At 34.3% G+C, this 57671-nt stretch carries 53 protein-coding genes and 1 riboswitch (1 of these 54 only partly in view); of the genes, 23 read left to right on the plus strand and 30 right to left on the minus strand.

Annotated elements, in window-relative coordinates; genetic code table 11:
- Window positions 1–51: 51 nt before the first annotated feature.
- The 3 genes from K0R77_RS13735 to K0R77_RS13745 all read right to left on the minus strand — a co-directional run bounded on the left by K0R77_RS13735 (window position 52) and on the right by K0R77_RS13745 (window position 2098).
- Window positions 52–441 carry a RidA family protein gene (locus K0R77_RS13735; protein WP_300353429.1) on the minus strand — a complete coding sequence of 130 codons (390 nt, stop codon included), beginning with the start codon at window positions 439–441 and terminating at the stop codon, window positions 52–54.
- A 77-nt stretch (window positions 442–518) separates the two neighbouring features.
- Complete coding sequence (locus K0R77_RS13740) at window positions 519–1088, minus strand: Crp/Fnr family transcriptional regulator (protein ID WP_300353432.1); 570 nt, start codon at window positions 1086–1088, stop codon at window positions 519–521.
- A gap of 101 nt (window positions 1089–1189) precedes the next feature.
- A complete protein-coding gene (locus K0R77_RS13745) occupies window positions 1190–2098 on the minus strand; it encodes an NAD(P)/FAD-dependent oxidoreductase (protein ID WP_300353435.1) in 909 nt (302 codons plus the stop codon).
- Between the two features lie 123 nt (window positions 2099–2221).
- On the opposite strand from K0R77_RS13745, the gene K0R77_RS13750 reads away from it, so the two are divergent.
- Window positions 2222–2596, plus strand: coding sequence for a Fur family transcriptional regulator (locus K0R77_RS13750; protein ID WP_300353438.1), 375 nt, complete (start codon window positions 2222–2224; stop codon window positions 2594–2596).
- A gap of 37 nt (window positions 2597–2633) precedes the next feature.
- Here the strand turns inward: K0R77_RS13750 and K0R77_RS13755 are convergent, their stop codons facing one another.
- The 8 genes from K0R77_RS13755 to K0R77_RS13790 all read right to left on the minus strand — a co-directional run bounded on the left by K0R77_RS13755 (window position 2634) and on the right by K0R77_RS13790 (window position 8929).
- Complete coding sequence (locus K0R77_RS13755; protein ID WP_300353441.1) at window positions 2634–3569, minus strand: RDD family protein; 936 nt, start codon at window positions 3567–3569, stop codon at window positions 2634–2636.
- 293 nt (window positions 3570–3862) lie between these two features.
- Complete coding sequence (locus K0R77_RS13760; RefSeq protein WP_300353444.1) at window positions 3863–4654, minus strand: helix-turn-helix domain-containing protein; 792 nt, start codon at window positions 4652–4654, stop codon at window positions 3863–3865.
- Window positions 4655–4834: 180 nt separating this feature from the next.
- Window positions 4835–5809 (minus strand): aldehyde reductase, encoded by a 975-nt coding sequence (locus tag K0R77_RS13765; protein WP_300353447.1) that lies wholly within the window; start codon window positions 5807–5809, stop codon window positions 4835–4837.
- A 280-nt stretch (window positions 5810–6089) separates the two neighbouring features.
- Complete coding sequence (locus tag K0R77_RS13770) at window positions 6090–6827, minus strand: SDR family oxidoreductase (RefSeq protein WP_300353449.1); 738 nt, start codon at window positions 6825–6827, stop codon at window positions 6090–6092.
- Window positions 6828–6898: 71 nt separating this feature from the next.
- Window positions 6899–7483 (minus strand): TetR/AcrR family transcriptional regulator, encoded by a 585-nt coding sequence (locus K0R77_RS13775; protein WP_300353451.1) that lies wholly within the window; start codon window positions 7481–7483, stop codon window positions 6899–6901.
- A gap of 97 nt (window positions 7484–7580) precedes the next feature.
- Entirely contained in the window at window positions 7581–7706 is a 126-nt protein-coding gene (locus K0R77_RS13780) for a hypothetical protein (RefSeq protein WP_300353453.1), read from the minus strand.
- A 151-nt stretch (window positions 7707–7857) separates the two neighbouring features.
- The gene (locus K0R77_RS13785; RefSeq protein ID WP_300353455.1) at window positions 7858–8091 is read right to left on the minus strand and encodes a hypothetical protein; all 234 of its coding nucleotides are present in this window, start codon (window positions 8089–8091) and stop codon (window positions 7858–7860) included.
- An 82-nt stretch (window positions 8092–8173) separates the two neighbouring features.
- The gene (locus K0R77_RS13790; protein WP_300353458.1) at window positions 8174–8929 is read right to left on the minus strand and encodes a hypothetical protein; all 756 of its coding nucleotides are present in this window, start codon (window positions 8927–8929) and stop codon (window positions 8174–8176) included.
- 117 nt (window positions 8930–9046) lie between these two features.
- Between K0R77_RS13790 and pafA the strand changes: the two genes are divergently transcribed.
- Entirely contained in the window at window positions 9047–10693 is a 1647-nt protein-coding gene (gene pafA / locus K0R77_RS13795) for an alkaline phosphatase PafA (protein WP_300353461.1), read from the plus strand.
- 70 nt (window positions 10694–10763) lie between these two features.
- Here pafA and K0R77_RS13800 read toward each other — a convergent pair whose 3' ends face one another.
- The 4 genes from K0R77_RS13800 to K0R77_RS13815 form a co-directional block, all read right to left on the minus strand.
- Complete coding sequence (locus K0R77_RS13800; RefSeq protein ID WP_300353465.1) at window positions 10764–11066, minus strand: barstar family protein; 303 nt, start codon at window positions 11064–11066, stop codon at window positions 10764–10766.
- Window positions 11067–11099: 33 nt separating this feature from the next.
- On the minus strand, window positions 11100–11573 hold the full coding sequence (locus K0R77_RS13805) for a ribonuclease domain-containing protein (RefSeq protein WP_300353468.1): 474 nt from the start codon (window positions 11571–11573) through the stop codon (window positions 11100–11102).
- A 79-nt stretch (window positions 11574–11652) separates the two neighbouring features.
- On the minus strand, window positions 11653–12444 hold the full coding sequence (gene nadE / locus K0R77_RS13810; protein ID WP_300353470.1) for an NAD(+) synthase: 792 nt from the start codon (window positions 12442–12444) through the stop codon (window positions 11653–11655).
- A 14-nt stretch (window positions 12445–12458) separates the two neighbouring features.
- Window positions 12459–12986: a GNAT family N-acetyltransferase gene (locus tag K0R77_RS13815; RefSeq protein WP_300353473.1), complete on the minus strand. Its 528-nt coding sequence runs from the start codon at window positions 12984–12986 to the stop codon at window positions 12459–12461.
- A 124-nt stretch (window positions 12987–13110) separates the two neighbouring features.
- On the opposite strand from K0R77_RS13815, the gene K0R77_RS13820 reads away from it, so the two are divergent.
- The 7 genes from K0R77_RS13820 (at window position 13111) to K0R77_RS13850 (ending at window position 19009) form a co-directional block, all read left to right on the plus strand.
- Window positions 13111–14097 carry a gliding motility protein GldB gene (locus K0R77_RS13820; protein ID WP_300353476.1) on the plus strand — a complete coding sequence of 329 codons (987 nt, stop codon included), beginning with the start codon at window positions 13111–13113 and terminating at the stop codon, window positions 14095–14097.
- Between the two features lie 22 nt (window positions 14098–14119).
- Window positions 14120–14446, plus strand: coding sequence for a gliding motility protein GldC (gene gldC / locus K0R77_RS13825; protein WP_300353479.1), 327 nt, complete (start codon window positions 14120–14122; stop codon window positions 14444–14446).
- 88 nt (window positions 14447–14534) lie between these two features.
- Window positions 14535–15674, plus strand: coding sequence for a cystathionine gamma-synthase (locus K0R77_RS13830; RefSeq protein WP_300353482.1), 1140 nt, complete (start codon window positions 14535–14537; stop codon window positions 15672–15674).
- A 54-nt stretch (window positions 15675–15728) separates the two neighbouring features.
- Window positions 15729–16175 carry a GNAT family N-acetyltransferase gene (locus K0R77_RS13835; RefSeq protein ID WP_300353485.1) on the plus strand — a complete coding sequence of 149 codons (447 nt, stop codon included), beginning with the start codon at window positions 15729–15731 and terminating at the stop codon, window positions 16173–16175.
- A gap of 66 nt (window positions 16176–16241) precedes the next feature.
- Window positions 16242–16745, plus strand: a complete 504-nt coding sequence (locus K0R77_RS13840) for a DinB family protein (protein ID WP_300353488.1) — start codon at window positions 16242–16244, stop codon at window positions 16743–16745.
- A 122-nt stretch (window positions 16746–16867) separates the two neighbouring features.
- The gene (locus tag K0R77_RS13845) at window positions 16868–17416 is read left to right on the plus strand and encodes an L-threonylcarbamoyladenylate synthase (protein ID WP_300353491.1); all 549 of its coding nucleotides are present in this window, start codon (window positions 16868–16870) and stop codon (window positions 17414–17416) included.
- 174 nt (window positions 17417–17590) lie between these two features.
- Complete coding sequence (locus tag K0R77_RS13850; protein WP_300353494.1) at window positions 17591–19009, plus strand: HD domain-containing protein; 1419 nt, start codon at window positions 17591–17593, stop codon at window positions 19007–19009.
- An 87-nt stretch (window positions 19010–19096) separates the two neighbouring features.
- Here the strand turns inward: K0R77_RS13850 and K0R77_RS13855 are convergent, their stop codons facing one another.
- From K0R77_RS13855 to K0R77_RS13865, 3 genes are all read right to left on the minus strand, one after another.
- On the minus strand, window positions 19097–20140 hold the full coding sequence (locus tag K0R77_RS13855; protein WP_300353497.1) for a DUF5074 domain-containing protein: 1044 nt from the start codon (window positions 20138–20140) through the stop codon (window positions 19097–19099).
- 13 nt (window positions 20141–20153) lie between these two features.
- Window positions 20154–21884 (minus strand): TonB-dependent siderophore receptor, encoded by a 1731-nt coding sequence (locus K0R77_RS13860; RefSeq protein WP_300353500.1) that lies wholly within the window; start codon window positions 21882–21884, stop codon window positions 20154–20156.
- A gap of 136 nt (window positions 21885–22020) precedes the next feature.
- Window positions 22021–22198: riboswitch (cobalamin riboswitch) on the minus strand.
- A gap of 299 nt (window positions 22199–22497) precedes the next feature.
- Entirely contained in the window at window positions 22498–22980 is a 483-nt protein-coding gene (locus K0R77_RS13865; protein ID WP_300353503.1) for a cytidine deaminase, read from the minus strand.
- A gap of 107 nt (window positions 22981–23087) precedes the next feature.
- Between K0R77_RS13865 and namA the strand changes: the two genes are divergently transcribed.
- The 6 genes from namA to polA all read left to right on the plus strand — a co-directional run bounded on the left by namA (window position 23088) and on the right by polA (window position 29043).
- On the plus strand, window positions 23088–24140 hold the full coding sequence (gene namA / locus K0R77_RS13870; RefSeq protein ID WP_300353506.1) for an NADPH dehydrogenase NamA: 1053 nt from the start codon (window positions 23088–23090) through the stop codon (window positions 24138–24140).
- A 29-nt stretch (window positions 24141–24169) separates the two neighbouring features.
- Window positions 24170–24451 (plus strand): DUF2752 domain-containing protein, encoded by a 282-nt coding sequence (locus tag K0R77_RS13875; protein ID WP_300353508.1) that lies wholly within the window; start codon window positions 24170–24172, stop codon window positions 24449–24451.
- A 33-nt stretch (window positions 24452–24484) separates the two neighbouring features.
- Window positions 24485–24814: a CCC motif membrane protein gene (locus K0R77_RS13880; protein ID WP_300353510.1), complete on the plus strand. Its 330-nt coding sequence runs from the start codon at window positions 24485–24487 to the stop codon at window positions 24812–24814.
- Between the two features lie 349 nt (window positions 24815–25163).
- On the plus strand, window positions 25164–25568 hold the full coding sequence (tssD, locus tag K0R77_RS13885) for a type VI secretion system tube protein TssD (protein WP_300353513.1): 405 nt from the start codon (window positions 25164–25166) through the stop codon (window positions 25566–25568).
- 116 nt (window positions 25569–25684) lie between these two features.
- Window positions 25685–26077 carry a hypothetical protein gene (locus tag K0R77_RS13890; protein WP_300353516.1) on the plus strand — a complete coding sequence of 131 codons (393 nt, stop codon included), beginning with the start codon at window positions 25685–25687 and terminating at the stop codon, window positions 26075–26077.
- A 98-nt stretch (window positions 26078–26175) separates the two neighbouring features.
- The gene (polA, locus tag K0R77_RS13895; protein WP_300353519.1) at window positions 26176–29043 is read left to right on the plus strand and encodes a DNA polymerase I; all 2868 of its coding nucleotides are present in this window, start codon (window positions 26176–26178) and stop codon (window positions 29041–29043) included.
- A 45-nt stretch (window positions 29044–29088) separates the two neighbouring features.
- On the opposite strand, the gene K0R77_RS13900 is transcribed toward polA, so the two are convergent.
- From K0R77_RS13900 to K0R77_RS13915, 4 genes are all read right to left on the minus strand, one after another.
- Complete coding sequence (locus tag K0R77_RS13900) at window positions 29089–30042, minus strand: Fic family protein (protein ID WP_300353522.1); 954 nt, start codon at window positions 30040–30042, stop codon at window positions 29089–29091.
- A 51-nt stretch (window positions 30043–30093) separates the two neighbouring features.
- On the minus strand, window positions 30094–30492 hold the full coding sequence (locus K0R77_RS13905) for an immunity 22 family protein (RefSeq protein ID WP_300353525.1): 399 nt from the start codon (window positions 30490–30492) through the stop codon (window positions 30094–30096).
- 231 nt (window positions 30493–30723) lie between these two features.
- Complete coding sequence (locus K0R77_RS13910) at window positions 30724–31287, minus strand: DUF4256 domain-containing protein (protein ID WP_300353528.1); 564 nt, start codon at window positions 31285–31287, stop codon at window positions 30724–30726.
- A 20-nt stretch (window positions 31288–31307) separates the two neighbouring features.
- The gene (locus K0R77_RS13915) at window positions 31308–32018 is read right to left on the minus strand and encodes a hypothetical protein (RefSeq protein WP_300353531.1); all 711 of its coding nucleotides are present in this window, start codon (window positions 32016–32018) and stop codon (window positions 31308–31310) included.
- A gap of 299 nt (window positions 32019–32317) precedes the next feature.
- Between K0R77_RS13915 and K0R77_RS13920 the strand changes: the two genes are divergently transcribed.
- Window positions 32318–35185 (plus strand): insulinase family protein, encoded by a 2868-nt coding sequence (locus K0R77_RS13920; RefSeq protein ID WP_300353905.1) that lies wholly within the window; start codon window positions 32318–32320, stop codon window positions 35183–35185.
- 221 nt (window positions 35186–35406) lie between these two features.
- On the opposite strand, the gene K0R77_RS13925 is transcribed toward K0R77_RS13920, so the two are convergent.
- From K0R77_RS13925 to K0R77_RS13950, 6 genes are all read right to left on the minus strand, one after another.
- The gene (locus K0R77_RS13925) at window positions 35407–36486 is read right to left on the minus strand and encodes a GNAT family N-acetyltransferase (protein WP_300353533.1); all 1080 of its coding nucleotides are present in this window, start codon (window positions 36484–36486) and stop codon (window positions 35407–35409) included.
- The gene (locus K0R77_RS13930; protein ID WP_300353536.1) at window positions 36483–37442 is read right to left on the minus strand and encodes a polysaccharide deacetylase family protein; all 960 of its coding nucleotides are present in this window, start codon (window positions 37440–37442) and stop codon (window positions 36483–36485) included. Before K0R77_RS13930 ends, K0R77_RS13925 begins: the two co-directional genes overlap by 4 nt.
- A 162-nt stretch (window positions 37443–37604) precedes the next feature.
- Window positions 37605–39746 (minus strand): S46 family peptidase, encoded by a 2142-nt coding sequence (locus K0R77_RS13935; protein WP_300353539.1) that lies wholly within the window; start codon window positions 39744–39746, stop codon window positions 37605–37607.
- Between the two features lie 204 nt (window positions 39747–39950).
- Window positions 39951–40532, minus strand: a complete 582-nt coding sequence (locus K0R77_RS13940) for a Crp/Fnr family transcriptional regulator (RefSeq protein WP_300353542.1) — start codon at window positions 40530–40532, stop codon at window positions 39951–39953.
- Between the two features lie 127 nt (window positions 40533–40659).
- Window positions 40660–41304, minus strand: a complete 645-nt coding sequence (locus K0R77_RS13945) for an MgtC/SapB family protein (RefSeq protein ID WP_300353545.1) — start codon at window positions 41302–41304, stop codon at window positions 40660–40662.
- A gap of 80 nt (window positions 41305–41384) precedes the next feature.
- A complete protein-coding gene (locus K0R77_RS13950; protein ID WP_300353547.1) occupies window positions 41385–42140 on the minus strand; it encodes a response regulator transcription factor in 756 nt (251 codons plus the stop codon).
- Window positions 42141–42217: 77 nt separating this feature from the next.
- On the opposite strand from K0R77_RS13950, the gene K0R77_RS13955 reads away from it, so the two are divergent.
- Both K0R77_RS13955 and K0R77_RS13960 read left to right on the plus strand, forming a co-directional pair.
- Window positions 42218–42778: a sugar O-acetyltransferase gene (locus tag K0R77_RS13955; protein WP_300353550.1), complete on the plus strand. Its 561-nt coding sequence runs from the start codon at window positions 42218–42220 to the stop codon at window positions 42776–42778.
- 79 nt (window positions 42779–42857) lie between these two features.
- A complete protein-coding gene (locus K0R77_RS13960; RefSeq protein WP_300353553.1) occupies window positions 42858–43511 on the plus strand; it encodes a DUF1349 domain-containing protein in 654 nt (217 codons plus the stop codon).
- A 77-nt stretch (window positions 43512–43588) separates the two neighbouring features.
- Here the strand turns inward: K0R77_RS13960 and K0R77_RS13965 are convergent, their stop codons facing one another.
- Both K0R77_RS13965 and ligA read right to left on the minus strand, forming a co-directional pair.
- Window positions 43589–45871 carry a T9SS type A sorting domain-containing protein gene (locus tag K0R77_RS13965; protein WP_300353555.1) on the minus strand — a complete coding sequence of 761 codons (2283 nt, stop codon included), beginning with the start codon at window positions 45869–45871 and terminating at the stop codon, window positions 43589–43591.
- A 103-nt stretch (window positions 45872–45974) separates the two neighbouring features.
- On the minus strand, window positions 45975–47975 hold the full coding sequence (gene ligA, locus K0R77_RS13970) for an NAD-dependent DNA ligase LigA (protein WP_300353558.1): 2001 nt from the start codon (window positions 47973–47975) through the stop codon (window positions 45975–45977).
- A 243-nt stretch (window positions 47976–48218) separates the two neighbouring features.
- Here ligA and K0R77_RS13975 point away from each other — a divergent pair, with 243 nt between their 5' ends.
- From K0R77_RS13975 to K0R77_RS13995, 5 genes are all read left to right on the plus strand, one after another.
- Window positions 48219–51308: a TonB-dependent receptor gene (locus tag K0R77_RS13975; RefSeq protein ID WP_300353561.1), complete on the plus strand. Its 3090-nt coding sequence runs from the start codon at window positions 48219–48221 to the stop codon at window positions 51306–51308.
- Between the two features lie 57 nt (window positions 51309–51365).
- Complete coding sequence (locus K0R77_RS13980) at window positions 51366–52112, plus strand: glycerophosphodiester phosphodiesterase family protein (RefSeq protein ID WP_300353563.1); 747 nt, start codon at window positions 51366–51368, stop codon at window positions 52110–52112.
- 274 nt (window positions 52113–52386) lie between these two features.
- Window positions 52387–55365, plus strand: a complete 2979-nt coding sequence (locus K0R77_RS13985; RefSeq protein ID WP_300353566.1) for a SusC/RagA family TonB-linked outer membrane protein — start codon at window positions 52387–52389, stop codon at window positions 55363–55365.
- A gap of 11 nt (window positions 55366–55376) precedes the next feature.
- Entirely contained in the window at window positions 55377–56825 is a 1449-nt protein-coding gene (locus tag K0R77_RS13990) for a SusD/RagB family nutrient-binding outer membrane lipoprotein (protein ID WP_300353569.1), read from the plus strand.
- Window positions 56826–56854: 29 nt separating this feature from the next.
- Window positions 56855–57671 carry the 5' portion of a calcineurin-like phosphoesterase C-terminal domain-containing protein gene (locus tag K0R77_RS13995; RefSeq protein WP_300353572.1) on the plus strand. 767 nt of this gene lie beyond the right edge of the window, so only the first 817 of its 1584 coding nucleotides appear in the window; its start codon is at window positions 56855–56857; the stop codon falls past the right edge of the window.

The following is a 57671-nucleotide window of genomic DNA, read 5'->3' on the forward strand; positions in this document are numbered from 1 at the left end:
TACGCTTCGCTACTCGAACTGACGGAGTATTAGAGTTAGTTTTGAGAGAAATTACTTTACAACGGTCGCTTCCATTTCGACTTTCAAGGTTTCGAATAGTGTTTTTACTTCTATGACCGTACTTGCCTGCTGAATACCGTGTTGGGTAATCCAGTTTTGCCAGAGGTCAAAGTTTTCGAAAAATGCAGGATGATCTGTCGTGTAAACATTAAGACGAACAATATTTTTCAGTTCAAAATCTGCCTTTAAGATTACTTTTTCCAGATTTTCAAAGGTCTTGATGATTTGTGTTCTCATATCTGCATCGTTTGAGATCCCATTATCATCGATAGCAGTCTGTCCGGAAACATACAGTGTGCTCTGTACGTTTTTTACTTCTACTGCCTGTACGTAATTTCTTGTGTCCTGCCATTTCCACGGGTTGATGATTCTTTTTTCCATGCTGAATTTATTTAATTAAACAATGAAACAAAGTTCTCACAGTTGCAGAAATTTGTTGTGTGACCTGTGTCACAATTTTATTTTGAATCTGCAAATAAACGGCTCAGAGTTTCTCGGGAAACACCAAGATATGAAGCCAATACTGTTTTAGGAATTCTCTGTAAAAGAGTGGGATATGATTGAAGAAGCTGCTCGTATCGTTCTTTCGCAGTTAATGTAAGCAAAGACAATATTCTTTTTTGATTGGCAATATGTCCGCCGATGGCTTTTTTTAGAAAGAAATGTTCCATTTTAGGAATCTGACTGCAGAGTTTTTCGTAGTCTTTAAATGATAAGCTAAGAACTTCCGTTTCTTCCAGACACTGTAAAAATTGGGTGGCTTTCGATTGCGTGTAAAACGCCATGTAGTCGGTTTCCCACCAGTCTTCCATTGAAAAAGAAATGATGTGCTCTTTGGCTCCCCTATCATTAATAAAGAGTTTCATTAATCCGGAAATAATAAAGTAAACATCTTCCACAGTATCATTTTCACGAATAACAAATTCTCTTTTTGAAAATTTTTTAGAATGAAAACAAGATTTGATCAGTTCAAATTCTTCGTCTGCGAGCGGGATGATTTTTTCAATGTGGGTTCTGAGGATATTCATTAAAAAATAAATTAGATAATCATTATATGCGAATGATAAATATAATAAAGTTAGTCTTTTAAGAAAATATCAAATATTTTAAATGCTTATATATAATTCACTTAAAAACAATCTGTCACCAATTCCATATTCGTCATTGCTCCGGCTACATTCCCGGTCATCACGGCATTGGAAACTGCGCGCATCATCGAAGAATTGTCACCACAAACGAAAAGTCCCGGAACATTTGTTTTCTGAAACTGATCTGTCTTGATGTGACCAAAGTCGGTCAATCCACAACCGAGCTTTTCCGGAATATCGGAATGCTGTAGAAAAGGAAAAGCTCCGTATACAGCCTCAAAATTTATTTCTTTTCCATCTTCAAAAACAAGACTTTTTACATAACCATTTTCATGTGTGAGTTCTGTGATTTCTATTTCAATGATTTCAATATTGTTGCGAACAAGTTTTTCCAATTGTTCATCTGTAAAACTTGCTTTGCCTCTGGTAAGAATTGTGACATCTTCCGTTAGATTTTTAACAAGTGAAGATAGGTGTATCGCTCTGTCTCCGTTGGCAATAATTCCGGTTTTCTTTCCTCTGTATTCGTAACCGTGACAGTACGGACAGTGAATCAAAGAAATTCCCCAAGATTCTTTAAAACCTTTAATATCAGGAATTTCATCTGTAATTCCTGTTGCAGTGATCAGTTTTTTTGAATTAAATTTTTCACCGTTTTCAGTGATAACTTCAAATCCTGAATCTGTCTTTTTGGCTGAAACTGCTTTCCCATTATAAAATTCAACTGTTTCATATTCTCTGACCTGATTTTTCGCTAAAGTTGAAATTTCTGAGGGCGAACTACCGTCCTGAGTCAGAAAATTATGAGAATGCGGTGTCTGTTGGTTACACGGTTTTCCGTTATCAATGACTAAAGTTTTTCTTAAAGATCTTCCTAAAGACATTGCAGCAGAAAGTCCTGCATAGCTTCCGCCGATGATGATGACGTCAAATAGTGTATTTTCATTCATAATTTTAGAGTTTTGTTGTTTAGAATTGATGTAATAGCAACTTTATCCTATAAAAGTTTTTGTTGAATTACTTGCCAAAGTTAAACAATTATTTTATTATTGCAATATTGTCGCATTAATAAAATGAAAAGAAGAAGTACCCCTACCAAAGAAGCGGTTTTAACTTTGCTTACCAATACCGGAAAAGCAATGAGCCAGGATGCCATTGAAAAAAAAATCCAAATGAATATAGATCGTGCAACGATTTATCGCGTGCTCAACCGTTTTTGCGAAGACGGAATTCTTCACAGGATTGTGGCAGAAGACGGCAAACAGTATTTTGCAGTCTGCATCAGATGTGATGAAAAAAAACTTGCTGATCATCATTTTCATTTTCGATGTACAGCTTGTCAGACCATAGAATGTCTTCCTGTCCCGGTGCAGTTTTCTTTACCACAAGGTTATCATGTGGAAAGCGTGAATTGTATTTTGACGGGTATTTGTAAGGATTGTGCGTAGTCAAAATTTAATCTGAATACTTGCTTTTATAGAAAAATTATTTTTTTAAATCTTTTTTCCATTCGGAGATAGGTTTGTTAAAGCTGAAAGATTGATATTTTGAAGCAATGCCAATATCAAATCCTGAAACGACAACCATATTTAAAATGTCGTTATCAGATTCGTAGGCATTACTGTTGATAAAAGTTTTTGCAGCTTGTAGAAGTTCCGGATTTTTGATGCTTTGATTCTGTGGTGTTCTGTCAACTGAAATATTTACGGTGTAAATATTGCTTTTATCCCTGTTTGTTAGATAATTTATTGAGACACTTGCACGGGAAATATGATCCTGTTTATTTATTTCCTCATACACAGGAATCAATTTCGAAAGTTTCAAATCACTATTATACGTATAAAATGATATTCCTAAAGTAACAACAAATATTCCTGCTGTAATGTAAAATGGCAGTTTTTTTATCTTTGGCATCACTGTAATTTTGTCATTTTTATAGTCTTGAACGACATAAGTTTTTACAGCTAAATCATGAAGAGACTGTCTTGTGGCTTTGTTAAATATGTAAAAAATTATAATACCAAGACCAATTGTGGAAATAACCAATCCCTGAATTACACTTATTGGAGAAAATGTTGATAATCCTTTGATTTTTAAGCCATTTATAAAAAATGGTGTTGTGAGAATCAAAGCTCTAACAAATGATTTTTTTAGATCGATGAAGTCACCATTAATATCGACAACCTTAATATTCAGTATTTTCTTACCAAATGTTTGTCCTTTATATAATTTTGAATTTAAAATTGAGAAGTAAAATAATGAGATGATCCACCCAATTAATTTTGCATTTTCACCAAGGGAAGTAAAAAAATTATAAAAAATTGAACCTAATATAAATCCGAAAATTCCAAGAATAATAGAATCAATAAATAACGCCCAGATTCTTGCCCAAAATTTTGACAACAATAAATTATTTTCCATGTATTAGCTTTATCAAGTTAAGATTTTTATGAATGTCCGTTTTTGATCATAATGCTAAAATAAGCAGTAATTTTGTCATTCCGTAGGAATCTAAACTACTCAATTTTCAGCGTATTGAGATCCTAACGGAATGACAAACAGTCCGCTAAAAACTAAATTATTACTAATTACGGACATTCATTAAGATTTTTTAAAAGTAATGAATTTCAATCTTAATTTTGTATAATATTTCTTTAAATTATCTCAATAATCAACAGTCATTCCTAATTTTAAAACAAATATTTAAATTGATATCAATTTTTTTCATTCACTTCCGAAGGTGCAATTCCAAACTCCTTCTTAAACACAAAAGAAAAATGCGAAAGATCTTCAAAGCCAAGATCTATATAAATATCTGTTGGTTTTTTACGTTCCTTTTCCAGCAAAAAATACGCTTCCTGAAGACGTTTATTCATCAGCCATTTTCCGGGAGTGGTGTTGAAAATTGCTTTGAATTCTCTTTTAAAAGTTGATAAACTTCGTCCCGTCATAAAGGCAAAACGTTCTAAACTAATGTTAAATTTAAAATTATGATTCATAAATAATTCCAGATCAATTTTATGCGGAACATTGAAATTGAAGAAAATATCTTTCAGATCTGGATTGTTTTTCAATAAAATCATCAACAATTCTTCACGCTTAATATCCACAAAAGTATCATCCAACTGTTCGGTTCCGTTGTAATAAGGTTCTAAAGATTGTATGTAATTTTTAATCAATTTATCTTCATTGATAAACAAAAAAGAATCGTCATTATCTGTCGGTTTTACCTGATAAGAATGGCGTTCCAGAAATTTCTTTAAAAACGGTTCATCAAAGGCAATAATTACTTTTTCAAAATCCCCGTCTTCCTTGTATTTTGTATATCGAACGAGATGATTTTTCCTTGCAATACAGTAATCGCCGGGTTTCATCGCATAATGTTTGTAACCGTCATATGAAATCATTGAGCCTTTTAGCAAAAACAAAAAGAAATGTTCCGGAATAAACTGTTCCGGTGAAATTTCGGGTCCCAGATGACAGGATTGTATGTTGTTGAATTTCATTTTAATATTTTTCTTTTGTCTTAAAGTAAATATAAGGATTCGTTTTAAAATTGCCTGTCACACATTTCGTCACTTCGAGTAAGTTTTGAAAAAACTGTATCGAGAAGTTCTCGTGTTTTAGATTCTCGATACAAAATTATTCTTCTAATAATTTTTACTCGAATTGACGAAAAGCACTTGTTATTTTCCCATCAAACTATCTGCGCTTGCCAGCAAAGCGTGTTCACGACTTCTTGGAGTCCAGTTTAAGATGGTTTTTGCTTTTTTGTTGGTCATTTCTTTGTAGAATTCTTTGCCAATTGGTTCTAAATTCTGAATGTTGGAAGCGTATTGAGGTCTTTCTTTTTTGAAAAGTTCGGCAACATCATAAAAGCTCATCACACTGTCTGAAGTTGCGATAAAACGTTCTCCATTAGCTTCGGGATGCAGCATCGCTTTGATATGGATGTCCGCAACATCTCTCACATCGACAACACCCATTGTAAAAGGCGGAGTATGATTCATCGTCCCGTTTAGAATCCCTGAAACTGCAATATCCAACGAAGCTGAAGTAATTCCGCCGATGACAGGACCGAAAATCCCTACAGGATTGATGACAGAAAGTTCCAATCCGTTTCCTTCTTTTTCGATAAATTCCCATGCAGATTTTTCAGCGACAGTTTTTGATTTGATGTAAGCCGGAAGTGGAGTATTGGTGTCTGTCCAGTCGTCTTCTGTGAAAATATGATCTTTTGCATCAATGCTATAACCGACTGCAGCAAAAGAAGAGGTCAAAACCACTCTTTTCACTCCCGCATCACTCGATGCCTTCAAAACGCGCAAAGCTCCGTCTCTTGCAGGAATAATGAGTTCGTTTTCATCTTTCGGATCCTGAGCAGGGAAGGGTGATGCAACATGAAGCACATAATCACAGCCTTTTACGGCTTCGTCCCAATTGTTGTCGCTCGTAAGGTCGGCTTCAATAAATGAAAGGTTTGAAAAATCTGTAATTCCGCCTTCTTCTAATGCTTTTAGAATGTTATCTTTTTTTGTTAATGAACGAAGCGTAGTTTTTACTTCGTATTCCTGTTGTAGTAATTGCAGAACAGTATGAATTCCCAAAAATCCTGTTCCTCCCGTCACCAAAACTGTTTTCTTTGTCTGTACGTTTTCCATTTTGTTTAAATTTTAAAGGACAAAGTTGGGGTTTATTTTGGGTGGGGATTTTGTTGTGGAGTTCAATTTTTGTTTGTTGTGAGGGTCATATTCTAATCTTTACAAATTGCGTAGATTAGGCAGATTTATAACACAAACATCTGTAAAATCCGTTTAATCTGCGAGAAATATAAATTCCAATTAAATATATTGTAGAAAAGCTGACGCAAAAAATACATCAGCTTGTCTATGAAATTTATATATTGAAAACTACCAATAAAATGGCAGTATAATTCTCTCATTATGCATTAAAAGCACCAAATGCACCCTCCGTCCCTGCAAAGAAATTCTGGTACAATAATTCTGTATATCCTACACGAACTTCATAAATATTTTCCTGAAGAGCTTTTACCAAATCATTGGCAACATCTGAAGGCGGAATTCCGTTTTCTTTTCCTCCGATTTCTGCAGAAAAATCAGTATTGACCAATGGTGGCATCAATTCAAAAACCTTAATGTTGCTTTCTTTTGCCAGTTCATATCTTAAAACTTGTGTATAAGAATGCAGTGCCGCTTTTGAATCTGAATAAGTAGGAAGATATGCACCCGGAACCAATCCGACAATCGATGAAACATTGACGATGGCGGCTTCATTGTGTTCTTTTAACAAAGGAAGAAATTTTTCAGTTAACCTGATTGGCGCAAAATAATTGGCTGTAAATTCTGCGAACGCTTTTCCATAGGTGTCAGAATTTTCTGAAAGAGTATAAACAAAAGCACTTCCTGCGTTGTTGATCAGAATATTCAATTCGCCAAAAGTCGTTTTTACTTCTTCGTACAATCTGTTGACATCGCTTTCATTCGTTACATCAGCCTGAATGGTGAAAACATTTTCAAGATCTTTTGCTGCTGCATCCAGCTTTTCTTTGTTTCTTCCAACGATGATAATTTTGTTCGATGGGCTTAATGCTTTTGCGATTGCTAAACCAATTCCTGAACCTCCGCCGGTAATTAAAATTGTGTTGTTTGTAATGTTCATAACGTTTGTTTTTAATGTTGATGTTAATTTTTAATATTGTACTATTTGGTACAAAATATAAGAAAAAAATTTTATTCTATTAATTTTAAATTAATTTCAATGAGGCTTTTAAGAATTTCCGGAGAACTTTCCATGCGTCTTGTAACGTGAATCCCATTCCATAAATTGGTGAGATGCCAAGCAAGGATTTCAGGATTTTCTGTGGTTTTGATCTGATTGTTTTTTTGCGCTTTTTTAATAACTTTGGCAAAAAGCTGTTGTAAGTTTCTCATGATTTTGATAGAAATTTTCTTTGTTTGCGCATCTTTTGCAGATAACTGAACGAGAGAATTTCCTAAATAACAACCTCTCTCTTTTTCGCATTCGGGAGAATTCGCCTGACTTAAGAAAAATTGTTTGATAAATTCAATTCCGTTTTCAGATTTTTCAATTCCTTCCGATAATATTTTATAGAAATTTTCTGAAAACTGTTCGATAGATTTTGCATACAATTCCTGTTTTCCACCTTTGAATGCCAGATAAAAACTTCCCTTTCCGATTCCCATTGCATTCAACAATTCATCTGCAGAAGCTGTATCGTAGCCTTTGTTTCTGAAAACTTCAGTCGCTTTTTCAATCGCCTGATTTTCGTCGAATATTTTGGGTCTTCCTGCCATTTTTTATTTTGATGAGACAAAGGTATGTAATTGTACTGGTTGGTACAAAATTAAATTTCAAATATCTTTTATAGATTTTGTCGATAAAATTTCATGATTATTTAATCAGATCTAAAACTCTTTCAAATTTCGCCAAAGCCAGCAAGCGGTATTCAAGCGGAAGATTTTCTTTTTTTGGAAATGAGTATTTCTTTTCATCACTTACCAGTTTTCCTTCTTTCAAAAGTTCAAAATTGTATCGGTTTTTATAAACGTTTTCAAGTAAATTTTTATTCTCGGAATTTACTTTTCTATTTTTCTGAAACCAGTTAAAATTCTGATTTTTTGTTAAAACGTCTCTTGAAGTTTCTGCAGGAGCGGGAATGGTAAAATTTTTATTTAAATTTTTGCGTTAACTTTCCGATTACAGAATTAAAATCATCTTTTGCGTTAATTCTTTTAATTTTAATTAAAAATAAACTGTCGGCATCAATTTTTCCACCTGCAACATCGGGATGATGATATTTAATGAAATTCCATGTTTTCATGAAATTATAATATTGATCTTTCTGAGCGAAAAGGTTTTGTTGGAATAAAACTACTGAAAATAATAAGATAAGTTTTTTCATTTAGCATTTTAAAAGTTGTGATGTCATAAAATTTATTTAATATTAATTTTATAACATCGTTTTTTAATAAAATGTAAATTTTCTATTCAATCTTAATAGTTGGTAAACCTTGTTGTTTTTCAAAATTCTCCCAAATATATTCCATGTTTGGATAGAAGGCACCATCTTTTTGCAGATGACTATATTCAAGTGGGATTTTACGGATATCAAAAATTTCCAATCCATTTTCCTTCAATATATCTAAAGCTTTAAAAATTTCCTTATCAATCTTATCACTTGTTGTCCAAGGATAATAATTAATGGCAACTTTTAATTTATCAAATGTAAATGCATAGCGTTTGGTTTTTGATGAAAAAAAACTATCATATTTTTTATTTAATTTTCTTAACTTTTCAACATCAATTTTGTCAATATCATTGTCAAAAAGTTGAGGTTTATAAAAGAGATTAATTTCAATATCTCCAAAAGTGAAATTTCCTTCTGCGTACTTATTCCAATTATAAAAAACACGGACGGTTCTACCTTCAATCGTTTTAATTAAGCCTTCATATTTATCAATAGATTCTTTTTGAAAGCCCCTTTGTCTTAATTGGGTAAAAACTTTTCTGTCAAATATTTTAGAATGAACTTTTTTACCTATGGAAGTACTGATCCAAACCAATATAGATACGAAAGCAGTGAAAATGGATGATAAAATAAAACTAGTCCAAAAATTTTTGCTCGAAATAAAAATGGGAATAAAAGTGATCGTAAAAATGATTATAATCATTATAAAAGTTGCATTTCCATCAATAAAATAGCTTCCGTCTTCTTGTTTTTTTATAATTAAAAGTTTCATTAAATCAGATTAAATATTAATAATTGAAAGGGATTTACAAAGGTTTAAATTTAAATAAAATTTCACATTCCAAGACTTTCAAAACCCTTAAATTTGTGATCACAAAAAAGTTATTCAATGCTTAAGAAAATTACGATTGCTGCAGCTTGTTTTATGTCGGTGATTACAATCAATGCACAAAGAAATAAAAACTCTCCGGTAGAGAGACCAAAACTGGTCGTTGGTTTGGTTGTAGACCAAATGCGTTGGGATTATCTTTACCGTTTTTACAGCAAATTTGGAAATAATGGTTTCAAAAGGCTTCTCAATAAGGGATATTCGTTAGATAATGTTCATATAAATTATGTTCCGACGGTTACAGCTTTGGGACATACCTCAATTTATACGGGCTCTGTTCCTGCGATTCACGGTATCGCAGGAAATGACTGGACAGATAAAGAAACAGGTAAAAATGTATACTGTACTACAGACGAAAACGTGCAGCCAGTCGGAACTGCCAATGCAAAAGTGGGAAGCCATTCACCAAAAAATCTATGGTCTACCACGGTAACTGATGAATTGCGATTGGCTACCAACTTTCAGGGAAAGGTTATTGGGGTTTCTCTAAAAGACAGAGCTTCAATTCTTCCTGCCGGTCACACACCAAACGGAGCATTTTGGTTTGATGATTCTTCGGGAAATTTTGTCACGAGTTCTTATTACATGAATGATTTGCCGCAATGGATGAAGTCTTTCAATGCTCAGAATCTTCCGGATCAATTAGTGGCAAATGGATGGAATACTTTACTTCCGATTAATCAGTACACAGAAAGTTCGCCCGACAATTCTTCGTGGGAAGGACTTTTGGGAAGTGCAAAAACACCAACTTTTCCGTACAGCAACTTGCAGGCAGATTATCAGGCTAAAAAAGACAATATTCGTTATACACCTTTCGGAAATACTTTAACATTAAAATTGGCTGAAGCTTCTGTAGAAGGTGAAAATTTGGGTCAGGATAATATCACAGATATTTTGGCGATCAATTTGGCATCAACAGATTATGCAGGACATAAATTTGGTCCTAATTCCATCGAAGTGGAAGATGTTTATTTAAGATTAGATCAGGATCTGGCTCAGTTTTTCAGCTATCTGGATTTAAAAGTCGGGAAAGGTCAATATACTGTTTTTCTTTCTGCCGATCATGGTGGAGCGCATTCTGTTGGCTTTTTGAAGGAGCATAAAATCTCAACAGGATTTTTCGGGGAAGGAATGGAAAAAGATTTAAACGAAAAATTAAAAGATAAATTTGGTGTTGATAAATTAATCAACGGAGTCGATAATTATCAAGTCTATTTCGATAGAAAATTAATCAAAGATAACAAGCTTGAATTAGAAAGTATCAAAGAATTTGCAATTCAGGAGTTGGAGAAAGATCCGACTGTTTTATATGCGGTTTCTACAACAAAAATACAGGAATCTTCAATTCCTGAACCGATTAAGCAAAGAATCATTAACGGGATCAACAGACAGAGAAGTGGTGATATTCAATTAATTTCACACGATTCTATGCTCCCTGCTTACGCTAAAACCGGAACGACACACAGTGTCTGGAATTCTTACGATGCTCATATTCCTTTGATTTTTATGGGGTGGGGAATTAAACACGGTGAGAGCAATAAGCCATATAACATGACTGATATTGCGCCAACAGTTTCTGCATTATTGCACATTCAGTTTCCAAGTGGAAATATAGGAAATCCAATTACTGAAGTTTTAGGTAAATAAAATTATTTATTAAAACATAAAATGCCGCAAAAATAGATTTTTGCGGCATTTATTTTTTTGGATTTAAAAATTATTCTTCTTCGATTTCTTCCTCATCTTCAAACTGCTCCAGAAAATAAGTAAAAGTGAAATCTTCCACTTCATCTTCAGCATCTTCTAAAGTGGTCAGAAGGTCTTCGAAAATCTCAAGCTGATCAACACTCATATTTACGAATTCAAGATGAAGTGGCATTTCAAGTTCACCCGAAATAACATCGGAAAGGGCATCGAGATTATCTCCGAAATGATCCGGAAGTTTGATTTTTTCTTTTAACTGCGCATAAAAATCCTCGTAATCTCCGAGGTTTGTGAAGTCGATGTATATTGTATTCATAGTTTTATAATTTATTTCTTATTAAAAGTAGAGCTACTGCTTTTCAAAACTTTTATAATGGTTTTTGGTTAAATAAACGTCACCATTTTTCGTGAAAATAATTCTGTCTGCATTTCGGTTTCCGCAATTGTAATTTACGTCTGCTTCAAAATATTGCATTCCGATTGGAAGCTGTTTTTCACGATTACTGAAATGATCTCCGCCAATTGCTTTTCCGGGTAAAACTTCACAGAGATTTCCCTGAGAAGGATTCCAACCGTGTTTTTTGGCTTCGTTTTTTGTTAAATAAAAATCCGGAAGCCTGTGATTTGCTTTTACATAATCAATAACTGTTTTTTCAGCTGTCAATTCATCAATAGAATGATTGTTTCCAATCTTTTGACTGACTTTTTTACTTTTGGGCTGTTCTTTTTTTTCCGCAATAAAATTATTGTAGACATACATCACAGACATCCCGAAAAGAAGTCCGAGACAAGCAAAAAATAACGAACGAATTTTACTATTCATAAAAAATATTATAAAAAATTTAATAATGGAAAATTATAAAATTCACCATTAACTATTCACTTGCAAAACAAAATTCCCGTTATTCTCTCCACTCTTCAGGAATATCACAAATCGGAATAGGAACCATTTTATGTTGAGCTGCTTTGTGCATTCTGTCAAAAATCAAAAATACTTCTTTATCTCTTCCTTCATAATCTTCTGCCGATTTTGTACCGTATTCTTTCTGGATTTTTTCCAGTTCCGGATACGTTGCGCCAATTTGATCTTCATCAGTTCTTTCCGCATCCCAAAGTCCATCTGTAGGAATTGCATTTTGGATGCTTTCGATAAGATCTAAATCTTTTGCCAATTGGTAAATTTCAGTTTTATAAAGATCAGCGATCGGCGAAACGTCTACACCGCCATCGCCATATTTTGTATAAAAACCAATCCCGAAATCTTCCACTTTATTTCCTGTTCCACAAACTAAAAGCCCGTGAAGCTGTCCGAAATAATAAAGATTCAACATTCTGAAACGCGATCTTGTATTTGCCAACGCAAGATTATTGCTCCATCTTCCCTCCACATGATCTTGAACCGCATTTTCAAAACTTTCAAAAACAGGAGTCAGATTGATGGTTTTTCCCTGAACATTTGGAAATTTTTTCTTTAAATCTTCAATGTGATCCTGCGCACGGTTGACCTGATCTTCTTTTTGGCGAATCGGCATTTCAAGAAGTAAAACTTCAAGTCCCGTCATTGCACAAAGTGTAGAAACCACTCCAGAATCTACACCCCCGGAAACTCCGATTACATAACCTTTTACATTTGCTTTTACAGCATAATCTTTCAGCCAGTTGACAATATGATCGATCACTTTTTTTGTCTGCATTGTTTATTTCTTTTTTATAATTTAAAATTTTCTTTTTTTAATTCGTACCAAAAACATATTCCGTCCGGTTCGGTAAATTCGCCTGTTTTTTCGAAACCTAATCTGTTTAAAACTTTATTGGAAGCTCCATTTTCAGCATGAGCATATGCATAAATAATTTCCGCATTGAGATCATTGAATCCAAAATTTAATGAAGCTTTTGCGGATTCAAAGGCATAGCCTTTTCCCCAGCTTTCAGGAAGGAATCTGTAGCCTAACTCATAAAAATTTTGGTAATCGTTGATTTTTGCAGTATACAGTTTGAGTCCGCTCCAGCCGATTAAAAGTCCGGTTTCTTTTTCGATAACTGCCAATCTTCCTAATCCGTTATCTTGATATTGCTGTTGAATCATTTGAATGACTTTTTCTGATTCCTCAAGTTTTAAAAGAGGAGAAATGCCAATATACTTCATCACATCAGGATTGGAATCGAGGAGAAACATGCGTTCTGCATCGCTTTTTTCTAACTTTCTGAGAATAAGTCTTTCAGTTTCCAGTTTCATGAGTGATTTTTTAAGCTTTTATTTTAATCTGAAAAACAGGTTTAAAACTACAAAATATTCCTTTTTCAGCGAGAGTTTGTATTTATATCCTTATTTTTGTAAACTTAAATTTCATGTAAAAATAATGAAGATTTTTAGAATTGCAGCACTTTCATGCCTTTTAGTTTTAAGTTTGAATTCTTGTAAAAAAGAACAAGAAACTGAATGGAAAGTCGAAATAAAAAATCCTGCCGAAAAGGTAGAGATGACCGATATATCAAAAGAATTTTACGATCAGAATATTCCTTTGGAGCAGTTTACCGCAAAGTTCCCATGGTTTCAGGGGACTGTTCCTGATGAAGATTTTGGGAAAAGAAGAGCTAATGCACAAGAGATAAAAATCTATAAAGAAGCCATCGGAAAAATTGATCAGAAAAAATTGCAGAATGAACTTCAGGATCTGTTTTCTCACATTAAATTTTATTTTCCAAAGTTTAAAAGCCCAAAAGTTTTCCTTTTTTCATCGGCTTTACAGATGATTCAGGATCCTCTGCTTTATGACGAAGAAACCAATTTTCTGTTCATAGATATTTCAGGATTCATGGGAGATAAAAATGCCAATTACAAAGGGCTGGAAATGTATTTTCAAAAATCGATGAATCCAAGTAATATCGTCCCGAAAGTGTCAAGAATGTTTGCTGAAAATATCGTTCCCTACAAAGGAGACAGCCAGAAATTCATTGATTTAATGGTTTATAATGGTAAAATTATGATTTTGCAGGATGCCTTTTTACCTGAAACTCCTGATTACCTTAAAATGGATTACACAAAAGCACAATACGATTGGTCATCTGCCAATGAAGCCAATATTTATAACTACTTCGTTGAGAATAATCTGATTTTCGGGGATGATCACAGATTAGCAGAGCGTTTTATTGCTCCCGGTCCTTTCTCGAAATTTTATACTGAAATTGATAACAACTCATCCCCAATGGTAGGAATTTTTACCGGATGGCAGATTTGCAGAGAATATTTTAAAAAGAAGCCGGAAACAAAATTATTGGATTTCCTGAAAATGGACGCTACACAAATTTTTAATGAAGCGGGTTACAAACCGAAATTAGAAGAATAATAAAGTTTAGAAAATAGAAAAAATGAGAAAGACTCAAATAACAATAGATGTAGAACTGGATGAAAATCACATCCCGGAACTGATGACCTGGAACGCGGCGGATGGTGGCGTAGAAAAAGAAGAAACCAAAGCAGTAATGATTTCCGTTTGGGACGAAAAAACATCCGAAGCTTTAAGAATTGATCTTTGGACGAAAGATATGCCCGTTGATCAAATGAAAATGTTTATGCATCAGATTTTGGTTTCTATGGGAAATACCTATCAAAGAGCAACAGGAGAAGATGATGTTGCAGCATGGATTGAGCAGGTTGCAGAAGAATTTGCAGTGAAATCTGCGATAAAAATGTAAAAATTGTCGGATGATGGAAGTTGGATGTCGGAAGTTTATAGAAACATCTGTCTTCCGTCATCCAGCTTCCAACTTAAAATATAAAACAATGAATTTTAATACAAAAGTTATACACGGAGGACAGCATCACGAATCTGCAACTGGTTCTGTGAATGTACCTGTTTTTTTAACGTCAACATTTGCACAAAAAAGTCCTGGAGTACATTCAGGATATGAATATTCGAGAGCAGCAAACCCTACGAGACAGGCTTTGGAAGACTCTTTGGCAAGTATCGAAAACGGGGCGAGAGGTCTGGCTTTCGGTTCGGGTTTGGCGGCAATCGATTGTGTTTTAAAATTATTAAATCCCGGTGATGAGGTAGTTGCCGTTGACGATTTATATGGTGGAACGTACAGAATGTTCACCAGACTTTTCGAAAAATATCAGTTGAAATTTACCTTCGTGAATTTTGATGATGCTTCAAAAATTGCTGATGTAATTACAGACAAAACAAAACTGATCTGGATTGAAACACCAACCAATCCTTTAATGAAACTGGTTGACATCAAGGCTGTTGTAGAAATTGCAAAAGGGAAAGACATCCTTGTTGCGGTTGATAATACTTTTGCGACACCTTATCTTCAGAGACCAATTGATTTGGGAGCAGATATCGTAATGCATTCTGCTACAAAATATTTGGGTGGTCATTCTGATGTTATTGCAGGTGCTTTGATCGCAAAAGATGTTGAATTGGGAGAAAAACTTCATTTCATTCAGTTTGCGAGTGGCGGGATTTTAGGTCCACACGATTCTTATTTAGTTTTGAGAGGAATTAAAACATTGGCTTTAAGGGTTCAAAGACATTCGGAAAATGGAATGGCGGTAGCAAAATATCTTGAGTCTCATCCAGCGGTTGCTCAGGTAATTTATCCCGGATTGGAATCTCACCCTCAATATGAATTGGCAAAATCTCAGATGAAAGATTTCGGAGGAATGGTTTCTTTCACTTTTAAATCAGGTAAAAAAGAAGATGCAGTGAAATTTCTAGAAAAAGTAAGAGTATTTACTTTAGCAGAATCTTTGGGTGGAGTAGAATCTCTTGCAAATCATCCTGCTTTGATGACTCACGCTTCAATTCCTGCAGAAAAACGTGCAGAATTAGGAATTACCGATGATTTAGTTCGTTTAAGTGTAGGAATCGAAGATGCGGAAGATCTGATCGCAGATCTGGAAAGAGCATTTTCTTAAAATAATAAATCATAAACATCCGTTTTCAGCGGATGTTTATTTTAGAATTCTACTATGAAAAATATTAGAAAAGCTACAATTGAGGATAAAGAGCAGTTAGCCGAATTATTTGATCAGTACAGAGTTTTTTATCATAAAAATTCTGATATTCCTTCGGCAGAAAATTTTCTTAAAGAAAGAATTGAAAAACAGGATTCTGAAATTTATGTTGCGGAAACAGATGGAATTTTAGTAGGTTTTGTTCAGCTTTATCCTTTGTTTTCTTCGACAAGGATGAAAAAATATTGGTTATTGAATGATCTTTTTGTGAATGAAACTCACAGAGGAAAAGGTTTTTCAAAACAACTGATTGAAGCAGCTAAAGAAGTTTGCAAAAGTTCAGATGCGTGTGGAATCTTATTGGAAACGGGAAAATCAAACGACATCGGAAACAAACTTTATCCAAGTTGTGGATTTGAATTGTACGATGAAGTGAATTTCTACGAATGGACAAATAAATAATTGTCAATCGTTAAATTGTAAATTTTTATAATTACTCATTACCAATCACTTATTACTACTATTAATATGTCAGATTTTCAAAAATACATTCAGAGATATTTAGATTTAATTCCATCTGAAAATTGGTTGGAAGAATTAAAATTTGTTGGTGATAAAACTGTTTCTCTATATTCATATCTCACAGAAGAACAGTCGAAATTCGCTTATGCGGAAGGAAAATGGACTTTGAAAGAGGTTTTGCTTCATTTATCAGATACCGAAAGAGTTTTTCAGTATAGAATTTTAGCTTTTGCAAGAGGTGAAAAATCTGAATTGCCTGGTTTTGATGAAGAAAGTTATGCTGCGAATTCTTTTGCAAAAGAGAGAAGTTTAGAATCTTTGTTGGAGGAATATCAACTCGTAAGACAATCTTCTTATATTTTATTGGAAAATTTAAATCATTCTGTTTTAAAAAATATTGGAAAAGCCAACGGAAACGAAATTTCTGTGGAAACGATTTGTCAATTGATTGTGGGGCACAATATCCATCATTTGAATGTGGTAGAAGAGAGATACTTGCCAATGTTATAGTTAATCAAATTAATAATCAACATAATCTTTGTCATTCCGAAGGAATCTAAATCAGTAATGATTATTTTGTTGAGATTCCTTCAGAATAACAAACAACTATAACTTTAATGTTAAATTGAATTATGGAAAACATCATACAAATATTAAAATCCGGCGGTACCATCCTTTATCCAACAGATACGATCTGGGGAATTGGTTGTGATGCAACCAATATAGATGCCATCAACAAAATTTTTGACATCAAGAAGCGTGAGAAAAATAAATCGATGATCATTTTGGTGGAAACTGAAAAGAGATTGCAGGATTTGGTCGACGTTCCGGAAATAGCTTGGGAAATCATGGATCTGAGCGAAAAACCGGTTACTTTGGTGTATCAAAACCCAAAAGGTTTGCCTAAAGAGTTGCTAGCAGAAGATGGAAGCATCGGAATTCGCCTTGTGAAAAATGATTTCTGCAAGAAACTGATTACAAAACTTAATAAGCCTTTAGTTTCAACTTCGGCCAATTTTAGTGGAGATAAGAGTCCGTTAAAATTCTCAGATATTTCGCCTGAAATTATTGATTTGGTGGATTATGCAGTAGAAGAAAACAGAGATGTAGTTTCAAAATATTCTGGTTCATCGGTTATAAAAATCTGGAGTGACAACAGAATAAAAGTTCTGCGGGAATAAAAGTTTAGAATTAATTATCTTTGCAAAATAATTTAACCATTAAGAAGTCGGAAATTTAGCTTTAAACCTGAAAATCTGGTGTCTTAGTGGTTTTACATTAGATAAAGCTTCACAATTATCAAAAGTGATTGTAAATCTAATATCTAACATCTAATATCTAACATCTTTTAAAAAATGTTCATCAATCTTAATCAAAATAAAAATCTTAAACTTTTCAAAATAATTTCTGAAGTCGCAGCAGCAAATAATCAATCGGTATACATCGTTGGCGGATTTGTGCGGGATCTTCTGATGAAAAGAGAAGCTTCTACAGATATTGATTTTGTGACCGAACAAAGCGGAATCGAACTTGCCCAAAATGTGGGTAAGGAAATCGATCCTAAAATGAAAGTTTCCGTTTTTAAAACCTATGGAACAGCGATGATCAGATATAAAGATCTCGAACTGGAATTTGTAGGCGCCAGAAAAGAAAGCTACACCGAAGACAGCAGAAAACCTGAAGTGGAAGGTGGAACGATTGAAGACGACCAGAAAAGAAGAGATTTTACGATCAATGCGATGGCAATTTCTCTAAATAAAGATAATTTTGGAGAACTGATCGATCCTTTTGACGGAATTGGCGACTTGGAGAAAAGTATTTTAAGAACACCTTTAGAACCTGCACAAACCTATTCCGATGATCCGTTGAGAATGATGAGAGCAGTGCGTTTTGCTTCAACTTTAAATTTTAAAATAGAAGAAAATTCGTTAAATGCAATCAGACAGGAAGTAGAAAGAATTAAAATTGTTTCGATGGAAAGAATCATGGTTGAATTTAATAAAATCATGCTTTCAAAAAAACCTTCTGTCGGTCTTCAACTAATGGAAGAAACGGGTTTAATGAAACTGATTATTCCTGAATTGATCGAGCTGAAAGGCGTAGAAGAGGTGGAAGGACAAACCCATAAAGATAATTTTTACCATACTTTGGAAGTGGTTGACAATATTTCCGAAAATACAGACAATCTTTGGCTGCGTTGGTCTGCACTGCTTCACGATATCGGAAAAGCTCCCACCAAAAAATTTGTTGAAGGAACAGGCTGGACTTTTCATGGACATGAGTTTTTAGGTTCAAAAATGACAAAAAATATTTTTCAGAAATTGAAATTACCTTTGAATTCTGATATGAAATACGTTCAGAAAATGGTAAAACTTTCTTCTCGTCCGATCGCATTGATCACCGATGATGCTTCGGATTCGGCTTTAAGAAGACTATTGTTTGATGCCGGAGAAGATATGGAAGATCTTTTTACACTTTGTAAAGCGGATATTACAACCAAAAACTCAAGAAAACAGGAGAAATTCAAGAAAAATTTTGAATATGTTGCCGTAAAAATAAAAGAGGTTGAGGAAAAGGATCAGGTGAGAAATTTCCAGCCGCCAATTTCAGGAGAAGAGATCATGGAGATGTTTAATCTGAAACCCGGAAGAGAAATCGGAATTTTAAAGGAAAAAGTAAAAGAAGCAATTCTTGAAGGCGAGATTGCCAATGAGAAAGAAGAAGCGAGAAGTTTTGTGATTGCAGAAGCTGAGAAATTGGGATTGACGTTATAATTTTTTTATCTTAAATATTAAAAAGCCTTGGCGGTTTCGAAGAAACCGCCAAGGCTTTTTAATATATGAACTATATCTAATTAAAAATTAGTTTGGATAAACGCTTGTTGATCCCATTCCTGTTTTAAATTTTGTAATCAAAGTTCCTGAAGTTGTATAAACGCTCATTTCACTTGCCTCAGTAAATGATTTAACGTCAGACGTGAAAATTCTTCCGTCTACTACAGAAAATCCGTATAAAGTAAAATATTGTCCTCCATCAACTGCAGTTATGATAGGTGTTGCAGGAACTGCGGTTGCATTCATGTCCATAGAATAAATTTTATTGTATGAGCTGAAAAAGAATCTTCCGTTATCAATCTGAAGGTGTGTTCCGTTTGCAATACCAGTAAGAGTAGTTGTTTTCACTATTGCTCCGGCTGCAGAGATCTGATAAATGTAAGAATCTGTAGTTCCTTCCGCTATTGTATACACATTATTATTGTAAGCAATTGTTTTGTTGATATTTCCGTTTGGCAGAGCTATCGGAGTACCTTCGATTTCGTTTGTAGTTGTGTTGATCTTTGTGATTTTATTTCCGAAGCTGTATGTAGAATTTTGCACAAAAACATTTCCACCGGCAACTACAACTCTTTCAACGGTATCTGTGAAATTAATTTTTTTCACGAAAGATAAATCTGAAGTCCTATAAATATTTACAGATTTTGGACCGTTGTATCTGTCATTAGAAACATACAACATATTATTGGCAACCGCCATGTAACGAGGATTGTCTAGCTGACTTGTAATTTCTCCTGTTTTTTTGAATGTATAACGGTTTACTACCTGAATTTTGTTTGAATTGTTCAGTAAAAGATAAGCCTGATCTCCGCTGTAAGCAATAGTCTGTAGCACATCACCTAAGTTTTCATTTGCATTATTAGCTTTATAGATGTCATTTTGCACAAAATTCAGATCTTTAGTGATAAAACTTACGTCAGCATTAGGTACTCCAAAGTTTCCTTCATTGGTAATCAGATAACCGTTTTCATAAGTTGGGCTTGTTACCATTTCTTCATATTCAGAAGAACACGAGATGTTGAATAATAAAACCAATCCTAAGATAAGCTGTAAAAATCTAGTTATTTTCATAATATATTTAATTTTAAAAATTTATTGTTCCTGTGATACTGTAATTTCTTTTCGGTAAAGGATAATACGCTACTGTTTCATAAATAGTATCTGTAATATTATTGACCTTAAATCCTAAAGTATATTTTTTCAAAATCGTAAAAGAAGATCCGGCATTCATCACGAAGTAGGGCTGTAATGCTTTTGGTCTGCTTTCGTCAGTTGTTGTGTATGTCAAACCGTTGAACATTCCCTGAGCATAAACTTTCAGAAATTTATACTGATAATCTGCATTCATAAAAACTTTATGCAACGGAACGTAGGTCAGTTGCCTTTGAGTTTCCAGATTGGTTGATTTTGTATAAATATATCCTGCGTTAAGTTTGATAAAATGGTTGTTAAACTGTTTTTCATAAGTTAATTGAGATTCCAAACCATAAGATTCTACTTTATTTGTATTAAATGGAGCCCAATAGCCTAATCCTGTATCAAGCCATCGAATCATATCAGTTATTCGCATAAAGTAAGGTGTAATGCTTAGTTTAAAATCTTTCACTATAAACTCATGATTCATATCTGCCTGATAGGAAGTTTCAGGCTTTAAATCAGAATTTCCTCCCGGAGTCCAATAAAGGTCGTTGAATGAAGGAAACCTGAAGTTTTTTGATAGATTTAAATTTAAATTATACCAGTCAGCAACTTTCCCCTTCCCTGAAAAAGAATATAAAACGGGTGAACTGTAACCTTCTACAAAATCTTTTTTTATACCGGCTTCAAAACGAAGGTTTGATGTTGCAAAATATCTCAGTAAACCGGCAATTGAGCCTACATTTCTGCTCACTCTTCCAATTCCGGAATCGCCCTGTCCTTCTCCCTGATTTTGCTGAAATTCTCCAATTGCATTCACATTCCATTTCGGACTGATAAAATAATTGAAGTCGTTTTTTACGATATAGTTTTTATTGATTCCGCCACTTGTACTTGGAGCATTATAAATTCCGAAATATTGAAAATTGTCTTCAGTGTAAGCGGTTTTAAGACTGTTTGCAAATTTATTTTTATTAATATCCCACGATAGCAAACTTCTTACAGTTTGAGCTTCATATTTGCTTCTGTTGCCGTTTTCAGAAAAAATAGGATAGTTCTGCGTCGCATCATAAAACTGACTTTGCCACGATATTTTTTGTCTGTCAGCAATTTTGTAGGAAATTCCGATATTGTATGTAGTATTGTAGAACTTTCCGTTTCTGTTGATATAATTTTGTGCTTCCGGAACTTCATAATCGTTTTCGCTGATCACGTAATTTCCCGAAGCTTTAAAACTAAATTTTTCATTACTATAAGAAGCTTTTAGAAAATTATTAAAAGTTCCGAATGAAGCAACTTCCGAATTAAATGTTCCGTTAAAACCTTGATTGAAGTTCAAATCATTATTTAAATGAATGCTTCCTCCAATCGCACCACTTCCGTAAATAACACTTCCGCCACCTGATTTTACTTCCATATGATCGTACCCGAAAAGTGCAATATTATTCACATCTCCCTGTCCTAAAAACTGAGAATTGATATTAATTCCGTTCCACACAAAAGCTGTTTGTTGCGCTGTAGTTCCTCTGAATGATGGAGAAGAAACCGCACCACGACCGTTTTCTTTAATATAAACTGGTGATTGAAAACGTAAAACCTCGGAAAGATTGGATGAATTTTTTTGAATGTCAGCGGGAGTCAAAGTAGTAATCTTATGAAAAAGTTTAACCTTATTCATTTGATTGTCAAAAATATATACAGTATCAATGCTTTTCTCTTGACCGAAGTATAGAGATAGATTGCATACGGCGAAAACGAAGACTAAAGATCTTTTTATACCCATATTATTTATGCCTTTCCTCCGAAAGCAATGACTAATTTGTTTAAATGTTGGCAGGTCTCCTGACTTTCGTTTTGCTACACCTTCCCGCGTTGGCAGTGGCTTTTTGTAGAAAATGTTGATACGATTTACAGTTGCGGGGACAGTCTGGGATTTTCGCCCAATTCCCTATTAATTCCAATACCTTGGAAACCAAAATTTTTGCAAATATAGGTTTTTAAATCTAGTAAGCAAAACAAGCTAAAAACTCTGGAAAAAGTAATAATATGACTGAAAAGAATGTGATTATCAATACAAAGTTTGTCATATAAAGGAATCTGAACCGCAATATTAAAAACAGTTTAGATTTCTGCGAAATGACAAAACCGCAATCTTTATCAGTTTTTGAAATAAAACTATTTATTAACCACAAAGTTTGTCATTTCGTAGAAATCTCAACAGCAATATGAAAATAGGTTAAATTTCTAGAATGAAAAAGAAATTGAGCTTATAATTAAAATGTTATTTATTTCTATAAAAAAGTCGAATCAAAATAAAAAGGCAGCAAATCTTTAATTGAATTCACCTTAAAAGTTTCCTCATTCAGATTTGAAAAATAAACATCAATATTTTCGTTCTGTTTCGTTTCATATTCCATTAAGCTTTGTCGACAAGCTCCGCAAGGAGGAATAGGCGGAGTTTTTTCTGAAAACTTTCTCGGTCCGCCGATAATAAATATTTTTTTGATCTTCAGGTCCGGAAAATTGGCACCAATCCAGAATAATGCAGTTCTCTCCGCACAAAGCCCGGAAGGAAAAGCCGCATTTTCCTGATTATTCCCCGAATAAATTTCACCATTCTCAAGCAAAACTGCACATCCTACCAAAAAATCGGAGTAAGGAGCGTACGCACTTTCGCGCGCCGCTTTTGCTCTTTCAAAAAGCTTTTTCTCAATCTCATTCAGTTCGCTGCTGCTTTTGAAGTGGTCGTATCCGATGTGTATATTTTTTTTCATTTTGTTTCCGTAAAAAGGGGGATAAATGTAGCCCTTTTTGATGAAGCTGGCAATATCTTTGTTACAATACTAAATTTGTAATTTTAAACTTTTAAAAATTAAATTCAATGCTATATACTCCGATAAAATTTAGAAATGTAGAACTGAAAAACCGTTGGGTAATGTCACCGATGTGTATGTATTCTTGCGAAAATGGGTTAGCGAATGATTTCCACTTTGTACATTACGGAAGTCGTGCTCAGGGCGGAACAGGTTTAATTATGGTAGAAGCGACCGGAGTTGAACCTCGTGGAAGAATTACCAACCACTGTATGGGAATCTGGAATGACGAACAAGCCGGGAAACTTCAGAAAATTGTAGAATTCGTACATAAAAATTCAGATTCGAAAATAGGAATTCAGATTGCTCATGCAGGAAGAAAAGGCTCGACTTGGGAAAATAAACAGATTTCTTTGGAAGAAGGTTGGGAAACAATTGCTCCAAGTCCAATTCCTTATCATCCAAGTGAAAGAATTCCCCATGCGTTATCGGTAGAAGAAATTAAAGATATGGTTCAAAATTTCAAAGACGCAGCCAAAAGAGCGGTGGATGCAGGTTTTGATGTCATTGAAATTCATGGCGCACATGGATATTTGGTTCATCAGTTTCTATCGCCGTTGTCAAACATTAGAACCGATGAGTATGGAGGAATTTTTGAAAACCGAATCCGATTTTTATTGGAAATTGTTGATGCCGTTAATGAAGAACTGAATGAAAATGTTGCGTTATTTGTAAGAATTTCTGGAACAGAATATGCCGAAAATGGCTGGAACATCGAAGACAGTGTGAAATTGGCTAAAGAATTGAAAAATCATTCTGTAGACTTGGTTGACGTGTCAAGTGGCGGTAATATTCATGGGGCAAAAATTTCTGTTTTTGATGGTTATCAGGTTCCGTTTTCTTCGCAGGTTAGAAATGAAGCAGAAATAAGAACCGGAGCAGTAGGTTTGATTACTAAAGTTGAGCAAGCTGAAGAAATTCTTCAGAAAGGCGATGCCGATTTGATTTTTGTAGCAAGAGAAATCTTAAGAAATCCGTACATTGCCGTTCAGGGATCATTTGAAATGAAAGAAGACAGTTTTTTTCCGCATCAGTACCTTAGAGCCAAAATTTCTTCTTAATTTTAGCATCATCAAAATCAAAATAATATATGAAGATTGAAGACTTTATGCTGCCTTGTCCGAGTAAAAAATTCCTGGGAATAGAATGTTTCGGATGTGGTACACAGCGAGCAATTGTGTTGGTTTTTGAGGGGAAGTTTGCAGAGGCATTTCATATGTTTCCTGCTGTGTATACTTTACTCTTGTTTTTTGGTTTTGTAGTCTTAAATTTTCTGGACAGAAAAAGAAATTATGGGCAGGTGTTGATATTTTTAGCAATTATTAACTCACTAATCATGGTATTTTCCTACTTTTATAAACATTTTTTTTAAATCAAAATATTAAACATTAAAAAATCAGAAATTATGAATCAACAAAAATTACCTAATGCCACGGCGGTACTTGTTTTAGGAATTGTATCAATCGTTTCATGTTGTTGCTACGGTATTCCCGGACTTATCACCGGAATAATCGGTCTTGTACTGTACAAAAAAGATAACGCTTTGTACCAGCAAAATCCAACATTATATTCAGATTACAACAATTTGAATACTGGTAGAATTTTAAGTATAATTGGTATTGTCTTGAGCGTACTCTATATACTTTATTTAATCTTTGCAATTGCATTCATCGGATTTGATGCTCTTTCAGATCCTGAATTGATGCAGGAAAGATTAAGGGATTTACAAAATTAATAACATTAATAATAAAATTTGAACCGCAGCAATGCGGTTTTTTTTTTGTTTTAAGATTATAATTTAACTTCAAATTGATTTACTAATTATTCCCAATTCGTCTTAAATTCTCATAAAATTTTCAAATTAAAGTGAATTTTATATAATTTGAATATCTTTAAAGTGCTTGCTGAAAAGGATTTTCAGCAATTTAAGTCAGAAGTCGTAGAATTACTACACCAAATCGTAGTTCTACTACAAAATATGAATTAAAGGTGTGAAAACTTTCTTTAAAAGATCTTTGGCTCTATCTTCGCTATAGATAAAACACCAAATCACAAAATATTAACTGTTTAAAATTTACAAAATCATGGCAGACAATTCAAGAGGAACCTTAAAATTCAACGGTAGCGAAGGGCAAAAATTATTAAAGCTGAATTACAGCGTATCAAGGTCTACAGACGTTTCCGGACGTGTAGCTTCTGATCCTTCCAACGCAATCATTAAGCTTACCATCGAGGCTACAGAGAAATCTGAAATCTTGGAAAGTTTGTTAAATGGTAAATACAAGCCTACAACCGGAGAGATTACATTTAATAAATCTCACGAAGAAGGAACTTTAATTACACTAAACTGGGAAAACGGTTATGTAATCCAGCACGAAGTGGACTTCGATGCAGTAGATCAGAATTCTATGCTCATCAGCTTTATTGTAAGTGCAGAAACGATCAACTACGGAAATTCTGAATACAAAGGAATTTGGCCGGGAGTTTAACATCACTTAGTTACATTAAAATTTTATAATAGCTTACTTGTAAAAAAAGTAGGCTATTTTTTGATTTCTGAATTAATTTTAAAAAATTAAATAAACATCACTAAAAATATTTGAATATGAAAAAACTGATTTTTACACTGATCATCGTTACAGTTTCATTTGTTACAACCTTACACGCTCAAAGCAATACACTCACAAAAACTACATGGCAGGTCGAAAAAATAAATGATGACGGAAGTGCGGTTTTCAAAAAGGCAAAATCTATCAAATTTCCTTCTGAACAGCCCAAAATTAATTTTCTGCAATTTGAAGAAGACAGAAATTACCGCACAGGAAATACCTGTTTTCATATGATGGGAAAATACAGTGAATATAATAACAACCAGGTTGAAATTTCGGAAGGTGTAGCAGATATGGCTGAAAATTGTAAAGAACCAAAAACACTCAAGGGACTTTATAATTTTAAAATTACTAAAGATCGACTGGAGCTGATTCCTGTAAAAGAATAACTTTTTTGAAAGATGATTATCTTTAAATTTTAAATCTCAACCCGAAATTCTCAGAAAAAAACATTCCTATTTTCTTATATTTGTTCATTATTCAAAATATGGACGCAACACAAGACAAAAGGCTTTTTCTTATTGATGCTTATGCAATGATTTTCAGAGGATATTATGCATTGATCAGAAGCCCGAGGATTACAAGTACAGGAATTGATACTTCAGCAATATTCGGCTTTACAAACTCACTGATCGAATTGATCAGACGCGAAAGACCTACGCATTTGGCAGTTGTCTTTGATGTCGGACAGGCGAGTATCAGAACCAATGATTTTGCAGAATACAAAGCCAACCGAAGTGAAACTCCCGAAGCCATCAAAGTTGCCATCCCATATCTTCACAGAATTTTGGATGCCATGCATATTCCGCATTTGGGTGTGGAAGGTTATGAAGCTGATGATTTGATCGGAACTCTGGCCTGTAAAGCCGAAAAAGAAGGGTACACCACTTTTATGGTGACTCCCGATAAAGATTTTGCCCAATTGGTTACCAATAAAATTAAAATATATAAACCGGGATTAAAAGGTGGAGACATCGAGATTCTGGGTGTTGAAGAAGTAAAAGCAAAATACGGGATTGAAGATCCGAAACAGGTGATCGATTTTCTTGCTATGATGGGTGATGCAGTTGATAATATTCCCGGATTGGATGGTGTTGGTGAAAAAACAGCCATGAAATTCCTACAGGAATTCGGAAGTATAGAAAATCTTCTCGCCAATACCGACAAATTAAAAGGCAAGATCAAAGAAAAAATAGAAGCTTCTGCCGAGCGTGGAATTTTATCTAAAAAATTAGCAACCATTATTTGCGATGCTCCCGTTGAATTCCATCAGGAACAATATGATCTTGAAACTCCTGATTTTGAAAAAGTAAAAGAAGTTTTTGACGAAATTGAATTCAAAAGGCTGTATGAAAATCTGTATCGTGCTTTTGCTCCTACCGAAACGGTTACTGTAAAAACGACAGTTATTGAAACGGATGGCGTGGTAATAAGCGAAACCGAAGTTTCAGCTTCCGAAACTCCGCAGCAGAAAGTTGCCAGAAATGTTGGTCAGCTTGACCTTTTCGCCAGCTTTGAAGAACTCGATCAGGCAACTTCAACAAAAGATACGATTATAGAAAATGATCATTTATATCAGTTTGTTGACAATCCTAAAGCGCAGAAAATTTTAGTTCAGAATCTTTTAAAGCAGAAAGCTGTTTGTTTTGACACAGAAACAACTTCATTGAACGAACTGGAAGCCGAATTGGTCGGAATGAGCTTTTCCTACAAAAAAGGTTTGGCATATTATATTCCGCTTTCGGAAGACCAGGGTGAAGTTTTGCAGACTCTGGAAATTTTCAGACCGTTTTTTGAGAAGGAAGATTTGCTGAAAATTGCCCACAATTTAAAATATGATTATAAAGTTCTGAAACAATACGATGTTACGGTAAAAGGCGCGATGTTCGACACCATGATTGCCCATTATCTTTTAAATCCGGACGGACGACACGGAATGGATTATCTTTCAGAAGTTTATTTAAATTACAAACCCGTTTCCATCGAAACCATTATTGGTAAAAAAGGAAAAAATCAAGGGAATTTCAGAGATGCTGATTTACGGACACAAACCGATTATGCAGCCGAAGATGCTGATGTAACGTTTCAATTATACGAATTATTTGCGCCACAATTAAAAAAAGAAAACCTTGAAGATCTTTTCTACAATATAGAAATGCCTTTGATGGAAGTTTTGGCTAAAATGGAATTAGAAGGAATTTCATTAGATGAAAAATGGCTGGCTCAGGAAAGCATCGATCTTGAAAATGATTTAAGACAGCTAGAAGCCAAAATATTTGAAATTTCTGGTGAAGAATTTAATATGAATTCGCCAAGACAATTGGGAGATGTTTTGTTTGATAAAATGCAGCTCGATCCGAAAGCCAAGAAAACAAAAACCGGACAGTATGCAACTTCCGAAGATGTTCTTCAGAAATTAGCTTCAAAACATGAGATTATTCAGCATATTTTAGAGTATAGAACCTATCAGAAACTGAAATCAACCTATGTAGATGCTTTGCCTTCGCAGATTGATAAAGATGACAATCGTGTACACACCAATTTCTCACAAACAACGGCTGCAACAGGTCGTTTGGCGAGTGTAAATCCGAATTTGCAGAATATTCCGATCCGTACTTTGAGAGGTCAGCAAATCCGTGGAGCATTTGTTTCCGCTGAAGGAAAGAAAATCATTTCTGCCGATTATTCTCAGATCGAATTGCGTCTTATTGCCGAAATTTCGGGTGAAGACAATATGATCAAAGCGTTTCAAGATGGGGAAGATATTCACGCTTCTACGGCTGCTAAATTATTCAATATTCCATTGGAAGAGGTTTCAAAAACACAGCGTGGACAGGCAAAAACAGTTAATTTTGGAATTCTATACGGTCAGGGAGCTTTTGCGTTAGCCGAACAAACAGGTTTATCCAGATCTGAAGCCAAACAAATGATAGAAGCGTATTACGAAACCTACCCGAAATTGAAAGAATATATGGCGGAGCAAGTGAAAAGAGCTCGTGATATCGGTTATGTAGAAACTATTTTAGGGAGAAAACGCCATTTAAAAGATATCAATTCCGGAAATTTTGTGGTTCGAGCTCATGCTGAAAGAAATGCTGTTAATGCTCCCATCCAGGGAAGTGCGGCTGATGTTGTGAAAATGGCGATGATTAAAATTCAAAAAGAATTAGAGAAAGAAAAATTGAAAACAAAAATGTTGCTTCAGGTGCATGACGAATTGGTTTTCGAATCTCCTATTGATGAGGTAGAAGTTGCTACAAATATCATTAAAACAGAAATGGAAAATGCCATTGAAACGCAGGTTCCGTTATTGGTTGAGGTTGGAGTAGGGAAGAATTGGCTGGAAGCGCATTAGAAAATATTGAGTACTTCCGCAATTATTATTGCGGAAGTCTTTATTTTATAACTTTTTATAAACACTTGTTTTTTTATCTCCTGATTTTTCAATTAAACCTAATTCAACTGCATTTTTTAAATCTCTACTTGCGGTTGCAGAAGAAATTTCTGAGAATTTTTTCATATAATCTTTTCTCGAAAATTCATCAATATTATTCTCTAAAAAGATTAAAATTCTGTCATTTGTGGTGAGTTTTCGAATAGAATTAGCTAATAATTCAGAAAGTGATTCATCAATAATTCCCAACATATACTCGATGAATTTTGTCGAATGACCTTCTTTGTCAGATTGAGATAGCGCGTGATAATATTTTGTCTGATTGTTCGCTATGAGAGTTTCAAAAGGTAAAAACTCAAATATCGGAAATTCATTCATTAAGATCAATGTCTGCCAAAGCCCTCCCATCCTTCCGTTTCCATCCAAAAAAGGATGTATAAATTCCATCTCATAATGAAAAACACAACTTTTTATTAAACTCAATTCAGAACTTTCTTTTAAATAAGAAAAAAGATCTTTCATCAGATAAGGAACATTTTCTGATGGAGGTGTAATATGTTCTACTTTTGAACCTTTCATTATTCCAACTCCTTTAGTTCTGTATTTTCCGGGATTTTCAATCAGACCTGTCATCAAAATTTTGTGAGCCTTTAAATAATCTTTTTCGCGAGTAAATTTTAATTGATTTAATTCCTGATAAATTTTTAAAGCGTTTACAACCTCGGTAATATCTTTCTGAGGCCCTAAAACTTTTTTATTTTCTAAAATTGCAGTTATCTGATCTTCTGAGAGTGTATTACCTTCAATATTCAATGAAGAATGAATGGTTTTAATCTGATTTTGTTTTCTAAGTCTAGGATTGTTTTTAATTAAATAAGTAGCATTTACTTCTCCGATTTTCTGAGAAATGCTGGAAATTAAATTTAATATTTGAGAAGTAATCTGATACGGTGGTTTCATAGTGATACTATCATTTGATACTATCAAAGGTAATGAAGTTAATTTAAAATTTTAATACTCAAACTCAATCCCACCCATATAAACCAACGAAAAATCATCCGTTTCCACAGAAACAGGCTTAGGAATCTGTCCCTGACTTACGAATATTAAAGAATTGATTTCAAATTTCAATTCCGACAAATTGATTTTGTGCACCAGTTCCGGAAGCCATTGATCGGCAAATGAATATTCTGAAAAATTTTCGTAGATATTATTACTTAGATTTTCAAAACCATATTCTGCCAAATCACCGTCAAACCAAACTGTATCTTGTGATTCTGCAAATTTTGAGATATAATTGTCGTCATCTTCTTCATTCAGATAATAGTTGTCATCTTCTTCAACAAATTGTAAGAACTGTTCTTCTGAATTAAAATTCCCTACCCAAAAATCTAAAATCTGTGTATTCATACCTAATTTTTTGAAGCGTCAAAGGTAAGATTAATAGTTTTATATTAAAAGTTTTCGATGATTTTACAAGAGTGGATTGTGCAAACCGTCAGTTCGAGTAGATTTTGAAAAAAATCGTATCGAGAACTTGTCGGATAGTAAACAAATTTTGTTTTTATTCTCACTGGTTCCCGATACATTTTTCTCCATTTCATTCCAAAAAATACTCGAACTGACGCAAGGAAAAATAGATTAAACTTTCAAAACTCCACGAAAAGCTCTTGCTGCATAATAAGAATTGGCTCCGTTGTGATATAGAAAAACAGTATCATACCTTCTGTCACAAAATAATGCGCCTCCTAAAACTCTGATTTCTTTTGGAGTTTTGATCCAGCTTGATGTTTTGAGATCAAATTTTCCTAAAGTCTGCAAAAATCGATATTGGGTTTCATCAAGAATTTCTACGCCCATTTTTGCTGCGACTGTAAGTACATCATTTTGTGGTTTGTTGTCTTTTCTGGAATCTAAAGCTTCACGGTCATAGCAAAAACTTCTTCTGTCTTTCGGGCTTTCTGCCGAACAGTCAAAAAATACATATTCATCAGATTTTTGATCATAGTCAACAACATCGGGTTCACCGCCTGAGATTTCCATTTCATTGAGTGACCAAAGTTTTGAAGGGTTTGCTTTTAATTTTTCTTCTATTTTAGCCCATTTCAAATCGTTGTGACGAGTTTTGTTTTTTTCAAAACGCTGCTGAAGAACATCAAGTAATTCTGTCGTTTCTCTTTCTGATAATTGTTTTTTTGTTGACATTGATGAGTGTTTTTTTAATTTTAAGGAAAATAGTTCAGCATGTTGTTGGGAAGATCATATTCGTAAATCTTGTCATTTTCAGGATCGATGTAAAGCCATTGAAAAGTGTTGATTTTATGTTCAGACTCTGCGTAAAATCCTAAAACATAGTAATCTTTATTTTCTCTGTTTCGCTTTTCTACGGAATATCCAAGATCTTCTTTATTCTTGATCGTTAATTTGATTAAATCTTTCTTAGAATTGGCGACATAATATTCTGCAAGTTGATAGAGATGATCGCGGTAACTCTCTGACAATTGATCTTCTTTCGAGAAATGATATTTTATTTCTTTGCCATATTCTTTTCTGAATTTTGAAACATTTCCGTTTTTGATTTTTTTAGCAGAGACTATCCATTCTGCATTTTGCGGCGTTTCTCCGTCTCCCGCTATATAAATAGAATCATTTTTCCATTCGATCGCAATAATATCGCCTCTCAGAAAACTTCTGTCATTATTTTTATCGTTGACAAATGTGATTTCTTCTTTTCCTTTTTTTCCGTTCAGTTGAGAATAATCAAAATCATCATTATACGAAACAAATTCAATCGTATCGTGTTTTATGGAATCTCTTTTAGCAACAATTTGCTTAACGATTTCTGTTTCCGGCTCATCTGTGGATTGATTTTTAGGTTCAGTCGGTGTGCAGGACGAACAAAAACTTAAAAATAAAAGCACAACAATCACTCGCATATTTTTTTATTTGAAATTTAAAAATAGTAAAATTTAATGAAATCAAACAGAGTGATTCAACCTTCTGTATCACCTGAATTTCCGCAAGATTTAGGAAATTTTAATAACCGGAATGAGTTGTGTTTTCATATTTGAATATGAATTGATCCAAATTAAATGTAAGAAATATATTTAATTAACGTTTAAAATAAATTACTATTATAGATTTAATATAAACAAAATAGGCAGGTCTTATTTTTTGAATCCTTACATTTGTAAGGCATTCGGATTTTATTAAAAGAATGATAATGAATTTATATATGATTGATAGAAGATACAAGGAAACAATTCATACCGATACAAACAACTACCAATACACCACAGTCACCCACGACGAAAATAAAGTCAGAATTTACACCTTGAAAAACGGATTGAAAGTTTTTCTGGCACAGAATTTTGACGCTCCGAGAATCCAGACATATATTCCTGTAAGAACGGGAAGCAATAATGATCCTTCTGATAATACAGGTTTGGCGCATTATCTTGAACACATGATGTTCAAAGGAACGTCTAAGATCGGAACACAAAATTGGGAGAAAGAAAAAGTTTTGATTGAGCAGATCTCAGATTTGTACGAGCAGCATAAGGCCGAACAAGATCCTGAAAAGAAGAAAGAGATTTATAAAAAAATCGATGAAGTTTCTCAGGAAGCCAGTCAGTTTGCGATTGCCAATGAATATGATAAGATCATCTCGTCTCTTGGTGCGAGTGGAACTAATGCCCATACCTGGTTTGACGAAACGGTTTACAAAAATAATATCCCGAATAACGAACTCGAAAAATGGCTGAAAGTCGAGAAAGAAAGATTTTCAGAAATGGTTTTGCGACTTTTTCATACAGAATTAGAATCGGTTTATGAAGAATTCAACCGTGCACAGGACAACGATTCACGTTTGGTAAACGATGCTTTGATGGAAGCCCTTTTTCCTACACATCCGAACGGTCAGCAAACGACTTTAGGCAAGCCGGAACACCTCAAAAATCCTTCAATGAAGGCGATTCATAAATATTTTGATGAATATTATGTTCCGAATAATTATGCGATGGTTTTGGTGGGTGATTTAGATTTTGAAGAAACTGTAAAGCTTGTAGATCAGTATTTTGGAGCAATTCCATATAAAGAATTACCAAAAAAAGAATCAATCGTTGAACAGCCGATGACTGAAATTGTTGAAAGAACAGTGTACAGTCCCACTACGCCGAGAGTTCAGTTAGCTTGGAGAACTGACAGTTATGGCACAAAAGAAGCAATGCTTGCAGATGTTATTGCCAATATTTTAAGCAACAGAGGTGAAGCAGGATTGTTAGATTTAAATATCAATCAGACGCAGAGAATGCTTTGGGCACAAGCTTATTCTTTAGGTTTAAAAAATTACGGATTTTTTTCAATAGTTGCCATCCCTAAAGAAAACCAAACGTTATCGGAAGCTGTTGAAATGGTTTTGGAGCAGATCAAATTGGTGAAAAAAGGAGAGTTTCCGGATTGGATGCTTCCTGCGATTATCAACGATTTTAAGATTCAAAGAATGAAAGGGCTAGAAACTGCCGGAGGTTTAGCAAACAATCTTTATGACACCTACATTAAAGGCAGAACCTGGGAACAGGAACTGAATGAGATGGATGAATATGCCGAAATCACAAGAGAAGAAGTAATCACTTTTGCAAATGATTTCTTCAAAGATAATTATGTAATCATCAACAAAGAAAAAGGTGTTAACGATAAATTATTGAGAGTTGATAATCCCGGAATTACTGCAATAAAAATCAATCGTGATGCGCAATCTGAATTTTTAAAGGAAATCGTAAATGAAAAAACAGAAGATATTCAGCCGGAATTTATTGATTATCAGAAAGAAATAACAACAGATGTTGTTAAAGATAAAAAGATAAGTTTCGTTAAAAATAAATACAATGAAATTGCACAGGTTCATTTCATTTTTCCGTTCGGAAGTGATAACGACCGCGAATTGGGGATTTCTACACAAATTTTACAATATCTCGGAACCGACAGATTTTCACCTGAAGATCTGAAAAAAGAGTTTTTTAAAATTGGAATTACCAACGATTTTAAAACGACTTCAGATCAGCTACAGATCTCGTTGAGCGGGCTGGAAGAAAATATGGAGAAAGGCATCGAACTGCTTCAGCACTGGATGAAAAACGTGCAGCCTGATCAGGAAATTTACAATCAGTTTGTAGAAACGATTCTGGAAAATCGTGAAGCCGTAAAGAAAGATAAAAACCGCATCATGAATGCTTTGACGAATTATACGAAGTTCGGGAAAGGCTCGAGATTTTTAGATTTTCTTTCGAAAGATGACCTTCAGAATGCAAAAGTAGAAGAGTTTACAGAGCGTATCAGAAATTTATTTAAATTCCAATATCAGATATTTTTCTACGGAAAAGATTTTGAGAAATTTAAACAGGAAATTGAAAATTTCATTGAAACTCAAAGCCGTACAATTGCTGATCCGAAAATATATCCAGAACCGGAAACCGTAGGAAATGTCTATTTCACCAACTACGATATGGTACAGATGGAGATGAGTAAGATAGGAAAGGGACATAATGTGAACACGGAAAATTTTGGTAAAATCAATGTTTTTAATGAATATTTCGGGCGCGGTCTGTCATCGATTGTCTTTCAGGAAATCCGTGAGAGCAAAAGTTTGGCATATTCAGCATACGTTTCTTACTCGCCCAGTGCAGAAATCGGACATCCCGATTACATCACAACTTACATCGGAACTCAACCGGATAAATTGCAGATCGCCGTTGATACGATGACAGAACTGATGGATGAACTTCCTGAAGTGACCACTCAGTTTGAAAATGCGAAAAATGCCGCATTAAAGCAGATTGCTTCAACAAGAATTACCAGAACGAATATATTTTTTAATACTTTAAGACTGCAAAAACTGGGAATTACCCACGATTTCAGGAAAGATATTTACGGTCAGATTGAAAGTTTGAATTTTGAGGAAATCAGACAGTTTTATCAGACAGAAATAAAATCAATCCAATTCAATACAGCGATTATCGGAAAAAAAGAAAACCTGAATCTGGAAGCTGTTGAACAAATGGGAAGCTTCAAAGAAGTTGATCTGGAAGAGATTTTTGGGTATTAACTCATGTTAAATTCTTCTTGTATAAAGATCGATTTGTTTAGATTCCTACGGAATGACAATGTGGATGATATTGTTAGCATTTATTCATTTTTTAAACTGTTTGTCATTCCGAAGGAATCTCGATTCTTTTGTTATTTATCGATGTTTAGATTCCTGTGGAATGACAAACAGTTTAAAAAAAATATTCTGAATATTAAAATTAATGATCAGCTTAGTTATGATTAAGTCATAAGACAATCCCCATCACCATCCTGAAAATCAGGATTGAAATTTTTCGGAAGATGATCTAAAAATTCCTGATGAAACATATATCTTCTTTCGATTTTTCGTTGATGGATATTCGGAAAAGACATATTTGAATTAATCTTTTCGTTCAGTTCTTTTTGATAGCTCGTCATCATTTTTACCCTATGTTCGACGATGAAATAGCTTAAAAAATCAATGAATTGGGTCAGGTCAGAATTTGTAAATAAGTAAGGGATTTTCAGATGACCATCTCTTAACATCAAAAGCGAGCAGGTAATCAGATTATTGTTATCACAATAAACCTTCACCCAAAAGTATCTGAAACTTTGAGAATAACTTGAAAATAAATATTTCTTATCTTCCGTTTCACCTTCCAGAATCCAAGGGTTTTCAATTGCCAGATTGATTTCGTCCGCATTCCGGTTACTTTTAAATGTTGTAATGAAATCTGCACTTTCAGCGTCTGGTTTATCAAGAATTTCAAAAGGAAAACTCGGCTGCTTTACATAACTGTTTTTGATAGAAATGAAAAAGTTGCCAACAGAATCAGCAATTTTAAAAACGGGTTTGAAAGGTTTTGTTTTTTCTTTTTTTGATGGAATAATAGTTTCCAGATCTGCTCTGAAATAATATCTCTTTCCGTGCTTAGGTTTGATGTATTTAAAAACACCGATTTTTCGGTATAAACTTTCAGCTTCTTTTGTAAATTCCGTTATAGCGATATTTCCCTGATATTCTTCAAAGGCTTTATTTAGGAGAGTTTGGGCAATTCTCTTTCCACGAAACTGATTGCTGATAAAAAGTGTGCTTAACCATGCATAATTAAATGGTTTACCATCAATGGTAAACTCATCGGGAAGACAACCTATATATCCCGCCAACTGATCATCATCGAATGCTAAAATCAATAAAGTCTGATCATCATTTGCTTTGGGATTTGTGATGTGTGACTTTGCCCGATGCGCAGTAATAGGAAGAAAATCATAGTTTTGAAATTCTCCGGATGATACAAAATTGTCAAGCTGTTTTTTATTTAAGGTTTTTAAATGAATCATTTCCGGGTAATTATATTTTTATTCAAAAGCTTTTTAAATTTATAGTAGGCAATTTCTTTCTTTAAAGTTTGAGAAGCATTTTCTCCGGTTTCCATGGGGATTCTCTGAAGGTTTTTATCGATGCTGTCTATTTTAATTCCTGCACATCCAAAACTGTATGAAAGCTGTTCATTTTTAAACAAATTTTCAAAAAAATCTTTTCGCACACCAAAATCGGTAAAAGGAAATGCAAAACAGTCATCTGAAAAACTGTTTTCTTTGGTATAATTTAAACTTTTTATCGTGTTTTCGAGCTGATCTTCAAGCGGTAATTCACAGTACAAAGGATGATCCCAACTGTGTGCTGAAATTCCGAAACCTTTTTCTGTGAGCGTTTTAAGCTGAGAAAAATCCAAATATGGTTTTTGTTTTTTTAGATATAAACTAAAATCAATCTCCAGTGTTTCAGCAATCTGATCAAGCCTGGTTTTATTTTTGTAATTAATTTTTAAAACTTCTTCAATGTTAATTTCAGTTTTTTTTGATTTAGAAGATTTGATTGTATCAACAATTAAACTTGCTTTGCAACGGAACATCAGATCTTTATTGTCAATAAATGCAGGATTCACAAAGTTGATTGCATAAATTCCTTTTCTTTCCAAAATAGGTGTTATGATGTCATAAAACTCTCTGAAACCATCGTCAAAAGTGAGTAAAGCTATTTTTTTCTTAGGCTTAAAATGTCCTTTAAAGAAATTTTTAAATTCATCCCAATTCACAAATTGAAAATACCTTGAAAAGTAATCTAAATCGTTCTCAAATTGCTTTATATTTTTATACTTGATAATGTGATTGAGGTGCGGAATATTTTCATCAGAAACACAGTGATAAACAGGCAAACAGTAATCTAAAGGAAATGATTTTTCAATATTTTCCTTTTCAAAAACGGCTAAAAAATCTATCAGTTTCTGTTTCATATGTAGATATTTACTGTTTTTTAGTGTCATATGGAATCGCCTATCTTCATACTTACTATATGTCAATATCAGTCATGGCGATTTCATTAAAATAAAAAAGAATCTATCTAAATGGCTCAAAAATTGAGGTTTAAATAGATTCTTATGATGTTTAAAACGAAATTACTTCACAATTTTCATCTCATTGATCAGCCATTTAGAATCGGCAAATTTATCAACGATGAAAAGAATATATTTCGTGTCAACCATTATGTTTCTGCTGAAACGAGGATCGTAATTGATGTCACTCATCGTTCCTTCCCACTGTCTGTCGAAGTTTAATCCTACCAGATTTCCGTATGCATCTAAAGCCGGACTTCCGGAGTTTCCTCCCGTTGTATGGTTGGTTGCGGTAAATCCTACAGGAACGTCACCGCTTTTATCTTTGTAGTTTCCGAAATCTTTTTTGTCATAAAGGTCAATCAGTTTTTTTGGAACATCAAATTCATAATCTCCCGGAACGTATTTTTCCATTACACCTGCCAAATGCGTTTGGTAATCATAAGTTACAGCATCTTTTGGTGTTGAACCTTTCACTTTTCCATACGTTACACGAAGAGTAGAATTGGCATCAGGAAAGAATTTTCTGTCTTTGTCGGTTGACATTTGCTGAGCTATATATTTCTTTTGTAAAGCATCAATTTTTGCCTGTAAAGAAGTAAACTGAGGATCGGCAGTTTTCATGTAAGTATCTTTAATGCTCATGAAAAGCTGATAAACAGGGTCTTTTTTTATGGTCTTGATTAATTTGTCCTGATTGGAAAAAGCTTTATCAATATCTGTGCTTAAAGAAGCTCCGTTTACCGTTGATCTTCCTGTGATTGCTGAATTTTTAGAAATTTCCTCAATTGCTGTGATGTTTTGCGCTTCGTTTTTATATTTCTCAAAACCGGCAGGTAAAAATTGCGGAGCCGTTTTATTTGCGTATAAAGCTAAAAGTTTGGCAGTTACTTTAGCATCCAGTTCTGCGCTGTAATCTTTATAGAAAGATGTCAGTTTATTTTTGAATGCTGTAGTTCCTTTTTCATCCATTCTTCCTGCTTCTACGGAAGTGATGTAGTTTGAATAAAGATTCGCAAGTGAGAATGTTTCGGCATTTCTTACAACTTCTGAGTAATAAGCATTATTTAAAGCATAAGGAGCCTGATCCTGGTACAATTTATTCAGTTCGTCTAAAGTTGTTTTTATTTGAGGATTTTTTGAAACCAGAGAACCCTCATACATTACTTTTTTCTGTACTGCATTTGATTTTTTAAGACCTTCAACCTCACCGATCCATTTTTTCCAGTAATTGGCAACTGAAGCAAATTTTGAAGCATATTTGATACGTGTGGCATCGTCGGCACGCATTTTTTCATCTAAAGTTTTCAATGCAACGTCACGTACAGCGATTCTTGCAGGATCAATTTCTGTCATGATCTTTTCAACAGCGATTGCAGGAAGATATTCTGTCGTTCTTCCTGGAAAACCGAATACGAATGTAAAATCATTTTCAGCCTTATCTTTTATAGAAACCGGAAGATAATGCTTCGGAATGTATGGAACATTGTCTTTAGAATATTCTGCAGGTTTGTTGTTTCTGTCAGCGTAAATTCTGAACATAGAGAAATCTCCCGTATGTCTTGGCCAAACCCAATTGTCAGTATCACTTCCGAATTTTCCGATGCTTTGCGGTGGTGCTCCTACCAAACGAACGTCTTTGTATGTTTCGATTACATAAGCATAAAATTTATTTCCGTAATACATTGATTTCACAGAAATCGACTGATATGGTTCTGTTTTTTGCGAATTTTTGTAAATTTCAATATTGGTAGCAATCTTTTTCGAAAGTTCAGGTTCCTGAAGATTGTCTGTATTTTCTAAAATCTGATTGGTAACTTCTTTGATGTCAACGATAAAATCAACGGTCACTCCCGGATTTGGAAGTTCGGTTTCCATATTTTTTGCCCAGAAACCATTTGATAATAAATCATTTTGAACGGTAGAATGTGCCTGAATCTGACCGTAACCGCAGTGGTGATTGGTTAAAAGCAAACCTTTCGGCGAAATAATTTCTGCAGTACATCCACCATTGAACTGTACTACAGCATCTTTTATACTTGGTTTTTGTGTGTTGAAGATATCTTTGGCAGAGATTTTCATTCCAAGGTCTTTCATTTCCTTTTCATTTAATTCTGTGGGAATCCACATTCCGCCATATTGCTGAGCTATTCCCAGTGAAAAACTAAAGAATGCTGAAGCAATTAAAATATTACGTTTTATCATTACAAAAAAATTTTGTCTAAAATACGGATTTAATTTTCTCTGAAAAAAGAAAACCCTTCCGAATTTTTATTCTGAAAGGGTTGGGAGTTTATATCTTTTAGATTATTAGTCTACCTTAATTTCTACAAATATTGTTTCACCATTTGTGTCTCTTAAGTGGTAGCAAAATTAAACAATCTTTTTGCACGAAGAAATGAACCTATGTTAAGAAATTTGTTTTCTGATACGGCTTAATGCCTGCGGAGTGATTCCCAAATAAGAGGCAATATATTTTAACGGAATCTGAAGTACATATTCCGGATAGGTTTTCAGCAAATTTAAATATCTTTCTTCAGCCGAATACATCAAAAGTGACATTTCTCGCTGTGCTTTTCTTACATACAGCCCTTCAGCGGAAATTCTGCCAATATAATTTCCTATTTCGGTAGTCTTATATAAATCCTGAAGATCTTGATGATGAATTCTGTAAATAACAGTATTCTTCAATGTTTCAATATTGTAGTGACAAGGTCTTCTTGTAATAAAAGAATCATAAGCACTGCAAAACATATTTTTTACGATGAATGAAAATGTGATTTCCTTCGGTGGCTCTGTAGGATGAGGCTTGTGCACAAAAAACCGGATGATTCCTTCAGATATGAAATATAAGTAGTCTTCGGTCTCACCCTGTCTGAGTATTAATGTTTTTTTTGGAATTTCTAACCGTTCAAATTTAACGGTGTGGAGTAAGGCTAAATCTTTAGGAATTCCTAAAACCGAGACATAAAATTGTATTAAATCATCCATAAATTATGGAAAGCAAAATTACATAATCAAAATGATTTTCAATATTATATTATAGATTTTAACGTTTATCATTCATTAAACACAGAATAATTAACGTTGAAATAGTAATAGCCTAAAAAACTAAAATCTAAAATTCAAAGGCATTGACTTTATCATCATATTTCAACTGCTCAATAAAATGGTCATGATTTTTGTGTTTCCCGGTCAACATCCAGACTGTAGTGATACTTTCTTTGGTGAATTTTTGCCGTACAACGAAAAATTTTAATTTGTTTTTTTTAAAGACATTTTCAAAATATTCTAAATCTTCCAATCTGGTGAGTACAATTTCATATTCTCTGATCTTATGATTGTTGTCGATAATATTCTGTAAATAGGTAAGCGAGCTTAAGACCAGTAAAACCAAAACGGTTCCCAATATAGAAAGATAAACATATCCCGAACCAACTGCCATTCCGATAGATGCAGTTCCCCAGATAGTGGTCGCAGTAGTGATTCCGTCAATTTTATTACCGCTTTTGAAAATTACTCCAGCTCCTAAAAAACCTATTCCTGTGATAATATTTGCAGCTAAACGATCGGGATTCTGTACTCCGATTTTTATGGAAAGAATTGTAAAAAGACATGATCCGAAACAGACCAGAATAAAAGTGCGTAATCCTGCGGATTTGTTTTGATATTCCCGTTCAGCACCAATGAAAAGTCCCAGAATAACCGAAATGAAAATCAAAAGCAGTTCGTTATGCACAGAGTGGTCTTTTAAAAATTCCATTGATCATATTTTTATTGATAATAAAATTACAATAATTATTAATTTGTAGGAACGATTTAAATTCAGAAAAAATGCTTACTTCAAATCCACCTCAATTTCGTCGCCATTGTGCACGCTTCCGTAGTATTTCCCACACGCATTTTCTCCAAAATATTCTGTCTGTGGCGATTGACAGTATTAATACTGATAAACAAAAGTTCAGCAATTTCCTTACTTCTTTTTCCTGCTTGGATCATCTTCAGAATTTCCTTTTCCCGCATAGAAAGAAATGAAGAATTTCCAGCTTCCGTCTGATGAATTACAGAACCGTTTGCCGTATTAATGATCATTCCGTGATGAAGCAGGGAATTCAGAAAATCAAAATGATAAAGACAAAGTGCCAATTCAACATTTTTATTATTGGCATTGGTGAAATAAAACATTTTATGAAGAATTGCTTTTTGATTATCAGCTATTCTCAATCTGCTTACCACACAATAATCTTTATGCTGCTCAAATGGAATCGTTTTGATGAATTGGAAAAATTGAAGTTCCAATAAATGTTTCTGCAAAACATCTTCAGCATCCAGCTTTGCAAAAAGTTCTTCTTCCCAAATACTTTCAATCTCCTGAATGTCTTTCTCCTGAAAAACATTCAGTTCATCTGCCAGTTTTCCGGCAAAAACGTAGCTTCTATTATATTGAAGATCGCTTAAAACAGCAATTCCATTTTCTAATTCGATAAAATTTTGGGCAATCTCCTGACACTTTTTTAATTGGAGATTTTCATTGTTAAGATCGGAATAAAATTCTTGCGTCAACAATTTTTCGTTAAGATCAGATTGGATATCCTTCATCGTAAAATGGTTATTTATCAGTATTGATTAAAATATCTGAAGACCATACATTTGCTTAATAATACGATAAAAATACAATGAATAATCTGAACGAAAAAGAAAAAATGCTGAACGGACAAATCTATGATGCAACCGACGCACTTTTAATTCAAGAAAGAGGAACGGCAAAAGATCTCTGTTTTGAGTACAATCATCTACAGCCTTCAAAGATTAAGGAAAGAAAAGTGTTGATCAAGAAACTCTTCGGGAAAACAACAGAAAACTTTCATATCGAACAACCGTTTTACTGCGATTACGGTTACAATATTGAGATTGGCAAGAACTTCTACACCAACGTCAATGTCGTGATTCTTGATTGTGCAAAAGTTACTTTCGGCGATAATGTATTCATTGCACCCAACTGTGGATTTTACACCGCAGGTCACCCTTTCGATGTTGAACAGCGAAATAAAGCTCTGGAATATGCTTATCCAATCATAATAGGAAATAATGTCTGGATTGGTGCAGGCTGCAGCATTCTTCCCGGCGTTACGATTGGTGATAATACAGTGATAGGAGCGGGAAGTGTAGTCACAAAAGATATTCCGGCGAATGTTTTGGCAGTCGGAAATCCGTGTAAAGTAATTAGGGAAATCTAGGTTAGAAGATGATTTTATCTCGCTGCAGATACATGAGATTAAAAACTAGAAAAATCTACGAGAGTAAATAAAATTTAAAATGAAAAAAATAATAATATCATCAATCATATTTTTGAATCTGTTTCAAGGGCTGAAATCCCAGTCTCTCGAGAAAATGACTTGGTTCAACGAGCCTCAGCAATGGGAAATAAAAGAGAAGAAACTGATCATGAACGTCACACCACAAAGCGATTACTGGCGGATTTCTCACTATGGTTTTACGGTGGATGATGCACCGTTCTATTACTCAACTTATGGCGGAGAATTTGAAACCAAAGTGAAAATCACCGGAGATTACAAAGCCCGTTTTGATCAGATGGGGCTAATGTTGAGAATCGACGAACAAAATTATATCAAAGCTGGAGTGGAATTCGTTGATGGGAAATTCAATCTGAGTACAGTGGTTACCCACAAAACCAGTGACTGGAGTGTTATTGTTCTGGATAAAACGCCACCTTTTGTCTGGATAAAGGCTATCCGAAGACTCGATGCCGTTGAGATTTTTTATTCATTTGACGACAAAGAATATATAATGATGAGAAATGCTTATTTGCAGGACAATACACCTGTGAAAGTCGGTTTTATGGCGGCAAGTCCGGATGGAAATGGTTTCAAAGCAACCTTTGAAAACTTCTCTGTCAAGCATCTTCCGGATCAGCGTCGTTTGGAATGGCTGAAGAAAAATCAAAATTAATATTATCAGTTTAAAGATATTAAATCATTATTTATAAAAAAAGACTGCCTCTAGAGACAGTCTTTTTCTTATTAAAATCAGTTTTTTATAAATTTCTGAATCACCGATTTATCTTTTGTGAGTAATTTGATCATGTAATTGCCTTTGGAGAGTTCAGATACATTGATTGAATCACCATTTAGACTTAGAGAATTTAAAATTCGTCCTGCAGAATCAAAAATTTCAACTTTCACAATTTTTTCTTTCGATTTGATAAACAATATATCTTTTACAGGATTCGGGTAAATACTAAATTCTGATTTATCATTAATTTCCGATGTTCCAAGTACGTTTTGAACTGTTGTTGTATATGTATTGGTAACAATCGGAGCATTATAATCAAAATAAATACTTGCGGTATTATTGAAGCTTTGTCCGAGCGTCAAAGTAGATTTTGTTTTGATTTTAAAAGCTACATAACCGTCATTAGTGGCATTGCCAAAAGGTAATTGAATATTTTCAAAAATAAATTCTACAGTATTTGGGTTTGTAATTCTCGTTACAAAGCTATGACTTCCATGCAATGCTTGTAAAGTATTGATGTCAAATTTTGAAGTATCGATCAAGTCTTTCACCACAATATTTTGTGCATTTGCAGTTCCGGTATTCTCAAATCTGATTAAATAATGTACATAATCTCCCACTTGTGTAGATGCAATTGTAGCTCCTTCTAAGCAAGTCTTGTCATTCGGATCAAAAGAATTTACGACTGTTTGGTTTAAGGTAAATGTATTATCTAAAGGAGTTTCGTCGACAGCACCATTGATTTGAGCAGAGTAACTTAAAATATTTCCTCCCAATAAAGGTGGTGTTTGTGTTGGAGTATTTAGTACAAATGTTAAAGTAATTTCTTTCGTTTCAAATGGAAGAAGATTGGCAAAATTCCAATTTAAAATTCCAGCTAACTGAGAATTGGGATTCACCGTTGAACTCAAAAAGTTCATTAAATTATCATCAAAATTATAAACCAATGTTCCTGATTGTGTAGTTGTCCCTTTGTTTTTATAAATGATTTTATATTTTGCATTAAAACCAGGAGAAGCAGCAGTAGTTGGAATAATAAACACTTCAAGATCATTGTGTGTTCCATTAGGAGTGAGACAAAAATTTTGAGTTAACGGACTTGTTTGTGCAGGAAAGTTGGCTGTAAAAGTTGAAGGCGAAATATTAAAATAAGTTGGGTTCTCCAAAACGGGTGTAATCGTATGATTACCGGCTTGAACAGGAATTGAATAATTTCCTGAAGCATTTGCTATCATATTTCCGGAATTAAGGCTATTCGTTATTGAGAATTGTTGAAATGCTTTTGCAGGATCATTAATGTCACAACCATTGTTATCGGAATCATATTTTGTATTTCCCTGGATGGTATAAAAAGTTCCTCCGGGAGTGAAAGAACAGTATGAGTTTAATACAACATTAGGCTGATTATAATAATTGACAAGTGCATTTATCATTCCAAGCTCAAAATCATCAACACATATGTATTGTAAATTGGGTGTGTTTGAAAAAATCGGAACTGCATTTTGAGCATAATTATGTTTACCGTTCTTAATATTAAAGTTTATCAGATTAGGATTATTAGAAAAATCAAAATAGCTAAGCTGTGTAAGTTGCCCCGCATCAATTGTAGTGAATAGATTATTATTAATATACAGGCTACTTAAGATCGGAGCCGCTCCAAGAGAAAGTGTTGAAAGCTGATTATTTGCAGCAACTATAGATAGCAAATAATTATTGTTATTTAAAGTTAGTGTAGTAAGCAAATTATTATTACATTCTAAGTTTTTCAGATTTGGGAAAATAGAAATATCAAGTGTTGCTAATTGATTTGTACTACAACTGAGAATTTGTAAACTTGGAACATTAGTAGCTGAAAAAGCTGAAACCTGATTGTTAGCGAAAGAGATAGTCTTCAGACCGCTTAAATTATTTAGAGAAAGAGTAGTAAGACTGTTGTTGCTAACATTCATAACTTCGAGATTGGATAATCCTGAAATTTGCAGATTTACCAGAGCATTGTTAAAAGCAATTAAAGAGGTAAGATTACTAAACTGATTAATACCTGTAAGATCAGAAATCATGCTACCGGGATTACCACCAATATTTAGTTTATAGACATTCAATGCTTCTGAAACTTGAATTTCGTTATCTCCATTTGTATTAATTACAATAGGTTGGTTCGTACTGTTGATTGCTATACCATTTGATGTATTTGCCGATAGAAGTTTAGCTTTAAAAATAGCATCAGGAATATTCACAATTTGTGCCTGAAACACAGAAAATAACAATACTAAAATTAAAAAGTAATTTTTTTTCATGTAAATTATTAGTTTTAAATTCTTTAAAAAGTGAAAAACAAAAATATATCATTAAGATAAGACCTCAATGATATACTATGTTAAATTTTTAAAGGGATTGTTATTATCCTATTAAATCCAAAAACTGCTGCTCGTCCAGAATCTCAATTGTCCCGATATCCTGTGCTTTTTTCAATTTGCTTCCGGCTTTTTCACCAACGACAAGATAATTTAGGTTTTTAGAAACTGCAGAAATGTTTTTCCCACCGTGTTTTTCTACCATTTCTTCGGCAGATTCTCTTGTAAACAAGGAAAGCTTTCCGGTAAAAAGAAAGGTTTTTCCGTCTAAAGCATTCGATAAAACTTCGTTGGTATTTTCTCCTTTTTCAAGCTGAACACCGTAAGATTTTAATCTTTCCAACATCAGAATGTTTTCTGGATTATTGAAGAAATCAACGATGCTCACAGCGATCTTCATTCCGATATCTTCCACCTGACAAAGTTCTTCGGCAGTCGCTTTTTTAAGATCATCAATCGCGTTAAAGTTCTTCACCAATTTCTTCGCAACGGTTTCTCCAACGTGTTTTATTCCGATTCCGAATAAAACTTTTTCAAACGGGATTTCTTTTGATTTTTCTATTCCGTCAATAATATTTTGAGCCGATTTTTCTGCCATTCTCTCCAAAGGAAGAATTTTTTCTTTCGTTAAAGTATAAAAATCTGCCGGATTTTCAATTAATCTTTCTTTGTAAAGCTGTTCTATAGTTTCGCTTCCCAAATTATCAATATTCAAAGCCTTTCTGGAAACATAATGAATCATTCTCCCCACAACCTGAGGCGGACAATGCAAGTCATTCGGACAAAAATGAATCGCCTGATCTTCAATTTTTATCAGTTCAGTTCCGCATTCCGGACAGTTTTTGATGTATTCGACTTCTTTACTTTCTGAACTTCTTTTTTCAGTATTAATGCCGACAATTTTAGGGATAATTTCTCCGCCTTTTTCAACGTAAACAAAATCGTGCTCATGCAGACCAAGCTTTTTAATAATATCTTCATTGTGAAGAGATGCACGTTTTACAACTGTTCCGGCTAATAAAACGGGTTTTAAATTCGCAACAGGAGTAATTGCTCCCGTTCTTCCGACCTGGTAAGAAACGCTTTGTAATTCGGTTTCTACTTTTTCGGCTTTAAATTTATAAGCCATCGCCCAACGTGGAGATTTTGCCGTGTAACCAAGTTGTCTTTGTTGTTTTAATGAGTTGACTTTCAATACAATTCCGTCGATTTCAAAAGGTAGTTTGTGACGTTCTTCATCCCAAAAATTAATGAATTCTTTGATTTCATCTAAATCTCTGCAAAGTTTTATCTGCTCAGAAATCGTAAATCCCCAATCCTGCGCTTTATGAAGCAATTCCCAATGACTTTCTGCCGGAACTTCCGGTGAAACAAATTGGTAAAGAACGGATGAAAGCCTGCGTTTTCTCACTTCACCGCTGTCCTGCATTTTCAGGCTTCCGCTTGCGGTATTTCGTGGATTCATAAAAGGATCAAGACCTTCTTCCTCACGCAGTTTATTGATTTTGTCGAAGTTTTTTCTGGTTAAATAAATTTCTCCCCGCATAAAAAACCGTTCCGGAAAATCACCTTTTAAAGTAATAGGAATATCGGAAATTGTACGAACATTCGAAGTAATTTCATCACCCTGAAAGCCATCACCACGGGTAACGGCCTGTGTGAGTTTTCCGTTTTCATATAAAATAGAAATTGACGCTCCGTCATATTTTAGTTCCGCAACAAATTCTACGGGTTCATCGATTGTTTTGATAATACGTTTTTCCCAATCTGCCAAATCATCAAAATCATAAGAATTGTCCAGAGAATACATTCTGAACTGATGCTGAATGGTCGGAAAAATCTTTGTAATTCCTCCGCCAACACGAACAGTTGGTGAGTTGTCATCATGAAATTCAGGATATTGAGCTTCCAGATCCTGGAGCTCCTGCAGTAATAGATCAAATTCAAAATCTGTAATGCTGGGTTCATCCAACAGATAATAATTTTCATTGTGTTGCTGAAGTTCTTTACGAAGCTGTTCTATCTTTTGCTGAATGTTTTCGGACATCGGAAATTTATTTAAACGCAAAAATAACCAAAGTAATTTCAATTTAAAAAAATAAGATAATTAAATAATATGAGAATATTAAAATAGCATAATACATCTTAACTGTCTGATATTTCATCCAATAAAATCTATGTTGATGATGCGTTAATATTATGTTATAATTTAATTAAAAAAATGTTAAAACTACCGTAAACAGGAGGCTTGTAAAGCGAGTGTACCTTTGCGCATCTAATTTTAACAAAAATGAAAAGAGTAAAGATTGTATTAGGATTATTATTTTTAGGAATGGGTACGATGGCTTATGCCCAGACAACTCAGGCCTCTATAGTTGGGAAAGTGAATGGCGCAGGAAATGTGGGGCAAGACAAAGTCAAAGTAACGATTGTAAATGAATCTACCGGCTTTAGAACAGAAACAGAGACAAATTCTAAAGGAGAATATATTTTTAAAGAAATTCCTTTGGGTGGACCCTATACGGTGATTGTAAATGATGAGAAAAGAGAAGGTTATAATGTTAATTTTGGTGATCAGGTTACGGTAAACATGAGTTTAGAGAATTCTGGTGAAAAAGCAATCGAAGAGGTTGTAATCGTCGGGAATTTAAAAAACAAGATTGGAAACCTCGGTGCAGCCACGGCAATCACCGCTAAAAATATTGGAATTTTGCCTGTGAACGGAAGAAATTTCACCAATCTTACCGAATTATCTCCTTTGAGTGGTAAAGGTGGAAACTTATCGGGTCAGTTGGGATCTTCTACCAACTTTACGATTGACGGGATGACTGCAAAAAACCCAACTTCTGCAGGTTCTACGACAAGCCGAAGTGGTGCTCCTTACTCAATTTCTATTGAGGCAGTACGTGAATTTAAAATTACGACCAACCAATATGATGTTACATTAGGAAGAAGTGGCGGTGGAACGGTAAGCGCAGTAACAAAATCAGGAACAAATACATTTACAGGAAGTGCATGGGAATATTTAAGAACTGGATGGCTGTCGAGTAAATACGATATCAGAGGGAATGAACGTGTAAATGATTTCTCAACATCTCAGTTTGGGGTTTCTTTGGGAGGTCCAATTATTAAAAATAAATTGCATTTTTTTGCCGCTTGGGATCATCAGATAGATTCAAGACCATTGCTTATTGCAGATGTGCAAACCAGTGCAGATGCATTAAGACTTGGGGTAACCAATGAATCGCTGAATCAGGTATTGAATATCGGAAGAGCAAAATATGGTGTTGGAAATACTCCACAATTCGGATCTTTTGATAAGGTAAGAAATTCTGATGCCGGATTTTTACGTTTAGATTGGCAGATTAATGAAAAAAACTTGCTGACACTTAGAAATAATTTCACCTATGATTTGAATAAGAATGGGTTGCAGGATAATACGGCAATCAGTTTCTTTGAATCTTATGCCAATGATAAAAATTTGGATAACAGTCTCTTGATGACTTTGAGATCTAATCTGAAGCCTAATTTAACCAACGAATTAAAAGCGCAATATCTTTATACTTTCCAGGATAGTTACCAAAATGATGAGTTGGGCAGAACGGTTCCAAGAGCTATTGTAGAACGTGTAGCTTCTACGATTGACGGAACGAATTTGACCACCAATATTCAAATGGGAGGACATCGTTTTGCTCAGGAAGGATTCAAGAATAATGTTTTCCAGCTTGTAGATAACTTATATTACAATACCGATAAAATAAAATACACTTTTGGTGCCGACTTGATGTACACCAGATCAAAATCGATTTACGGAAGTGAAGTGAATGGTAGATTTCAGTTTTTAGGAGTTGATAATTTTAATAATCTTACGCCTTACAGATATTACAGAGAGGTACCTTTAGTACAAGATACATCTGTGAAATCGAGCATTTATAATTTAGGATTGTATGGTCAGATGCAGACCAAAATTGCAAAAGGTTTAGATCTAATGGCAGGTGTGAGATTTGATTACGGCGGTTATCCAAAAGCAGAATTCAACCAAAAGCTGTTTGATCAAATGGGAATTAGAACCGACAATAAAATTAAATCTTTTATTATTCAGCCGAGATTCCAGTTTGATTGGAATATTAACGAAGGAAATAAAGATTTCTTAAAATTTGGGGCAGGAATTTTCTCATCAGATATTAATAACTACATGGTAATTAATAATCTAGTGTTCGATGGAAATCATTTTGCTACGGTGGATGTGAATCCTACTCAAATTGGCCTTACACCGAATTTCCCTGGATACAGAGCAGATTATTCTACTGTTCCTTCATTGCAGCAATATCAGCTTCCAACTATTAACTATACAGGAAATGATGCGAAAATCCCGATCGTTTACAAGGCAAACATTTCTTATACACACTTCTTCAACGAGAGGTTCAGAGCAGGACTTGCAGGATATATGGCTTTAGGTAGAAACAATTATTTCTATTATGACAGAAACATGGTTGCCAATCCTTACTTTACTTTGGGTAATGAAGGTGGAAGAGGAGTGTATGTTCCTTTAAGTACGGTGAATCCGGCAAATGGAACTCTAAACTGGAAGGATGGAAGAGTTAATCAAAACTTCGGTCGTGTTTTAGAACTTGTAAGTGATGGTAAGGTCAATCAGTTTTCTTTCGTTGTTGATACGAGCTACCGTTACTGGAAAGATGGAGAAATCACCGCAAGTTATACATGGTCAGATATTAAAGACAATACTTCATACAACGGGAACGTAGCCAACTCAGCAACTTTGTCTACTTTGGTACAAAGTGATCCCAGAGATTTGAGAATGTCTTACTCTGATAATCAGTTTAGAAACAAAGTGGTCGTGTACGGAAACTCTCCAACCATTGCAGGATTTACTTTAGGGATCAGATATTCCGGAATTGGAGGAACACGTTTCTCTGTAACTTCGGGAGGAAATATCAATGGAGATTTTGTGGATACGAATGATTTAGCTTATGTTTTCCCAAATCTTACTCAAACTTTAGTTGATAATCCTGAAGTTGGTGATGCGCTGAAAAATTATATTACAGACTATAATAATCAGGTTGCAGAAAGAAATGGCGGTAAAAATGGCTTCTTCGGTGTTTGGGATCTTCGTATTGCCAAAAAAATTAAATTTGAAAAGATTGGTGGTTTCGAGCTTTCTGTAGATATCTTCAACGTAGCCAATATGCTGAATAAAGAGTGGGGCGTAAACAAATCTTACGGAAATACAGCACTTTACAGAATTACAGGTTTTGATCCTATCACCAAACAATTTAAATACAGCTTGAATACAAGTGGTTTAGAACCATTATCAGGAAATCCTTACCAGATTCAGTTAGGAGCTAAATACACGTTCTAAAAATTTAATATTATCTTTATGTAAAAGTCTTTTACATTTAATTTTCCAATTTATATTATGAAAAATTTTATCTTAGGGTTAGCAGTTTTAAGCGCAGGAATTATGAATGCACAAACCCAAATTATCGCACACCGAGGTTATTTTCAAACCAATCCGCCAACAACAGAAAATTCATTGAAATCTTTAGAAAATGCTCAGAATCTGAAAATTTACGGAGCTGAATTTGACGTTAGAATGACCAAAGATGGCGTTTTAGTCATCAATCACGATGAGCATCACGGAAAGATGGAAATATCAGAAACAGATTTCAAAGAACTTGAAAAGGTAAAACTTTCAAATGGAGAACAATTTCCTACTCTGAAAGATTATTTAAAGAAAGGAAAAAAGGATAAATTTCTAAAATTGATCGTAGAGATCAAGCCAGATAAAACCAAAGAGAAAGAAGATGAGTTGACGGCAAAAACTATCAAAATGATCAAAGATCTGAAACTTGAATCTCAAAGCGAGTTTATTTCTTTCAGCCTAAATATCTGTAAGGAAATTAAAAAACTGGAGCCTTCATTTAAAGTTCAGTATTTGAGAGGAGAATTGTCTCCGCAACAGATCAAAGATGAAGGTCTTGACGGAATTGATTATCACTATAGCATTTTCGAAAAAAATCCAACTTGGATTTCTGAAGCAAAAGCATTGGGATTAATTACAAATTCCTGGACAGTTAATGATATTGCAATTTATGACGAACTAAAAAAACAAGGAATCGATTTTGTAACAACCAATATTCCGGATCAGCTGAAGAACAAATAACTTTTACTTTATAATTAGATTTTTATGCCTGACAGTTTTTTCTGTCGGGCATTTTTTTAATTGTAAATCTAAAGATGATTTTTAAGTTACAACTAAAAATAATATGCATTGCATTAAACTTTATTAATGTCTCTAAAGGAATGTATAAGAGACAGATAGTTTTATTTGTTAAAATAAATTAATATAGCGTTTAAGAATTATTTAAGATATGTTAAAATCCTGTTAAAACCTTAACCATAATGTAGTTCTAATTTTGCGAAAACAAAAATTAGATATGCGTAAGGAGACTCAAAAATTACTTCTGTTATCCGTTTTAGGGTTGGTAAGCGTCAATATGGCAGCTCAGCAACAGGTAAAGAAAGATACTGTGAAGAATATTGAAGAGGTTGTTGTTACAGCTCTCGGAATTAAAAGACAGGATAAATCATTAGGTTATGTAGCTGAAAAGGTAAATTCTGAAGTTTTTGAAAATATTCAGAACAATAACTGGGCACAAGGTCTTGAAGGACGTGTTGCCGGTTTAAAAATTCAGACAGCAGGAGCAGGACCTTTAGGCTCGTCCAGAATTACATTAAGAGGTGAAAAATCTTTTAATCTTGATGGAAACTACGCTTTGATTGTTGTGGATGGTGTTCCTTTGAGTAATTCTACAACCGGAACCGGAACTGCGGCTTATGGAGCAGGAACCGGAGGAGATTTACCAATCGATTTAGGAAATGGTTTAAACAGCATCAATCCGGATGATATAGAATCGGTTACTGTTCTTAAAGGAGCATCTGCCGCAGCTTTGTACGGTTCAAGAGCAGCAAACGGAGCTTTGATGATTACTACAAAATCTGGAAAGGGCAAGAATGGAAAAATTCAGGTTTCTTTTAATTCATCTTTAAGCTACGATTCTGTTTTGAAATGGCCGGATTATCAGTATCAATACGGACAGGGAACTTTAACTAAAAACACTGCAGGACAGTTTTTTTATTCTTACGGAGCCTCGGCAGATGGTGTAAATACAGGTGGAACGAGTAGTGCTTTCGGACCAAAATTTGACGGACAATACTATTTTCAATATGATCCCAACTTATTGGGGCAAAGCGCTGAAAGACAGTTGTGGAGACCTTATGAAGATAATATAAAAGGTTTTTGGGAAACTGGAGTGACTTCTTCAAATAACATTTCTATCGAAAACAGCACAGAAAAAACAAGCTACAGAGCCTCACTAACGTATCTTGATAACAAATGGATGATGCCGAATACAGGTTTTGACCGTTTTAATGCTGCATTTTCAATTGATCATAAACTTACGGATAAGTTTAAGATTTCAACAAGATTCAACTACGCCAATACGAAAAGTGATAATCTTCCGGCGACGGGCTACAACAACCAATCGATCTCGTATTTTATGATTTTCCAGAATCCGAATGTCGATTTGGCTTGGTACAGACCAATCTGGAAACCTGGACAAGAGGGTATTGATCAGATTCATCCGTTTAGTAGCTTTATAGACAATCCTTATCTTATTGCTTATGAGATGCTGAATGGCGTTGAAAAGAAAATGATTACAGGAAATATGTCAGGAACTTATGACTTCAATAAGAACTTTAGTTTAATGGTAAGATCCGGTATTGAAATGCTGGATGAAGAAAGAACAACGAAAAGACCATACAGTTCTGCTAATTATCTGAAAGGATTTTACAGAGAGCAGTATATTAAGAATAATGAATTTAATAATGATGTATTATTTACATTCAAAAAAGACTACAACAAATTTAATGTAAATGCAAACGCAGGAGCGAGTGTTCGTTACAACGAATATGTAATGACAGATTACCGTGCAGAAGGTTTGAAAGTTGCCGGAGATTATAGTTTAAACAATGCGATTTCTCAATTGGTGAAAGTTCCTAAACCTTCTGATCAGCAGACAAATTCTGTTTATGGTTTGGTGAGTGTAAATTATAACAATCTCGCATTTATAGACGTTACGGGAAGAAATGACTGGAGCAGTACACTTCCGGTTCAGTACAGATCATTCTTTTATCCTTCAGTAAGCACAAGTTTTATTCTTTCGGATATTTTTAAAATGTCAAGTTCAAACTTTAATTATTGGAAATTGAGAGCTTCATGGGCGAAAGTAGGTGTTGCCGGTCTTCCTTATCAGTTGGATAAATATTACACTCCGGATGATTTTATCGGCTCTGTTTTGACTCCGGGAACATATCCAAATCCATTATTAAAACCGGAAGACAATACTAATATCGAAGCTGGGATGGATCTCTCAGTATTAAAAAACAGATTGAGCTATAATGTTACGCTTTACCAGAATGATACAGATAATCAGATTATTACGATTCCTACGCTTTTAGAATCGGGATACTCAAGCAGAATCATCAACGCCGGGAAAGTAAGAAACAGAGGAGTTGAGATGAGTATGAATGCAATGCCGTTCAAAACTCAGAACTTCAGTTGGAATGTTTCAGCAAACTGGACATTAAACCGAAACAAAATACTCACGTTACCTGACGAATTTGCCGGAGAAAACTCATACACAATTTCTACAGTTGCGGGTGTTCTTTATTACAATGCTGTTGTCGGAGGTTCTTTAGGAGATTTATATGGGTTTAAATTACTAAGAAATGCAAACGGTGAGGTTGTTTACGATTCTCAAACCGGACTTCCTGCAAGACCAGACAGAGTAGAAAAAGTAGGAAACGCATTCCCTAAATGGAGAGCCGGACTTCAGAATGATTTTAAAGTCAAAAACTGGCAGATTAGCTTTTCTTTCGATGGCCAGTACGGAGGGGTGGCTTACTCACAAACACACCACAAAATGTCTGAGCAAGGTAAATTGGAAAACACATTAATGGGAAGAGATAATCCGAACGGAACCATCGTGGGACAAGGTGTGGTTCTCAATCCTGACGGATCTTACAGTCCGAATACAAAAGCAGTAGGTTTAGCAGCGTACTATGCAGATTATTACAGAAGAGCCAATGTAGAAACCAATACTTTTGATACCTCTTTCGTTAAACTTAGAGATGCAAGAATTGCTTATTCTTTCTCTAAAGATGTAATTGCTCCTCTAAAACTTACCGAACTTACCTTAGCAGTTTTTGGTAAAAACCTTTGGATGTGGACGAAATTCCCAATGTTTGATCCGGAAGTCGCTTCACTGAATGATTCTACAATTACTCCGGGTGCTGAAATAGGTCAGCTTCCAACGGCAAGAACTGTCGGTTTTCAAGTTAATTTAAAATTCTAAAGATCAGCCTCATGAAAAAAATATTTTTATCTACCGCAATTGCTCTGTCAGTTTTGAGTCTTAATTCTTGTGACAGAAGCTTTGAAGAGATCAATACAGATACCAGCAAAATCAAAAATCCTTCTGTGGGAAGTTTCTTGGTTCCGATTCAGTACGATATGGGATCTTACGGGTACAACAGAGCCGATGATTTTACATTCGATATTATGCAGGTCGCTCTCGCTTTTCCAAATGAAGGAGCAACGGTAAGCCGTTATTATCTTACAGAAAGCACAGGAAACGGTTATTGGAATACGAGCTATAAATGGCTTAAACAAGTAAAAGAACTGAACGAAGCTGCTAAAAAAGAAAACAACAACAATTATCTGGCTATCTCAAAAGTTCTGAATGCATGGATCATGGCAAATCTTACAGATGCATTTGGTGATGTACCGATGACAGAAGCGCTTCGTCTTGAGGAGAACATCATGAAGCCAAAATATGACAAGCAGAAAGATATCTACACATTTCTTTTGAATGATCTGAAAGAAGCCAATACACTTTTTGATACTACAAAAACTTTGAGTGAGGGAGATCTTTTTTTTCAGGCAAATTCAAACGTAGCCGGAATAGTAAAATGGAAAAAATTCTGTAATTCTCTTTCATTAAGACTTTTAACAAGAGCTTTAAAAAGAAATGGTGAGTTAAATATAACCGAGAGAATCACCGAGATTGTCAATAATCCAACAATATATCCGATCTTCCAAAGTAATGCAGATGGAGTTGTTTTAGATATTTCGGGAGTTGCACCTTTGATGCCACCGATTGCAAGACCACAGGATTTTACGGCTTACCGTGCTGCTGGTGGATTTTTTACCCAGACTTTGGTTGATAATAATGATCCGAGATTAAGCATGTTTTTCACACAGGCAAAATCAATTCCGGGAAATGCAAATATTGGTTACAAAGGCGCTCCTTCAGGCTATGCTTTGGGAACAACTTTCAATTATCAGCCTTCTAATCTTAATCAGAATTTAGCAAAAGCTCCGTTGAAAATTTTGGTAATGCCATATGCAGAAGTTCAGTTTATTTTATCAGAATTGGCATTTAAAGGAATTATTACAGGAAGTGCACAGACTTTCTATGAAAACGGGGTGAAAGCAACTATTGAGCAATGGGGAAGTACAGTGCCTGCAAATTATTTCACAAATCCTAAAGTGGCTTATAATAATACTTTAGAAAGAATTATGTTGCAAAAATATGTAGGATTATTTTTTGTAGATCATCAGCAATGGTATGAGCATAGAAGGACGGGATTCCCGGTTTTACCAAACAACGGAGGTCTGTTCAATGATGGAAAAATGCCACAGAGAATGCCTTACCCGACTGTTACCAAAGTTCAGAATTATGATAATTATGTCACGGCTTCACAAAATATGGGCGGAGATAATATCAACACCAAAATGTGGTGGAATCAGTAATTAAAACCAATTAATAATCTAAAATTAAAATGAATATAAAATTCTTAATGCCATGTTTGCTCATTTCGGCAATGGCATTTTCTCAGACCTCTGTTTCAGGATATGTTTTTGAAGACAGTAACAAAAACCAGAAGAAGGAAAACCGTGAAAAAGGAGTAGAAAATGTAGCAGTTTCCAACGGAGCGCAGGTTGTTTTAACCGATAAAAACGGAAGATACAGCTTACCGGTTCAGGAAGATCAAACGATTTTTGTGATCAAGCCTTCAGGTTTTAAATTGGCTGTAAATTCAAATAATCTTCCACAATATTATTATCAGTACAAGCCAAAAGGTTCACCAACAGATTTTAAATATAAAGGAGTTGCGCCAACAGGAACGCTTCCGAAAGAAGTAAATTTCGCTTTAGAAAAGCAGGAAGAAAGCAAAAAATTTGACATTCTTGTTTTCGGAGATCCACAACCTTATACAGAGAAAGAATTAGATTATTTCAGAAGAGCAATAGTTAACGAAGTAAAAGGAAACAAGAAGAAAGCCGTTTTCGGGATCAGTTTGGGAGATTTAGTAGGAGATAATTTAAGTCTTCAGAAACCTTACGCAGATGTCATGAAAGAGATTGGACTGCCTTGGTATAATGTCATGGGAAATCATGATATGAATTACGAAGCGAAAGAAGACCTGCTTTCAGACGAAACTTTTGAATCCAATTTCGGTCCGGCAAATTATTCTTTCAATTACGGAAATGTTCACTTTATGGTTTTAGACGATATTTTATATCCGGATCCGAGAGACGGAAAAGGGTATTGGGGAGGTTTTCGTGAAGATCAGATGAAGTTTATTGAAAACGATT

Origin of the sequence: Chryseobacterium sp. (assembly GCF_029240215.1) — a bacterium.
In the GTDB taxonomy this organism is placed as follows: domain Bacteria; phylum Bacteroidota; class Bacteroidia; order Flavobacteriales; family Weeksellaceae; genus Chryseobacterium.

Bases quoted from the DNA above. Each gene is read 5' to 3' on its own strand.
- K0R77_RS13735 (WP_300353429.1), bottom strand. From the start codon at position 441: ATGGAAAAAAGAATCATCAACCCGTGGAAATGGCAGGACACAAGAAAT.
- K0R77_RS13740 (WP_300353432.1), bottom strand. From the start codon at position 1,088: ATGAATATCCTCAGAACCCACATTGAAAAAATCATCCCGCTCGCAGAC.
- K0R77_RS13745 (WP_300353435.1), bottom strand. From the start codon at position 2,098: ATGAATGAAAATACACTATTTGACGTCATCATCATCGGCGGAAGCTAT.
- K0R77_RS13750 (WP_300353438.1), top strand. From the start codon at position 2,222: ATGAAAAGAAGAAGTACCCCTACCAAAGAAGCGGTTTTAACTTTGCTT.
- K0R77_RS13755 (WP_300353441.1), bottom strand. From the start codon at position 3,569: ATGGAAAATAATTTATTGTTGTCAAAATTTTGGGCAAGAATCTGGGCG.
- K0R77_RS13760 (WP_300353444.1), bottom strand. From the start codon at position 4,654: ATGAAATTCAACAACATACAATCCTGTCATCTGGGACCCGAAATTTCA.
- K0R77_RS13765 (WP_300353447.1), bottom strand. From the start codon at position 5,809: ATGGAAAACGTACAGACAAAGAAAACAGTTTTGGTGACGGGAGGAACA.
- K0R77_RS13770 (WP_300353449.1), bottom strand. From the start codon at position 6,827: ATGAACATTACAAACAACACAATTTTAATTACCGGCGGAGGTTCAGGA.
- K0R77_RS13775 (WP_300353451.1), bottom strand. From the start codon at position 7,483: ATGGCAGGAAGACCCAAAATATTCGACGAAAATCAGGCGATTGAAAAA.
- K0R77_RS13785 (WP_300353455.1), bottom strand. From the start codon at position 8,091: ATGAAAAAACTTATCTTATTATTTTCAGTAGTTTTATTCCAACAAAAC.
- K0R77_RS13790 (WP_300353458.1), bottom strand. From the start codon at position 8,929: ATGAAACTTTTAATTATAAAAAAACAAGAAGACGGAAGCTATTTTATT.
- pafA (WP_300353461.1), top strand. From the start codon at position 9,047: ATGCTTAAGAAAATTACGATTGCTGCAGCTTGTTTTATGTCGGTGATT.
- K0R77_RS13800 (WP_300353465.1), bottom strand. From the start codon at position 11,066: ATGAATACAATATACATCGACTTCACAAACCTCGGAGATTACGAGGAT.
- K0R77_RS13805 (WP_300353468.1), bottom strand. From the start codon at position 11,573: ATGAATAGTAAAATTCGTTCGTTATTTTTTGCTTGTCTCGGACTTCTT.
- nadE (WP_300353470.1), bottom strand. From the start codon at position 12,444: ATGCAGACAAAAAAAGTGATCGATCATATTGTCAACTGGCTGAAAGAT.
- K0R77_RS13815 (WP_300353473.1), bottom strand. From the start codon at position 12,986: ATGAAACTGGAAACTGAAAGACTTATTCTCAGAAAGTTAGAAAAAAGC.
- K0R77_RS13820 (WP_300353476.1), top strand. From the start codon at position 13,111: ATGAAGATTTTTAGAATTGCAGCACTTTCATGCCTTTTAGTTTTAAGT.
- gldC (WP_300353479.1), top strand. From the start codon at position 14,120: ATGAGAAAGACTCAAATAACAATAGATGTAGAACTGGATGAAAATCAC.
- K0R77_RS13830 (WP_300353482.1), top strand. From the start codon at position 14,535: ATGAATTTTAATACAAAAGTTATACACGGAGGACAGCATCACGAATCT.
- K0R77_RS13835 (WP_300353485.1), top strand. From the start codon at position 15,729: ATGAAAAATATTAGAAAAGCTACAATTGAGGATAAAGAGCAGTTAGCC.
- K0R77_RS13840 (WP_300353488.1), top strand. From the start codon at position 16,242: ATGTCAGATTTTCAAAAATACATTCAGAGATATTTAGATTTAATTCCA.
- K0R77_RS13845 (WP_300353491.1), top strand. From the start codon at position 16,868: ATGGAAAACATCATACAAATATTAAAATCCGGCGGTACCATCCTTTAT.
- K0R77_RS13850 (WP_300353494.1), top strand. From the start codon at position 17,591: ATGTTCATCAATCTTAATCAAAATAAAAATCTTAAACTTTTCAAAATA.
- K0R77_RS13855 (WP_300353497.1), bottom strand. From the start codon at position 20,140: ATGAAAATAACTAGATTTTTACAGCTTATCTTAGGATTGGTTTTATTA.
- K0R77_RS13860 (WP_300353500.1), bottom strand. From the start codon at position 21,884: ATGAATAAGGTTAAACTTTTTCATAAGATTACTACTTTGACTCCCGCT.
- K0R77_RS13865 (WP_300353503.1), bottom strand. From the start codon at position 22,980: ATGAAAAAAAATATACACATCGGATACGACCACTTCAAAAGCAGCAGC.
- namA (WP_300353506.1), top strand. From the start codon at position 23,088: ATGCTATATACTCCGATAAAATTTAGAAATGTAGAACTGAAAAACCGT.
- K0R77_RS13875 (WP_300353508.1), top strand. From the start codon at position 24,170: ATGAAGATTGAAGACTTTATGCTGCCTTGTCCGAGTAAAAAATTCCTG.
- K0R77_RS13880 (WP_300353510.1), top strand. From the start codon at position 24,485: ATGAATCAACAAAAATTACCTAATGCCACGGCGGTACTTGTTTTAGGA.
- tssD (WP_300353513.1), top strand. From the start codon at position 25,164: ATGGCAGACAATTCAAGAGGAACCTTAAAATTCAACGGTAGCGAAGGG.
- K0R77_RS13890 (WP_300353516.1), top strand. From the start codon at position 25,685: ATGAAAAAACTGATTTTTACACTGATCATCGTTACAGTTTCATTTGTT.
- polA (WP_300353519.1), top strand. From the start codon at position 26,176: ATGGACGCAACACAAGACAAAAGGCTTTTTCTTATTGATGCTTATGCA.
- K0R77_RS13900 (WP_300353522.1), bottom strand. From the start codon at position 30,042: ATGAAACCACCGTATCAGATTACTTCTCAAATATTAAATTTAATTTCC.
- K0R77_RS13905 (WP_300353525.1), bottom strand. From the start codon at position 30,492: ATGAATACACAGATTTTAGATTTTTGGGTAGGGAATTTTAATTCAGAA.
- K0R77_RS13910 (WP_300353528.1), bottom strand. From the start codon at position 31,287: ATGTCAACAAAAAAACAATTATCAGAAAGAGAAACGACAGAATTACTT.
- K0R77_RS13915 (WP_300353531.1), bottom strand. From the start codon at position 32,018: ATGCGAGTGATTGTTGTGCTTTTATTTTTAAGTTTTTGTTCGTCCTGC.
- K0R77_RS13920 (WP_300353905.1), top strand. From the start codon at position 32,318: ATGATTGATAGAAGATACAAGGAAACAATTCATACCGATACAAACAAC.
- K0R77_RS13925 (WP_300353533.1), bottom strand. From the start codon at position 36,486: ATGATTCATTTAAAAACCTTAAATAAAAAACAGCTTGACAATTTTGTA.
- K0R77_RS13930 (WP_300353536.1), bottom strand. From the start codon at position 37,442: ATGAAACAGAAACTGATAGATTTTTTAGCCGTTTTTGAAAAGGAAAAT.
- K0R77_RS13935 (WP_300353539.1), bottom strand. From the start codon at position 39,746: ATGATAAAACGTAATATTTTAATTGCTTCAGCATTCTTTAGTTTTTCA.
- K0R77_RS13940 (WP_300353542.1), bottom strand. From the start codon at position 40,532: ATGGATGATTTAATACAATTTTATGTCTCGGTTTTAGGAATTCCTAAA.
- K0R77_RS13945 (WP_300353545.1), bottom strand. From the start codon at position 41,304: ATGGAATTTTTAAAAGACCACTCTGTGCATAACGAACTGCTTTTGATT.
- K0R77_RS13950 (WP_300353547.1), bottom strand. From the start codon at position 42,140: ATGAAGGATATCCAATCTGATCTTAACGAAAAATTGTTGACGCAAGAA.
- K0R77_RS13955 (WP_300353550.1), top strand. From the start codon at position 42,218: ATGAATAATCTGAACGAAAAAGAAAAAATGCTGAACGGACAAATCTAT.
- K0R77_RS13960 (WP_300353553.1), top strand. From the start codon at position 42,858: ATGAAAAAAATAATAATATCATCAATCATATTTTTGAATCTGTTTCAA.
- K0R77_RS13965 (WP_300353555.1), bottom strand. From the start codon at position 45,871: ATGAAAAAAAATTACTTTTTAATTTTAGTATTGTTATTTTCTGTGTTT.
- ligA (WP_300353558.1), bottom strand. From the start codon at position 47,975: ATGTCCGAAAACATTCAGCAAAAGATAGAACAGCTTCGTAAAGAACTT.
- K0R77_RS13975 (WP_300353561.1), top strand. From the start codon at position 48,219: ATGAAAAGAGTAAAGATTGTATTAGGATTATTATTTTTAGGAATGGGT.
- K0R77_RS13980 (WP_300353563.1), top strand. From the start codon at position 51,366: ATGAAAAATTTTATCTTAGGGTTAGCAGTTTTAAGCGCAGGAATTATG.
- K0R77_RS13985 (WP_300353566.1), top strand. From the start codon at position 52,387: ATGCGTAAGGAGACTCAAAAATTACTTCTGTTATCCGTTTTAGGGTTG.
- K0R77_RS13990 (WP_300353569.1), top strand. From the start codon at position 55,377: ATGAAAAAAATATTTTTATCTACCGCAATTGCTCTGTCAGTTTTGAGT.